Source organism: Vibrio sp. 661 (assembly GCF_033339315.1).
In the GTDB taxonomy this organism is placed as follows: Bacteria; Pseudomonadota; Gammaproteobacteria; order Enterobacterales; family Vibrionaceae; genus Vibrio; species Vibrio alginolyticus.
In genome coordinates this window covers 287,168-344,838 of sequence record NZ_JAWOUJ010000002.1, presented here as the reverse complement: position 1 = coordinate 344,838, position 57,671 = coordinate 287,168, and the positions used below count along the sequence as shown (strand labels likewise).

Below are 57,671 nucleotides of genomic sequence, written 5' to 3'. Positions count from 1 at the left end.
TTGAGTAACTGCAAAAAAACCAAGCACTAAGATCACATCATGGGCCAAAGCAAACAGTGAACCACTGGCCAAACGCCACTCAAAACGGAAACACAAGTAACCGAGAATACTCAACACACAAATCAACAATGCTAAGCCACCTTGTTCAAACAAGTCTTGGCCAACTTGAGCGCCAACTATACTGTTGCTGACAACATCAACTTGGTGAGAGATTGGCTTCAACACCTCTTCTACACTTGGCAACGTTTGTCCATCTTCCGGCGCAGAGTAACGAATCACCCAACGTCCATCTTCACCAGAGCGTGTCACTGACGCAGATTCACCAAGCTTTGGTTGCAGAACGTCAAGCAGATCATGGTTAGTTAGCTGCTTATCTACCTTTACTTCTGTCACCATACCGCCAGTGAAGTCCAAACCTAGGTTCAACCCTTTAAAGCCTAGAGCGACGATCGCGATCACCGTTAAAATGATGGAAACTAGCGTAGTAAAGTAGCGAATTTTACGAATATTTTGTTTTAGCATTTCGACCATGATTAAACCCTCACATCACGACGGGCATCGCGGCCCCAAATTAAATTGATCATTGCTCGAGAGGCAAATACGCCTGTAAACATACTGGTTAACAAACCTAATCCGAGTGTTAAGGCAAAGCCTTGGATTGGGCCATTACCGATGGCGTACAAAATCACGGCGGTGATCATGGTAGTAATGTTGGCATCAAGGATGGTCGAGAATGCGCTGTCAAAGCCAAGATCAATCGCTTGAGCGAAGCTGCGGCCTTCACGCATTTTGTCCTTAATACGTTCAAAGATAATAACGTTGGTGTCTACTGCCATACCGACGGTTAACACTAAACCGGCAATACCCGGAAGCGTTAGAACCGCTCCTGGTAACAAGGCGATTAAGCCAAGCAAACAAAGCATGTTGGCACAAAGCGCCACGTTTGCTACCCAACCTAAGCGGCGGTACCAAAGTGCCATAAAGGTCAGTGTTAGTCCCATACCTAAAGCCAGTGCTGCAAAACCGTTTTCAATGTTTTCTGCCCCCAGAGAAGCACCGATTGTTCGCTCTTCCACAATAGTAACCGGCGCGGTCAGTGACCCCGCGCGAAGCAATAGCGCCAACTGCTGCGCATCGTCCATGCTACCTGCCCCAGTAATACGGAACTGGCTACCAAGCTGAGATTGAATAGTCGCGACGCTGATAACGCGCTCACTACGCTCAGTTACACCGCGATCGTTTGTTTTGTATTCACGGTAAACGGTCGCCATTGGCTTGCCGATGTGAGTTGCTGAGAAGTCACTCATTTTCTTACCACCAGCGTGGTCAAGAGAAATATTGACTTCTGACATGCCCATTTTGTCGACACCAGCACGAGCGTTCACGATGTGCTCGCCCGTTAGAACTGGTCGTTTTGACAAAATCACAGTACGACCATCATTATCTTGAAGAACAAGATCTTGGCTGCTGTGTGCTTGGCTCGCATCTTTCACTTCATAAAACGCCAAGCTTGCTGTTGCACCAATAACGTTTTTCGCTTGAGCAGGATCTTGTACACCAGGGAGTTCAATTCGAATGCTCTCTTTACCTTGGCGTTGCACTAGTGCTTCTGTGATACCAAGTTCTTCAATACGACCACGCATGATCTTCAGGTTTTGTTGAAGAGTCGACGATTGAAATTCTTGGATATTTTGTTCACTCGGTTCAAGCACAAAGCCACGAGATGAACTTTTTGAAATCCAGCCCGGGTAGTTTTGACGCAAGAACTTGTTCACTTCCGACAATGCTTGCTCGCTGTCACTGTTTACCGTAATTCGGTTGCCGCTCTCTGCTCGAACTTGCACACCACGAACACGTTGATCACGTAGGTTCGCTTTGATTTCATCAATCAACGCATCACGTTGTTCTTCAAACGCTTTATTCACATCAACATTCAACAAGAACTGAACGCCACCACGAAGGTCAAGACCGAGCTTAATTGGGCTAAAGCCCATCTCATTTAACCATTCTGGCGCAACCGATACGTATGAGAAAGTGATGCTGTCGTCTTTATTTAGCTCTTTGTTTAACAACGCACGAGCTTTACTTTGCGCATCTTCACCATCGAATACAATGGTTGTTTTGCCGTCTTTTTCGATGATTTTGTCGGCTGAAATATGGTTGGTTTTTAGCAGTTGATTCAGATGAACAACCGACATTTCGCTGTTGTTTTGATCCGCAAACGTCAACTGGATAGAAGGCTGTTCACCAAACCAAGTTGGTATAGCACTTAGGGTTAAAATAATGACTGTCGTGATTAATACGACATATTTCCAAGCTGAGTAGTGATTCATCAGCTTTCTGTTCTTTTGCTGCTTTGGTGTTTTTTTCATGTAAACATCATCCCTTCACGATGAAGTGAAGCTTTTAATAACAAGGCTTAACACACGACAGATGCTCCCAGAATAAATTCAGGGTATGAAATGCTCAGAACGCTCACGTCCTGTCGAATACAATCGTCGTGCTAAGAGTGCACAATGGTGCAAATAGATGGTGTTTAGGCAGAAAACTGACTATTGAGTGCGACGTACATGGCATTGGTCTCTTTCCAACCAGAAATGCGATGATCGCTTGTGAAATGATAAAATGTGGACTGGTTGTGACGCCAGTTAATGTCCATCAAGCTGTATGCGTAACCCGCATCAGCGTAAAACGGAGTAGTGAGATCGCCGACAAAATCTACGTGCTCGTCATCAAGCCCTTCCCGTAAGTAAGACGTCCAGCGCTGAGAGTTAAACAAAGCAACGGAATCGAGACTTGCATGGCCTTCAGATACTGGAGATTGAGAGCTTTCTTCTGAAACTTCAGAAAAATCGACGGAAGAGTTTGGCGATACACTTACGGCTACAAAAGGTTGTAGCTTAGAAAAGTGCGGTACGTGAGCCTTGTGGTCGATTTGCGCAGCAGATACATGCACTGGTAGCAATACCATTGCAAATAGCAGCAAAATCAACTTTCTAAGGTAAATCCAAGGCATAGGAACTCACTAAAAACACAAAGAGCCAAGTTAGGTCACTTGACTCGTTGATAGTATTCCTATTGATTATGGTTCACAACTAAAAAGTTATAAATCTCTGATTTCAGGTTTGCATCGTTATTGCATTTATCAAAACGTCTTTAGAGAACGAGTGTAATTGGTGGTGAGTTATCGATAAAAAATATCGCCCTTATCAACATCTAAGTAGATCTTATTCTCTTGCTCCAAACCGCCACAATAGATGAAGTAAACGTTGCGCTTTTTGAACGTCACAGAACGCACCCAACCCCCGAGCTCCTCAAAATCACTCGGATCACAGGTTTCATCGTCTAACAATTGCTGTGTTTTCTTACGGAAAATATCCAAGTGAACTTTTAAATCATCCGACTTCTGTAGGTATTCATCCAATATCTCTAAGCGCTCTTGCTCTTTAATAACTGGCTCTGCATCCGATAACCCTTCAGCATTCAACCATTCGGCTTTTTCTTCTCCACCCTCTTCATAGACAAGATAGCCGGAGATTCGGTACCACCCATCTACTTTTTCTAACACCGATACTTTTTCTCCCTTATAGAGCGTATCGACAACTAAAGCATTAAGGTTAGGCTTGTTGTAAACATTGACACGACGCTCAATAACGTAGTACTCGGTAACTTCCGGGGGAGCGGCTTCTAAATCCAGAATCGGTTTGGATGTTTCTTTTTGCAGTGAGGATTGCTCGACTTGCGTAGCCTTTGGTGCTTCAGGTTCATCTTTCTGCATAAAGAAGAAATAGTATCCAGCCCCCGCTCCGCCGAGCAACAGCATGACAATCAATGCGACGAGAATTTTCTTCATGCCCTTTTCCTTTTCATTCTTATCCCACCAGCAGCACGCATGTCGTAGAAATTTGGGTATATACTCAAAAGAGCAGGTCAACTAACGCGAGCAATAATGATCAACAGACTCAATTGGATACTACTATTTCTTCTGTTCCCGATAACGGGGCACGCCAATATTCAATGTAACCCATCGTCGTGGAATGACAATCTTACCCAATTCAATCGTTTAGAGTCCAATTACAATCAGCATGTTGAGGTATTCAATACACTTTTGACCGAACATAAACAGCGTCAGTTATTGTCCGACACCTTTTCACTGCATGAGCTCGTGCTACTTTGGCGTGCCAAGTCGAACCAAAATGTGTTCAAAGCGCAATTAAAAGCATCGATTCAATACAAAGAAGAGCTCACAACTAAAGCGAATCAGCTGCTTAAATTGAGCACACAATCCCAATGGTCAGCAAATGGGTGGGAGATACTGGCCCAGAAGTGCCGCGAGTCAAACAAAACAGCCAATCAAATAACTGCGGAATGGTATAACACCAACGCTTTGGAACTTGCTGAAGATTACAAGCGCCTCTCTTCACAATATCAAACTCTGTCACAAGTCTATGATAAAGAAGCCCGAGCGCTTCAATACGCTCAAGATGTTTCGAAGTAAAAACAGAGCCAGTTTTGAATAGACGATGTTGGTTTTTCACTCCAATATTGGACGTTATTCGTGCTTTTTATCTTTCCTTAGTCGTGAATGATATCAAATGTAAATAATGGGATTGTTCCCTTTGACAAACTTGACTAAACCATGACCAAGACAATCAATTTATAGAGACATACGTCACATTAATGCTTTACTTATGGACATTTTTTGGTTAGTTTAGCCATTAATAAAATTTAATAAAAAGTCACATTTGGCTGGAGATGATGCTACAAACATGGTTATCAATCGATTAAGTAACAGGGAATGTCCTAATGCTACCAAAGCCAAGTTTTTGTCAGTAGTTAGGCACGTAAAAGAGTTCGGTTCAATCAGTGATTTGGATCTTTGTAAAATCTTCGGAGAAACAATATGGAGTGATGGGAGGGAATACCATTCAGCCGCTTTCTCATTCAAGGTTGATAGATACACAGGTAACTGTGAAATCTCACAATACAAAAACCAATAAGGCTTAAGAATTTATAAGGCGGAGTCAGGAAACGGACTTCGCTTTTTTGATCATGGCAATCGTAAAGTCGTGCTCGGAGTACCCCTCAATCAATCGTGTATTCGGACACAGCAACCGACAATAGCGAAAGACACCTTCTTTATTGTGCGACGCTAACATTTTCATGCTGGGTAGTTTGGATTCATCCAACAAGTTAAACACACAACCTTTCTCTGTCGCTCGGTACATTTTATCAATCATTTCAATGGTATGATTTGGGTTGGTGGATTGATAGTTCAATGATCCGGAAGCAAAAACAAAGTCGCAACGAGGCAATACCAACGTTGAAAAGTCGCCACATATAAACTTACTTTGCGTACGAAAATCTCGTTTTCTGGCTTCAGAGATAAACTGTTTTTGCTGATCAATGCCAATATAGCTTTGAGGAAGCCCCCCCGTAAGTTCGATAAACGCTAACAAGTCTCCGTAGCCGCACCCAATATCTAAAATACTTGAACCGTCTAACGTTAACCCTCGGCACAACGCCTCAAAACGGCTGATCTGACTATACTTATCTGCCCATCCCAGAGTTCGGGCTCTGTCTTTACCAAACTGTCTATATCGCTTTCGATGATAGTGGGCAATCTTAAGTCTATCGAAAAATTTCATCTTTCTTATGCATAAATCGGCAAACTGCCATTTCCTTTCACTTGTCTAATCGCCAGGTGGGTATGAATATCTTTCACATTTTCTAATCGCTGTAACTTTCTAGTAAATGTTTCATAACCAGCGAGATCTTTACTGACCACCTCTAACAGGTAATCATAGGCCCCTGATACGACATGGCATGAGATCACTTCATCCATCTCAACAACGGCATGTTCAAACTCATCAATCGAAGAAGCTTGGTGGTTATTTAAACTCACTTCAACAAATACAGTCATCGCGATGCCTACAGTGTCTCTGGACACAATAGCTCGATAACCACTTATTACACCTTCCTGCTCCAAACGCTTAATGCGTCTTGCACAAGGTGATGCCGATAGCCCTACTTGGTCAGCAAGTTCTGCCGTTGTCAGAGTGGCATCCTTCTGCATTAGGTTGATAAGTTGCCTGTCAATTTTATCCATTTATTCTTCCGTGCCTTTAATCACCAACAATTAACACTTATACGCAATTTATCACCAACATCAAGCCTAATTACGTCAAACTTTGCCTCCCTTTGGCAAGAGTTTTATTCAACAATTAACACATCATTTACAAATGGACATGTCGATAATGATCTTGGGATACGCAGCTATATTAACGACCTTACTGCTTTGGTCTGGTTTCTTTATTTCTTTAAAAGGGGGCGCAATTTCTGCCTTGCAGCCAGCCGATATCGCGTTAGTTCGCTTTCTAATCCCAAGTATAATTTTATTACCATTTGTGATTAAGCATAAACAGTCGCTGCGCGTAGTGCCTAAACGCTACCTGGTTGGTGTTGTGGTTGGAAGCGGCCTTCCCTATCTTCTGGTCGTCGGAACGGCTATGCATTTCGCTCCCGTGGCGCACGGCAGTGCATTAGTACCTGGCACTTTGCCATTGTTTGTTTCTGCTATCGCGGTACTTTGTTATCAACAGTCGCTGAGTGCTCACCGCTTAATCGGGCTTTCTACGGTGCTGTTAGGGATTTTCGTATTCCTTCTTTCTAATAGCGGCGCAGAGTACAACTGGTCTCAATTACAAGGGCATATCCTGTTTCTAACTGGCAGCATCATGTGGGCTGCTTTCACCATCAGCGCTCGTGTCGCCAATCTTAATGCACACGTCTGTGCAGGATTCGTTGCAATCGCGTCTTTGGCTCTGCTCATCATCGCCGTTGGTTTCGGGTGGGTAGACAGTTATTTGGTGGTAACACCGTTCAGCCAGTGGCCATGGGAGGAGTTATTTGGCCACGCGATGCTACAAGGTGTTGGCGCAGGTTTAATCGCTTCTTTCACTTTCATTTATGCAATTAGGATCATCGGTGCCGAAGCCAGCGCTGCTTTTGGTTCATTAACTCCAGTCGTCGCGACACTTCTTGCCGTTCCAATTTTTGGTGAACAACCAGATTCTCTCACTTGGTTAGCGCTGATGTTGGTCACATGCGGCAGTATTGTGGCAAGCCAAATCTTTATGAAAGATGGAATGAACCAAACTTATCGCCCACCACTTCACAGATAGCGATGATTTTACAAAAACTTATGCCTTACTATCTTGAATAACAAAATGGCGTTTTGATAGCCTCAGCTTAACTAAAAAATTAAAACGCCAATGTGATGCCAGCCACTCATACTAAAGATGAACTGCATAGGTTTCTCAAACCGGGAATGAAGCTTTCTACTAATTTCGAATTTGGGCCTAAGGATCAATATACGTATTCCACCACCTATCTGGGGATGAAAGAAAATGCTTATTTGATTCTTGATATACCAATGCGTTTGCTTGAAGAGCAAGTGATGAGAAAACTCCCCAACGCCGATGTCATCGTGCGTGGTGTATCAGATACGGAGTTAGGCCATGTCATTGCGTTTAAGTCCAGCGTGCTGACGACGACCGTTCGACCATCCCCCCTTTTGTTTATCCGCATTCCAGGAACATTTGCAACCAAACCAGTTCGGGAACATGAGCGTTACAAGTTGCAAATGGACTGTAACGTTATTCATGCAGGGAATGTCTACGACGGTAGCCTTATCGATTTCTCTCTAGCAGGTGTTGGTATATCAACCTTGATTGAGCCCGAATTCAACGTGGGTGAGAGTGTTACCATCGAATGCCCGTTAAGCCACTATATCGGAGAAGAAAATCGATGTGTCATTGCCAACATTAAGAAATTGGTGAAGGGATGGGTAGTTGGAATTAAGTTTGCTAGTTCCATTGAGATGACTCACGAACTAAAAACAGAGTTACTGGAGCAATCCTTTCTAACCAGTAACGTCTGAACTTACTGCTCGCTAAAGCGCGTCGCCTCAAAGCTGTTGAGTATTCTGTGAACCGTATAGGTCACAAGCAGCGTCGCAACAATAGCAAACAAAATACTGCTCACGCGATACAGCGCACTGAACATTAAGTCACCATCCGGAGTAAGATATTGGCCGAACAAAATGCCTAATGTGGTTAAACCGCCAAATCCGGCTCCCGAACCGCTAGACTCTTTCACGTGCATATAACTGAACATCATCGCACCAATCCAAAGCAATGGGACGATAAACAATAAGGTATCCGACCAATCGTATAATACAAGTTGTCCTACAATACCAAAGGTCACCCCCATCAAGGTTCCCATTGCTCTTTTTCGCGCATACCCTAAAGCACCGTTCCAATGCATAGGAAACAATAAAAGTAAGGTTGTCGCCTGAGCAGACATAGAGTCACTGAGGTCAAATAGCTGGAATACAAGGAAAGACATTGTAGCGATACTCGCCCCCATAAGGGCTTCATGACGCATGCGATGACTCTGTTTAGGCTGCGACGGTTTCGCTGGTGGCTGACGAGGTTCCGCATCGGGAATCAAAAATGTCACCACATAAGCAACGATCACTGAAATAACATTCGCTTGCAGATTGCTAAAGATTAGGTCATTTAAGTCAGTGGTTGGATAACTCGCAAAGTGCAGCATGATGCTTAAGTTCAGTACGCTGTTCGCTCCAAATAAGAATAAGCTCCCTTTTGACATACAGGCGAATTTATACAGGAACAACCCGAATGCAATGATTGTCATCATGCCTGGGTGCCCACCAAATAACCCACCAAGCACACCAACTTCTAATCCACACACAACCGCTGAAAAAATCAGTTGTCGTGCGGCATGTAGACTCATGACTGGCACCATTCCAAGTAACAGCATCGGGGTTACAGTAAAGAATACGCCATAGTTCCAACCAAATACTTTACATAAAGTGAAACCAATGGTCGCACCAGTTGCAATGCGCAAACACTGACGGAAGTCGTTTTCCGACATGGGGTGGTCCCATAACTTCATATCGCCTCCTCGTTAATAAATATAATGAAGAAGACTCAAGAATTGGATCTGGCACCTCGCTAACCAACCAGATAATGAGTTTTCTGGCAACAACTGCACGGTTGCTCGTGCCCCTGCTGGAAATGCGCGCTGCTGAGGTTCATCGATAGCTAAATGTAAACGTAAGCGCTGCGCGTCTCTCACCCAACGGTTTGAGTCAGTTGGTGTTGCTAAGCGACCATCCGCATCGAATTGACCCGAGCTGACCCCGGCATCCACACTCGTAATACGAGCTTCAAATACATCACCAGGTAAGCTATCAAAAGCCACTAACGCACGGCTGTTCTGATTAAAGTGTCGTAAACTCTTTTCACGAAAGTCGGCAATGATATCCACGTCATCGGAGACTAAAGCGACAAGAGGTGTACCAGCTGCCGCATAGGCCCCCGTCTCCAGCTGCAAGTTAGCGACAACGCCATCATGTTCCGCCGAGACTTGAGTGTAAGACAGATTAAGTTCCGCTTGTTTTAGCTGGTTTTGCGCCACGCGGATATTCACATTCGTTGCGCCTAAATCACCGCGGTTTACTTCCAACTCTTTTAAACGAGCACGTGCGGCCAGTAAGTTCGCTTTAGCTGCCGTTGCACTGCTCTGTGCGTCATCGCGCTGCTGTTGCGAAGTACCATTACGGTGAAACAGAGTATTAAGACGTTTTGCTTCGCGAACTTTTTGTTCCGCCACGATTTTGCTCGCTTCAACGTCTGCTTTTGCCGCACCAATAGAAGCATCAAGTTGTTCGTTGTTTTGAATCACACGCTCAAGGTTAAGTTGAGCCTTTTCTACGGCGAGCTGATAAGGCTGGGGATCAATCTGAAATAGTAGATCGCCTTGGCTTATTTCTTGGTTGTTGGCAACATAAAGATGCGTAATCTGCCCACTCACACGGGGGGCCACTTTAGTTACCACACGCGTTGCCATTGCCTGAGGCGTCAACGGCATGGCGAGATCTGCAACTAGAAAATAGGCAAAGACAAGGACAAACGCGACGCAAGAATATTTGATCCAACGTGCGAATTTTTGATCTGGAGTCATAGGCGTTTACTTCTCTTTTTATTCGGTTTTCTGACTTATTCGCTAAGTGAATCAAGCGCATTGTGAGCAATCTGATCAAGAATCAATGAAAGCTGCTGAAGCTCCTGGTCGTTGATGTCCGTTAGGAGCTTGCTTCGAACTTGAAGAATTCGAGCCTCCATTTGCTTTAGTAGGGTTTTCCCCTCTTCTGTGAGGCTAACAATACGTGCTCGCTTATCGTGTTCACAGCAATGGCGAACGATCAGAGATTGCTCTTCTAATAATTTTAATGTTCGCATCAACGACGCTAACTCGATCTCAAGCGCTTCAGCCAAATGCTTCTGACTGATGTTGTCACCCATTCGATAAAGCTTCCATAACGCAGTCCAACGCGGATACGTTAGGTTTAAAGGCTCTAACTCGCGATCTGCAACCATTTTCCACAAACGAGCAACACGAGATAATTTTTCAGCCAGAGAAAGGTCTCGCAAACTGTTGATGTCTTGAATCATAAGATCTACTCAATTACTTAGCGTGCTAAGTAATATAAAATAGTTAGCACGCTAAGTAAATATCTTTTTGTGATTGAAATCACGTTGGGTGTGTCAGTGAAGGGGCAGAAATCTAAGTAACACAACACTATGTTTGAACTTGAAATGCAGCGATGTACACAACAAACGTCGAGACCAATAAAGTCTGATTTGTATAAGAGTAAAAGGGTCAGATACAAAAAAGCACAACCCACTGTCATGGTGTTGTGCTTTTCAGATAATGAATAATTGGGTTATCTCGTAGTGAGCCAATTCCTTATGTTCGCTCAACTAAGAACCGCTGCTTAAAATCCACAAATGCTTCATGGAGCGCATTTTCTTTAATCGGCTTGAGAAGCACGTAATTCGCACCCGATTCCATAAAGGCGTCACTGGTTTCTTTCGCGGTGTCAGCAGTACACGCATAAATTGGCGTGCCTAGTTTTAGCTTTTGTCGGATCTCTTTGGTCGTTTCAATTCCACCAAGATGCGGAAGTTGGTTGTCCATCAGTATCAAATCGTAAGTATGATCTTTTAAGAATTCCATTGCTTCTAACCCATCTTTCGCCCAATCAACCTGCATTTTGTACTTGTTACAAAACGCTTTTAGAATGAATGCGTTAGTATGGTTATCCTCTACCAACAACACTTTGAGACTCTCTGCAAATAGTTCACCTGGCTTAACTCGCAAACTCGAATCAAGAGGGGTGAGTACTCGCTCACGATCTTTCACTGGCATTGTAATGACAAAAGTCGTTCCTAAGCCTTTCTGACTGCGGACTTGAACATCACCTTCCAGCATGTCGACGAGGCTCTTCACAATGGTCAGCCCTAAGCCACTGCCGCCGTATTCTCGAGTCGTTGTTGCTTCTTCTTGAACAAAAGGTTCGAACATTTGGTCGAGTTTGTCAGACTCGATGCCGATACCTGTATCCGTAATTTCCACGACCAGCACACTATTGTCAGCGCCATAGAACTGCTCAAGTTCAGCATGCAAGCGCACGCTACCCGAGGGCGTAAACTTTACTGAGTTACTGACTAGGTTGAATAAAATTTGGTTCAGACGAACTTGGTCAGTAAAGATTTCAACATTGGGATCTATTTTGTTTTCAATGACAAGGTTGACGCCTTTACTTTCACAAATAGGACGATAAATGTTTTCTAACGTTCGAATTGTATCAGTGAAAGAAAACGGGTGCTTTTGGATATTAAACTTACCCTGCTCAATCTTCGAAAAGTCCAAAATATCATTCAAAACAGCAAGTAAGTGCTCACCACTATGTCGAAGTACGTCAATTTGGTTATTCTGCTCTTCTGTTTCCACAGAGTCTTTTAGCAATTGAGCAACCCCTAAAATTCCATTGATTGGCGTTCGGATCTCATGGCTCATTTTAGCCAGAAAGTCGGCACGGGCTTGAGCAGATTTTTCTGCTTCTTTGCGCGCCAAGTTACTCTGTTTTTCCGCCTCAATTAGCGTGGTAATATCCTGACCTTGAACAATAATACCGCTAATATCTCCATCAACTCGAATCGGCGATAAGTTCCAGCGATATACTTTGTCTCCAATTGGCACATTAACGCCTGTCAACGTAGCTCCCTGAGCCGCCATGCGAAGGTGTGGCATCAACTTTTCTTTGAAACCTTTGAACACTGGGTGCATGGTTTCAACATCGTTTTCCATGACTAACTCTTTGCGTGCTGCCGGATTGATTTGGACAAGTACACCCGATTCAGACCACACCATAATAGGTGATAACGCAAAGTTAAACAGGTCGCGGAAAGAGCGCTTTTGTGCTTCAAGCTCTTCAAAAGTGTTTTCTAGTGTCGAACCAATATGATCGAATTCCTCAATATCTGACCCCTCAAAACGCTCAAATCCTTTTTCTTCACGAGCCGAGCGGGTATATGCCATCAGGGATCCTAACTCTTCAACTACTCGATTCTCGATCCATTCTTTAGTCATTAGCGCAATCATGACCATACCGATAACTGAGGCTAGCATTGCTAGCAGGTGTTGGATTTGCAATGTCACCACGCTCTGATTGTCTTGCACAGTAAGCAAGCACAAGTCAGTCTCGGCGGCATTTACCTCAATAGGGGTTTTGATGATCAATAATTGGTCAAGCTTGTGCTGGGACTCTCGTCGTTTGAGTACGTCAAATATTTGATAAGCCTCATCTCCTACTAATGAGCTTGCCAATGGTGTGTTGTTAGCGACCAACACAACATTGTCGACGTTGCCTTCATTTTTTAACCTTTCCATCAACCCAAAGTTATTATCTAAAACAACAACATTGTAAGAGTACCCCATCACTTCACCGGTTTTAGGTTGTAAAACGGGTACGCGACGAAGTAACAGATGGCGAGTTCCCATCGGGGTCTGTGAGGGTAGATAATACCAGTTGTTGCTAAAGGTCACCTGACTGGCAAGTCGGCTAAGTATCAGGTTGTTGATGCCATAGAAATGCGCGTTGCCATCGTCCCAAATAATACCTTGATGATCGGTTAGGAAACGAAACTCCGGTGTATGGGAAGGATCACTCTGGTCAATACTCATGAAAAAGTAATTGAGTGCCTCTTCATCACGTTCTGTATAAAAATCCAATACAACATCACTTTTCGAATTGCTGTTGTGATGAATCTGAATCGCTGCAAAATGGCTATCAAAAATGTTCAGGATCAGGGCAGAGGTCTGCTGCTTGGTTCGGTCGACTTCCTGCCAAATAATCTGCTTCGAGAAGTAATAACTCTGAACAAAGATGCCTAGAATGATCGGAGCAAGTACGAGAATAATTATTTTGGTAATAAGCGTCGACAGTGAGCGACGCTTTCTTGTTTTTGATGTAGTTGTCATCAATTATCTGAGTATCTAAATGCACGTTTTCTTAATGCTTCAATTCTTTCTGGAGAGTCCGATTTGGTAACGACTTCAAAATCACCAGAGTAAACGGTGGGAACTGGCTTTCCTTCTAGATCCCACTTAATGGCCTCAGCCATTGCAATACCTGTATCATCGTTCATACGCATAACGGTAACGTCTAACTCCCCTTTAGAAAGCGCCTCTAACTCTGCTGAACCGCCGCCCCAACCATTGATCATGACATCGTCACGACCTAACTCTTTAAGAGCGTCAACAGCACCTAATGCTACATCGGTAGAACACGCGTAAATGAAATCAACGTCCGGATACTTCTCCAAACTGGCTTTTGCAGCTTCATACCCAGATTGCTTTGTTGCTTTGGTGTAGTAAGCAGATTGTAGTTCAAACTGGTTATCGCGGTTCACTTGGTTGATAAAAGTGTTGCCTCTGATGTCACTAATGTAGCCCTCCGAGAAATAGAGAACACTATAGTGGCTATGTTTAGGGAAACGCTTGCCAAACTCAACGGCCAACTCACGACTTCCTTCTGCGTGGTCGAAACCAACATAAAGAAACGGCTGATGATGTTCCCAATCCCTGACAGGTGTGGTGATATTTTGTAAAATTAACTTGGTTTTCTTTGAATCTAAGACATGCTCAACAAACTTACGATGTCTTGTGGTATCTAGAGTAAAGATCAAGTAATCGGAGTTGCTTTTCAGCGCCTCCATTAAAGACAAACTTTGCTGCTTTATATCTGCATTAGGACGAGTAAACACTTGATTTAGCTGATAGTCGATATCAAGCTTATCTAGGCGTTTTTCAAACGCGTCGATGTTTCGAATCCAATAATCAGAGATCTGCTGCCCTGGATAAACAACAGAAATTTTCAGTGGACGCTTCTTGTCTTTTGCTACGGGTACAGGGGTTTCTCTTACCACTTCAGCCAACGCACTAGTTAGCTGCTTCTGTTGTGGAAACTGGTCTAAAAACTCTTGATATGCCCAATACCCATTAAGAACTTGGGTGGCCTGCACATTCGGCGCAAAAGCGGCCATTGAAATCAGGGAGAATACTAACGCTTTTTTCATCTACTGCTCTTTTAGCTTTTTTATGAGCCTAATTCAGCTCTATTCATTACCTAGCCGAGTCATCCTATACTCTTGTAATCTACCTTCCTCTTAGTGCCTGTTTCAATAGTAAATTAGTTCTTGGTCTGAGTGGATGCAAATGAAAGTACATTGAGTCGCTTCCTTTGTCTCGATGACGCAAAGACATTTCGCGCTTTTCATATTCAGGCCCTTTAAACAGAACACCAGCCCATTATGCGTCAGTTTATTCCTACATGGTACTCCAAAAACAAAAAGAAACCGCCAATGTGACATAGGCGGTTTCCGTGTATCTTTGCGTAGCAAGGGCTTATCAGAGTGCCACTATCTCTAACATCATTTGTTGATGTTCGTCGACGACAATATTTGCTTTTGACATAACGAGCAGCTCTTTTTTCGCTTTAGTTAGTTGCTTAATATAGTACTCTGCTCGCATGGCAAGCGTCTTTGACTCAAAATCCGATGACCATTCCAATATCAAAGGGCCTTTTCCCTTCAAAGCTTTCGCTCCTTTTCCGGTTTGGTGCTGATTGAATCTTCGTTCAACATCATTGGTAACACCACAATACAACGCGTTGCGGTTATTTCGTATCAGGTAGACACTCCAACGCTGCGTTGTATTTTCCATCATGAAAGCAGTGACTCAACCTTAGCTTTTAATTCATCCAGCTCTTCTTTCAGCTGAGCGACTTCGAGCTCTAGCTGACTTACTCGATCGGAGCTCGATCTTGCAGCAGACACAGGCGCTGCAAGTTCGGACGCATCAACATCACCACAGAACAAATGCATATAACGCGACTCCCGCTTACCAGCCTCACGTGGTAATTTGACCACTAATGGTCCTTTCTCTTCGCTTGCTAAATGCTCAAGGACCGTTTCCACTTCTTTTACATCATGAAATGTCGCGAGACGATTAGTACGAGTACGAATTTCCCCAGGTGTTTGAGCACCGCGCAAAAGCATACAGCATACAATGCCTTTCTCCTGCTCTGTCAGCTTTAAATCACCAAATTCCGTATTACAGAAACGGTGTTGATACTTGCTGACGCGGCTGTTGAACGCACTTTCGTCACTGACGAGCCTGCGCTCAATAAGAGCATCAACGGCATCGAGAACGTCTGACTCAGAGAGTGACATCACGGGATCACGGTTGCTTTTTTGATTACACGCGTTGGTTAATGCGTTTAGGCTGAGGGGGTAAAGATCTGGGGTAGTGACTTCTTTTTCGATCAAGCAACCAATAACTCGTGCTTCAATTGCCGTTAGCTCAACTTTCATAATGCATTTCCTTATTATTTTTGCATTTGACTTTGTACCTAAATCGCTTCGAAATCATACTCCATAAATTCACACAGCAGTGCAAGAAGCGTTAGCGGTTCAGGTGTTGGTGTCAGGCTAAAGCATAGCGTAAGACCTGACACCCCTTACGAATAGGGTCAGGTATCAATGCTCCGAGAGAATCGGCACTCTCGTCAAATTGCCATCTTGGTCGACCATCATTATTTTTGAACGATTAAGCTCAACTTCGATGATTTCGAGTTGCTCACGGGCGTTGATATACGCCGTTTTTAACTTTTCAGCCACAGAGCGAGTGACTTGCTCATTATCTTGACTATTTACTTGCTCCGCAGTGTTACCAGAGTCCATATCAAGTTCATCATTTTGCATTCAATGGTGTTGATAATATAGTGAAGGCCACGTTATGACAATTAATCGATGGATTCTACGATGTTGGCCAAAACTCGAAGAAAGCAGCACGATTATATGGACACAGCGCAATTGGTTGAGAAATGTTCAACTCTGCATTGCTATTGATCTAAAGACTGTTATGCCACTGGATGTTGTGCTTTAATCGAGGAAGATATTCATAAAATTAGGAAAGAGAACTATGAGTAGCGTATTTGAAATCGTTAACCAAGCTCGTCGTAAAAACAAACTAAAACGTGAGCTTCTTGATAACGAGAAGAAAGTTCGTGATAACCGTAAACGTGTTGATCTTCTAGAAAACCTTCTAGACTACATCAAACCAGAAATGACTCACGATGAAATCGTCGCAATCATCAAAAATATGAAAGCAGACTATGAAGATCGTGTTGATGACCACATCATTAAAAGCGCTGAGATCTCTAAAGCACGTCGTGACATCAGCCGTCGCATTCGTGAGCTGACTGAAGAAGACAAGCAAACTAGCGGCAAAAAATAAACGCGTAAGCTAGATTTTCGAACCCCGAGCAAGAATATCTTCCTCGGGGTTTATTTTTGTCTCTAAACTAACCGCCGTGTACAATCAATCTAACTCTTATTCCTAACGCATTCAGCTTTCTATGTCTTCAACTACGACAAGTACACAACCAACGCTTGCAAAACAATTATTTACGATGACCTGGCCAATGCTTTTTGGCGTTCTGTCTTTAATGAGCTTTCAGCTTGTGGATAGCGCGTTTATCGGTCAGCTCGGCGTTTTACCGTTAGCCGCTCAAGGTTTCACTCTGCCTTTGCAAATGGTCATTATCGGCATTCAAGTCGGTCTAGGGATCGCAACGACAGCGGTCATTTCTAAAGCTCTTGGGGCGAATGAAAGTCGGTATGCCAAACAACTTGGCGGATTAGTATTGATGATCGGCTCAATTGGTGTCGCTATTTTTGGCGGGCTAATTTGGCTTTTGCGCTACCCCATTTTAGCTCTATTAAGCGCTCCAGAATCTGTTATGCCGATAATCGACAGTTACTGGCCTTGGTGGTTATTAAGCTCATGGACTGGTGCGGTTTTGTATTTTTATTACAGTATCTGCCGAGCTAATGGCAATACAATGTTACCTGGCACAATGATGATGATAACCAGCGGCGTGAACCTTGTGCTCGACCCGCTATTTATTTTCACGTTTGACTTGGGTATTAACGGAGCGGCAATAGCAACCATCGTCGCTTTTGGGTTTGGTATTTTAGTCGTCGCTCCTCGCGTGAAAAAGAATCACTGGGCAACGACACAATGGCAAGATCTTAACGTAGCCAAAAGTGTTGCATCTATCGGTAACATTATGGGCCCTGCGATGATTAGCCAACTGCTGCCACCGTTGTCTTCCATGCTAGCAACAAAATTATTGGCAAGCTTTGGAACCGCAGCAGTCGCCGCTTGGGCGCTTGGTTCACGCTATGAGTTCTTTGCTATCGTTTCGGTCTTGGCGCTGACAATGTCTATGCCTCCAATGGTTGGACGCTTACTTGGAGCAAAGAACTATGAAGATATCCAAAGGCTCGTCAGTATTGCCGTAAAATTCATTCTAGGTTTCCAACTTTTGATTGCTGCCATTACATTTGCCGTCGCAAATCCACTCGCATTATTGATGACAAGTGATGTGCAAGTGGAGCAAGTCTTGGAAATGCATTTACTGATAGTGCCGATCAGTTTGGGTTCATTAGGGGTTTGTATGCTAATGGTTTCTCTTTGTAATGCATTAGGCAAATCTTACACCGCGCTCACTATTTCAGCGCTGCGCTTGTTTGTCTTTTTCCTACCGTGCTTGTGGGTTGGCGCTCAAATGGATGGAATCCGAGGTTTACTCTTAGGCGCTTGTATCGGCAACCTGTTAGCTGGTGTTTCCGCATACCTAACCTATCGCCAAACCATACGCAAACTCGCAGGCGCTCAAGCCAACGCACAACAATGAATAATCAGAACTAAGCCCCTGAAGTGGGGCTTTATCGTTTTGAGGCCTTGTCTAAGTTGAAATGTTAGCTAGGCGAGTTTTAATTCACTAAAGAGCTCAAATAACTGGTTCGATTTATACGGCTTAGGTAAATAAGCATCCATGCCTGCCGCAAAACAGTTGTGGATGTCTTCTTCCAAAACACTCGCAGTGAGTGCGATAATCATCGTTTTTTCACGTCCTGCTTTCTTTTCCCAACGACGAATTTCTTTCGTCGCGGTCAGTCCATCCATCACGGGCATCATGCAGTCCATTAAAATTGCATCGAATTCTTCTCCCTTTGTGATGGCTTCTAACGCTTCTTGACCGTTGCTTGTTATCAAATAGTCATAACCTGCTTTATCCAGAAAAAAACTCGCTATTTTCTGGTTCATCAAATTATCCTCCGCAATTAAGATCCTCCGATGAGAGCGCGACGCTCGATATTCAGAGCTGACAACATTATTGGTGACATTGTCACTTGATATAGTCTTTTCAACCTTAGCTAAATCATCAATGACATGCTTAAATCGATTGCCAAGGAAAGGTAATGTGAGTACGGCATGTACTTTTTCTGCATTTTCGTAGGGAGTGGATAAATGATGCTGGCAAATAATCACACGGCGAAGATCGTAATTAAATGATAGATTATCCAAGACTTCATCGGTATTAGCGTCGTTACTGTGGCACAGAAATATGACATCAAAGTCATCATTTATCGCTTGCACTTCATTCACATTATTAACGCCAAAGAGATTGATTTTCGCTAAGCGACACTCTTTTAATATTTGGTCGGCGTAGTCGTAATTTGAGCAGATCAAAAGCCCTTTATTAATCACCTCCGAACGCCAGCCAAACACCGGAATTGCTTCAACCTCAATCGAGAATTCAAAGCATGTGCCCACTCCTTTTGTAGATGTTGCTACGAGCTTGCCCCCCATCATCGACACAAGCTGACAACAAATTGCCAAACCCAACCCTGTGCCGCCAAATTGCCTCGACACTCCTTCATCTTCCTGAGTAAAGGGTTCAAAAATCGTGGTTAACTTATCTTGATCAATGCCTATTCCGGTATCTTCTACTTTAAACGTCAGCACTCCACGTTCTTTCTCAAGTAACTCCTCATAACTAACATCAACGCATACATGCCCACCTTCGGTAAACTTAACCGCATTCGATACCAGATTCGTAACTACCTGTTTGACACGATGATCATCGACCATCACGCGAATGGGGATATTTTCAGCTAAATTAATACCTAACTTTAGCTGTTTAGATGTTGCTTTGGATTGGAATAAAATCATCGACTGATACACGACTTCTCGGATATCCGCTTCTACTAGTGACAGCTCCAATCGTCCAGACTCGATTTTAGAGAGATCCAATATATCGTTAAGTAAAGTAAGCAGTGTTTGAGATGAAGAGTCAATGTCATCAACAACTTCTTGTTGATGCGAAGACAACTCACTTTGAGAGAGTATTTCTGTCATGCCCATGATCCCGTTAAGGGGCGTGCGTATTTCATGTGACATGTTGGCAAGAAACACAGATTTTGCACGATTAGCCGATACTGCTGACTCTTTTGCATGCAGTATTTCTTCAGTTTGTCTCTGCATTTCTTCAACCACTCGATTCACTTGCTGAGCAAAAATGGTCAGTTCATCACTTCCATCAACTTTGACTTTTGTTTGCTTCTCTTCGGAGTTGATCAACGCGTTTAAAGTATGAATGATCGCATCGAGTTTGCTGTTAACTCGGAACCAAGTACTAAATCCGAGCCAACAAAGCAGGATAACCACTAAGGCGACGCCAAAACTGATCATCGCTATATTGGCCTTTTGTTCATGAACCTGCGTGAGAAGCGACTGCTCAGTTTGTTTGGTGAACCCATCAATGAGCACTTGTAAGCGCTGCACACGAAAATCGAGTTCTTTTAAATACGCGGCGTAGTCACTTTGTGACATGTCTCCTGACATTAATTGTCCGCGAGACGCCAAGTTTCTCTGATATCTCGGCGAAGTAAACAAGCCAAGCAATTTATCCACTTGCTCGTATGACCCACCTAAGTTTAAAAACGCATCCAAATTTTGCTGCTGTCGGTCAATCGCCTGATAAAACATACTTTGACTTAGCCGACTCTCAGGGTCTTGGACTAAACGGTTCGTCAGCCAAGCTTCTTTCTGTGTCCAAAAAGAGAGCTGAGCAAGGTAGGCAATAAAATTTTGCATGCGAATGCCGTCGTCACTGCCATACCATTGATGATTTTGCAACAAAGAGCGCGACATATTTTGGAGCTGTTGAAATGCCCAATCACCCAGGTCGTCCATCTCACTCAATCTACCTGACAATACCCCCAGCATGGCTTCTTTCAGTTCATCAGCATACTCAGCAGTATTAGGGTTACTCACAAACTTTTGATGCAAAGAAGAAATAACTTCACCTTGTTCTTCAATATTAATGGCTGCAGAGACTTGAAGATCAGGCTGTCGGCGTACTTTCTCTATGGAGTAAATAAAGTGGGAGGCCTTGGATATCAATTGGAAACCTTGAATATTGCTAACCGTTTGATTGAGACGGCTCACGCGCAACGCATTATCAGAAAACTGCTGAACTGCAAATACCACGATTACCACAGCGGGTAATAGTGCGAGGAGTGCTAAGCGTGTTTTTATTGATAATCTCAACATCCATCAGCCTAATGGTTGATTTCATCCGTTTATTTAATATTAGACTAGTTTCCCGCATTGAAAGGCATATACGACATTGTTACTTTCAAACAACATTCACCTACCTAGATTATGGTTATTGTGAGTGTTTTATCATCGGCTAATGAAGTGGCAATTGTGATTCAAGTCATATTTTTTGATCTTAAAGTTGGATGCAAACAATAAAGTTTCACTCACAACTAAGAGTCGCCTCACTTTTCAGGAAATCATCTATTGTATGTTTACCTATTGAGTTGCCTTATCGAGGCAAATCACACAAAAATGCAAAATATCCATTTTTGTCAACAAAACTAATTTGAAAGCAAACGTTATCATCGCAAAAAAAGTAAGTTACTTTCTAAATGTCAATACGTGAAAACCACTGCTTTAGTCACATTAATCCACCACTAACGTCCCCTTAAGTAGTGTTTTACACTGGATTTAATTTTCCTAGCAGAATAAGGACTCCGACCTTAGAATCCGCACACATAACTATTACAACCCGATTACATAACCCACCACACTCTTGCACGCTGCCGAAGAGGCAACAGCAGAGAGTATGGTTAGCCCCCAAAACGTGAAAGGTCTAATACAACAATGAGTCCAGAGAAATATCTCCAAGACTGGCAAACTAGCCAAACGATTGCTGAATCTATTTCCCCTCTAATTGGTAAGCTATATCGTCAAAAAGGAATCGAAGTGGTTCTGTTTGGTAAAACGCTTATTAATGCTACTACTATAGACATTCTCAAAACTCATCGCGTTGCAAGACGTTATACCGGTAACCCACTTTCGCTTGAGCACACGATGCCTATTATTCAAGCGCTTTGTGAAATGAGCATTTCTTCATGCCGTGTCGATGTTGGCCAATTGGCAACTATGTACTGGAATGAACATGACGATACAAGCTCTCTAAACGATTTCCTTATCACTGCACTTGATGGCGCTCGCGACGCAGATTCTTCATTGAAAGCGCGTGATGTGGTTCTTTACGGGTTCGGTCGCATTGGTCGACTACTTACTCGCCTTCTCATTGAGAAAAGTGGTCCAGGTTACCCACTAAGACTACGTGCGATTGTGGTTCGTGGCGGTAAAAAAGGCGATTTGGAGAAGCGTGCTAGCTTGCTGCGTCGTGACTCAGTTCACGGTCAGTTCAACGGTAGCATTGTTATCGATGAAGAGCGTAAAGCACTGATCGTTAACGGCAACTACATCCAAATCATCTACGCAAATAACCCAAGCGAAGTGGATTACTCAGCTTTCGGTATCAATAACGCGCTAGTTGTTGATAACACAGGTGTTTGGCGTGATTCTGAAGGCCTGAGCCAACACTTAGCGTGTCAAGGCGCAGAGAAAGTACTGCTAACAGCACCAGGTAAAGGTGACATCAAAAACGTTGTATTCGGTGTAAATGAGTCGGTAATTAAAGAAGATGACACCATCATCTCTGCGGCAAGCTGTACAACAAATGCAATCACGCCAGTCCTTAAGGCTCTGAACGATAAATATGGTGTTCTTTCTGGCCATATTGAAACCGTGCACTCATACACAAACGACCAAAATTTGATCGACAACTTCCACTCTGGTGACCGTCGCGGACGTAGTGCTTCACTAAACATGGTTCTGACTTCAACAGGTGCGGCAAAAGCAGTTGCTAAAGCATTGCCAGAGCTTGCAGGCAAGCTAACAGGCAACGCGATTCGCGTACCGACACCAAACGTATCTATGGCAGTCGCTAATCTAAACTTAGGTGAAAACGTAGACCGTGATTCATTGAACGATTACTTGCGTGAAATGGCGTTGAACTCTGAGCTTTCGGCACAGATTGACTACACCGATTCAACAGAAATTGTATCAACTGACTTAGTTGGTTCTCGTCATGCAGGCGTCGTAGATGGTCAAGCGACTATCGCACAAGACAAGCGTTGTGTACTTTACATCTGGTACGACAACGAATTCGGTTACAGCTGCCAAGTTGTGCACTGTATGGAACAAATGATGGGTGTTCGTTACCAAACATTCCCTCGATAGGTGAACTTTGCTCCACAACGTTAACCACATAGCGTAGCGGACAATATCTCATATTTGTTCTAAATAATAAGCGCCATGCGCATTACTAATATTTTTCCCCGTTTATACGCCTGATCACCCTCAGGCGTTTTTTCGTTTCATTCATTTGACACTCTCCGGACAAAGTGAACGTCAGCATTCATGTTTTGTTCATGTTCACAGCATTAATCTGAGCACATAAATTACAGAGAGGTCATGATTATGAATCGGATTATTGTAACTGCACTAGCACTGATTACCGGCTTTTTTACGTTAGTATTTAGCTTGATCATTGCGATTCCGTTGACCATCGCAGCATTAATTACCGGTAAACGTATTGAAAAGCGCGTCAAGAAAATGCAGAGAGAAATGCACGAAGAGTATGAGTTTAATACAGGTAAAGCAGATGCGATTGAAGGTGAATTTGAAGAGGTTCGCCGGTAAGTAAATAAGATTTAGATGAGTTTCTCTCCCCCGACCGCTCCTGAGAAACTTCTTGCTTTCACCCTGTCCTTAAAATGGCAGGGTGCTTTTTTGAAAAGCACAATATTGAATAAGCACCTAGCGGTTTATTGCTTTATCTTTTTGTTGTAGGAGGCTGTGTAACCAGCCTCCCATAAATCACCATCGACACCAGAGTATGGGTTGGATTCTTTCGGAGCGCCGCTTAGGCAAGCATCTTTGCCTTCCTTCTTAATTTCATCGATGTGATTTAAAACAAAGTCAAAGTGTTTAGGATCAGCCTTTTTTAGTAACCCGTACAAAAGGCCAAAGCCAAGCATCGTAAATACAAACAGTTCAAAAAACACCCAAATGCTCTTTGTTGAAAAGAATATCCAGGCAACGCTGCAAACACTGGTCAAAATTACTACTGGAGCTAAATCTACTATTCTTTGCATATTGCTCTCACCTTCTAAACGGTCATGAAGTCTCTACCCCTTTCATAGGGTAAGTAAGAGGAAAGTCCGTTTTTATCCAATAAAGCACTCTCGACTTAATATGCGACACTGTTAGTATTAACGTTAAGTGGCTATCGTTCTCATTATAACAATGCGTTGGAAAGTAGCTTTCACAGCAAATGAGAATATGAACCAAAGTAACACTATTGATAATATTAATTTTAGCAACATTTAGCGTCAGAATTACGTAAATTGTGTAAGGGTTACTGAGAGTAGACAAAAAAGCAGCCACACGGGCTGCTTTTAGTATTTCTGTCTTGCGAGCTTGTCTATACCGTTACGACCACTCTAAGAGCCAGCAGCATGAGTACTACTCCTGACAAACGATCAATCAACACTGCCTTAGAGCGAATTCTGTCAACGACTTTAGAGCTCGATAGCACTAGGGTAATAAAGGTGTACCAAAGCCCATCCACAACAAACGGCGTGGCAACAATGATCATCTGATTACTCAAATCATTACCGAGCGCGACAAACTGACTGAATAATGCGATAAAAAACAAAGCAATTTTGGGACTTAAAATCGAGATAAAAAAGCCTTCTCGCGCAGACTGGATTACCGTTGTTTCCTCACCTGACTCCAACTTCGCAGCCACACCACCTTTTGAACGCAAAGCATTAAACCCTAAATACGCAAGATATGCCGCACCCACAAGGCTAATCGTCTTGAACAGCATCGGGCTTTGCTGCAAAACAACAGCGAGCCCAATCAAGGTAATAAACGCATATATACCAATGCCAAACGCATGAGCCCAAGCCGTAGCTAATCCATTGATACGTCCACCAGCCAACGAGTGCTTAGCGACAATAGCTAAGCTGGGACCTGGTGACATAGCCCCTAATAAACACACGGTAAAAAGTGATAACCAAACTGTTAGTGTCATAAGAATCTCCCCTCTTTGACGCTCACTCTATCAACGGAAGAGGTATAATTAGAAATCAAAGTTATTCATACTAATCATGACTTCAAGTCATGGCTAAACGGTGTACGTATTAGCGAATGGAATATTCAGAGATTTGCATTACTGAGCGAATCTCTTCTCGCACCCATTTATGCGCAGGATCCGTGTCGTATTTGGGGTGCCACATTAACCAATATTGATGAATAGGTGTTTCGAGTGGTAATGCTTTATGGGTTAAGTCCCAATGCTTAGCGAGGTTAACGGCAATATGTTCAGGAGCCACCATCAGGTGCTCACTTGCAACTAAGCGATTGATCGCAGCAGAGAAGAATGGAACCTTAAAGGTAACGTGGCGGGTGTGCCCTAGCTCTTTCAATGCTAAATCAGTGTAGGAATCTTTGTCTCCGCCGCCAGTCACTTTGATGTGTGAATATGAAATCAAGTCTTCAATACTGATCTGGTCCTGCTTTGCTAACGGATGAGAAGATTTCATCAAACAAACTGATGAATCCTCACCAATTTTAACGCTCGACACACTCTGTGGTTTTTCTGGATACATAGAAGACGCGATATGGATGCCCGTCTCATGAAGTTTATCAAGAAAGTTGGGTTGCCACAGTCGGTACGCCATATCTAACTGTGGCGCTTGTTCACCCAAGTGAGAGGCAATATCGGGCAATACGTATTGCGCCACGTAGTCACTAGAAGCAATAACAAGCTCACCTTGCCACTGCCGCGGCTCAAAAGGTTGGTCATCGAGTAAATGGTCAAACTCAGCCAGTAATGCATCAAGCTTTGATTTTAACGCTATTGCTCGTGGCGTTGGTATCAGTTGATTACCTTGACGAATAAGCAGTGGGTCACCACACAGATCGCGCAATTGTGCAAGCTGTCGACTGACGGCAGACTGCGTAATGTGCAAACGGTCTGCGGTCCGGCTGACATGACACTCCTCTAAAAGTACATGCAAGGATCTAAGTAGATTCAAATTAATGTTGTTTAACATATTCGCTCAGAAGGGTTTTCAACATGGCATCCATTCATGGTCACTTCACAAACAGGTTCCCAGTCGTGTTAAAGAATTCAGCTAAGACGGTATGAGTCATCAGGTTTCGAAGCTCTGGATATCGTTGAATTTGATCTCTGATTTCATTCAAGCGAGCCATCGTAGGCACTTCGACAAAAACCATCATGTCCGTCTCACCGCTGATCGCATGACACCATTTTACGCCATCAATTTTGTATAACTCGTCCGCGTATGATTCGCAATAATACGTAGAGGTTGATTTATCGAACTTTAAGGCAAAATAGGCGCAAATCGAATCCCCACCCGAAGGCGCAATTTCAGCGTGATACCCTAGAATCACTTTGTCATGCTCTAGCTTACGAATACGGGCCGTTACCGCAGAACGAGAAAGGTTTACTTTATCCGCAATTTCAGTCACCGACAGCCGAGCGTTGTGCCTGAGCAGATCCACAATCTTATGATCAAACTTGTCCATACCGTTACCAAGCTTTCCTTATTTTTCTCATTCTATACCGATTCTAACTGCATAAGAAACCAACATTTTGTTGGAATTATTTAAAACAACCGTCATATTGACGGTTTAGTAAATCATTTTGTTATTAACATTTTGGATATGCTATTTGGCGGGCATGAGATGAGTGCTGTTATCCATTTCAACAGAAAATAGATAACACATTGAAATCAAATTCCCAACTTAAGTACTCAGCACATAAATAGCATCGCTTAAACACATAAAACGAAATAACCAGAAGCCACAAGCTTTTTCGTAATAAGCCTCATAACATTGGATGAATCAATTCGCATGGAAGAGCTCAAAAAAGACATTTCACTCACATCAGGTATCGCACAGTTATCCACCACATTAATGGGAACTGGGCTGTTTATGATCCCGGCTATCGCAGCAGGTATAGCTGGCCATTTTTCACTATGGGCTTGGATTTTATTGTTCATCGCGATTTGTCCTATTGCGCTGACTTTTGCTCAACTGGGTAAACGATACCCCAACGCGGGCGGAACAGCCTTTTTTGTACGCAAAGCCTTTAACGCCAAACTGGAAAGTAGTGTCGCTTGGCTATTTGTTAGTGTCATTCCGGTAGGGGTTCCGGCCGCGATTGCACTCGCCGCAGGCTTCCTACAACAAATATTGCCAGAGCCTATTAGCAACAATCTGTTTGCACAAGTTCTCACGGTAGTACTTCTTGTGTTCGTCAACTTGATGGGCACAAAATCATCAGGTCATTTACAAACTCTTATTGCTTTGAGTGTCTTCGCACTTGTTGGCGCATTTTTATGGAAAGGCGACGTTAACAGCGCCGATCTTGTGATGCCCGCCATCACACAAGAGTCAATTTGGCCTATTACCGCAGCGTTAGGCGTGATGTTCTGGTGTTTTGTTGGCATAGAGGCTTTTGCCCATATGGGGGAAGAGTTCAAAAACCCTCAAAGAGATTTCCCTATTGCCATTGTGGTCGGTTGTTTTGTAGCAGGGGCTACCTATTGGGCATGCTCTGTCGTTATTTTAAAATTTGGCGCGTATGGTAACGCTCAATTTGATAACGCATCCATCCCCTGGCTTAGTGCCCAACTACTAGGCGATGGAGCCAAATGGATAATCAGCTTGATAGGTTTCTCCGCTTGTTTCGCGAGCGTTAACTTATACACACAGAGCCTAGCGCGAATGGTCTGGGCTCAAGCTCGGGAACATCGTCCTTCTAGTCCACTAGCCAAGATTTCGCGTCGTGGTGTCCCTTTCTCAGCCACCATATTAGTTGGCGGCATATTATTGATATCTTGTGTGATCGGAACCCTATCACAGCTCGATCTGGAGTTTTTCCTAAAACTCGCAAACAGTGTATTCGTTCTGGTTTACATGTTGGCGATGTTAGCCGCTTTCAAATTGCTTCGAGGATTTGGTAAAACACTTGCGGGACTGTCCCTACTGCTTTGTACCGGTGTTTTTATATGTTTAGGCTGGTCAATGTTTTATGCACTTGGCATTTTTACTCTACTTTTACTGCCTTGGAAACAGTGGCGACATAAGCGACAAACACGTGTAGTTGAATAGTCATCGCTTCCCATTTCGAAATATGTGAGCTAAACGTTGGATACCAGCGTCTATGTTCTCTAACGCGATATTGCCGTAACCAAGCACGGCACCATGCCAGTGACGTGCTTGAAAATCTGGGTGTTCATAATAGCTCAAAGGTCGCAAGATGATCCCTTCATGCTCTGCTAGTTTTATAAAACGCTGCTCATCCATACCGTCTTGCCATTTCAACGTAACATGAAGCCCCGCCGCTTGGCTAACGACGCAAACACGGTCGCCAAAATGCTGTTGAATGGATACATGCATCTGTTCATGCTTAGTTTTGTACAGTCGACGCATTTTTCGAATATGACGTAATAACCCACCTTCAGTAATAAAGTCTGCCAATGCTTCTTGTGTATGCGTCGGCGAATCACCACTTAACGCATCCTTAACCACTAAGCATTGCTCTACTAAACGTTCAGGAACTACAAGGTAGCCAAGCCGCAATCCGTTAAACATCACTTTACTGAAGGAACCCACATACAACACACGATCATCTCGACCCATTTGAGCTGCTAGCCCCTGTAAGCTGGTATAGGGACGATGAGCAAACTGGAATTCGCTGTCATAATCGTCTTCGATGATCCAACGTGACTGTTCGACTGCCCAGTTGATGATCTTCCCTCTTTGCTCAGTATTGAGTGTGGTGCCCATCGGATATTGATTGCTTGGGGTGATATACAGGGCATCGGCATCGCTTGTGGTCACAGCTTCCACATCAAAGCCTAGTTTCTCTCGGACGAATAAAGGCTCAAATTTATACTGCTGGAATTGAATCAACTTCCGCATTTGCGCGTAACCTGGTTGCTCCATCAGAACCTTATCACCTTGTTTGAGCACTACCATCGTCGCAATCGACAACGCTTGCTGCGCCCCAGAGGTAATAATGATGCGCTCTGGAGAACAATTCACTGAACGGCTAGATGCAAGGTAGTCAGCTAAAGCACAGCGTAATGTCCAACTGCCCTGAATATCTTGGTTCCCCAACAAGCAAGTACGAGACATATGGCGAGTGAGTAACTTTTGCCATTGCGCCATCGGAAATGCGTCCAAATCCGGTACACCCGGTGCAAATGCGCGGTTGATATCAAAGTGAGCTTTCGGTGATGAGTCTCTCTGAACTGAACTAGGTTCAGGCAAGTACTGCTCTGGCAGTTCTACGGCAACATAAAAACCAGAACCTTTTTGGCTGTTCAAGTACCCTTCCGCCACTAACTGTTCGTAGGCAGAAATCACGGTATTCCTACTTAGATTAAGCTCTTGTGAAAGCTTCCGCGTAGAAGGCAGCTTCCCATTCTTCATCCACAGTCCTTGAACAATTTTCTTGCGAATAGCAAAAAACAACGCTTGCTGGCGCGTTCCTTCACTGTCTTTTAAATGTAGGTCACCGATATCAATCAAAGACAAACTGGATCCATCCATTAGTTAAAACTGGCTCTCTTTAAGCTACCAGTTAAACGCTACATTGCAATCAAAGAATGAGAATAAATCGCTCGTAATCGTGAGCAAGCAAGGAGAGAAAATGCTATCCAACACCAATAGAACGGAAATTAAAAAAGGCGCACATAAAGCCGTCTCTGATGTTAGCAAACTGCACGCCATCATAGATGAAAGCCTAATCGCTCATATTGCGATAACCAACGAGTCAGGCCCTGTGGTCATCCCTATGCTGGCATGGCGCGTCGATGATTACGTGTATATCCATGGTGCCAACAACAGTCGACTGTTACGCTCACTCAAACAAGGAGTGCAAACGTGCTTAACCTTTACTTTGTTTGATGGTTGGGTATTGGCTCGAAGTGCGTTTCACCACAGTGCGCATTATCGCAGTGCTGTGGTCTTTGGCCAGTTTGAGGTGGTGGAAGATAACCAAGAGAAAGACAGGTTGCTGAATCACTTTATTGAACAGATCGCTCCGGGGAGAACAGAACAAGTCCGTTTGAGTAATGAAAAAGAACTCAAAGCCACCATGCTGCTGCGTATTCCACTCACAGAAGCATCGGTGAAAATCAGCAATTTTGGCGTCAACGACGATGCGGAAGACATGGACATCCCTGTTTGGGCAGGTGTCCTACCCTACCAAACCGTCGTAGGTCCGCTGCAAGCTTGTGACGATTTGTATGAAGGTATCGCAGAGCCAGACTACCGCAGTGCCTACTCTAACCGTTGGCAGGAATAAGCACCGTAAAACGTGCGCCGCCTAAGTAACTCTCGCCGACAGAAAGCTCCCACCCCAGTTGCCGCGCTGCACTGGTAGCGATGGCAAGCCCTAAACCAAAGCCTTTCATGTCGGCGTTGCGGCTTTTGTCTAAGCGCGAAAATGGCATAAATACTTCTTCTCGCATCGCCTCAGGGATGCCCGGACCATCGTCCTCAATATCGATGCTCCAGCAATCCGCTACCGTTCGAATCGTCACCTCAACGCAGGATTCACCGTAACGCTTGGCGTTTTGCAGTAAATTATCGAGGACGAGGTTACCCAAAGTAGGCTGAAAGTGAATCAATTGGTTCGCGAGTTCATTTTCTGCTCTCAACATGGCGGACTCTAAGCCTAGGTAATTCATGCGGCTTTTACACCAAAGTGGCAGTTCCATGGTTTCAACAGAATCGATCCATGAGTGGTTTTTCACACTCAAGCGAGACAGCATGACGATGTCGGATGTTAAATCCGTCACTACATCAACGTATCGTTCAATATCGTCATGTAACTCTGCCTGCATTTCACCACTCGTGCGTCGAGCTAAATCCGTCGCTAGCTGAATACGACTCAGCGGAGTGCGCACTTCATGAGGAATAGCTTGAGTAAAGATGTGTGTTTGGCGCACTCGTCTCTCAATCTCTTCAGACATGCAGTTGAAGCCTTGGGCGAGCTCTTTCACGGGTTGCGAAAATTGCTTTAGATCGACTCGCGTATTCAACTCACCAGAACCAAATTGTTGTTGCGCAGCCGTTAGTTGCCGAATTTGGCGGTCAAGACGTCGTACAGGTATGTAAACCATAATGCCTAAACTGCATACAACAACCAAAAGCAGAGTAAGTATAAATACAATCTCAGAATCTTCATTCCAATCAACGTGTGGGCTAAAGAAATCCGTTTTTTCTTTGAAAACTAAACTCTTCGAAGTGTTAGGCAAAGGGAATACCGCAGCATAGGTACTGCCATCAATAAGATAAACAGGTATCCCTTGCATACGGTACAGCAGATTACAATCTCGACAAGGCGGTGATCCGTCCCAGTTTTCAACCAATGTTAAATCAAAGATAAAGAAATCTTGCTTGCCGTTTTCGGTTAACTTCTTGTAGAGAGAATCCGGAGTGCCTCGTTGCTCAATGTATTGATCGACAAAATAAGCACCGTCACTCAAAAAAACACCGACTTCTGTTTTGCGCATGTACTCTTCCCCCATAAAGAGAAACAAAGCAACAGTCAGCGCAAGGCCAGTTACTAACCCCACATATAGACGAGTAAACAGGGAAAACATGCGTCATTTACCTGTCAGCATGTAGCCGTGGTGACGTATGGTTTTAATGGTAGCCGTATGGATATGAGCCTTAGAGAATTTCTTCCTTAGTGAGGATATACGCATATCAATCGAACGATCAGTAATACAGTATTCAATGCCTCGGGCAAGACGGCAACATGATTCACGAGATACTGGCTTATCGACATTCAGCATCAGGAGCTCTAAAATTTCAAACTCAGAACTCGTTAAACCAATATCTTTTTGCAAATAAAATGCTTGGGAGCGACGAAGACAAAGACTAATGCCATATCGGCTCAGCTTTTCTTCTTCAACGATATCAACTTGACGACAATAGCGACGCAACGCTGCTTCAATACGGGCGAGAAGGATATTGCCTTTTATCGGTTTGGTAAGGTAATCATCAGCACCAAACTTAAATAAGCTCACCTCGCTCATTTCATCATCGGTCGCAGTCAAAACAATGATAATACCATGATAAAACTTACGCGCCTCTTGACATATTTCTGCGCCATTTTTTCCTGGTAACATCAAATCTAACAGCACTAGGTCCGGCTTGAGCCCCTTAATCGTTTCTAATGCATTTTGACCGTTATCGATGACAGTTACCGTATACCCTTCGGCTTCGAGGTACATTTTGGTTAATCGAGCAATCTCTGAGTCGTCTTCTACCAGTAAGATTGTATTACCCACCATGAATCATTTACTCCACCAATATGATGGAGGGAGTATATCGCTCGTCCTATACTGCGCAACCTACTTAAATGATAATTTTAATAAAACGCAGGCTTACATACGCTTACAAACCATACATATACGATAATCCTAATCATTCTATACCCCTAAAGCCATGCAATAACCTGAGGTTTTATTCATTATCAGAATATAGCTTCACATAGAAAATAAAATTCGGAATAAAAATCCACTATATTTTTAAATATATCGAATAATAGGTCTTACCAAAAAATAATATCAACATATATGACTTAGTTTGCTTATATAGACAGGACTTTATGTTGCTTCTAAGTTTCTTGCTCTAATAAAGTCTACGAGTAACATGAAATGAGATATTCCAAATTAACACCTTTAGCCATATTCTGCGCGATAAGTCTAACTGCTTGTGGCGGCAGTGAATCTAATCCGAAACCATCGAAAACAACACCTCCACCACCACCAATGCCAACATTGAGCACTGTCACAATCCCAACTGTCGTTTCTACAGAGTTTCCAGCCAAGTTAAAAGTGGCTGCTGATTCGGGCTTCACCCACTATGTGAAAATCTCCCTTTCCGAAGCAAACAACAACGATACATTTCACATTGTGGCTGTTGATGACGGTGCGAATAATGAAAAAATCTTTCGTGCAGCCAAAATCATCCAACACCTTCTCACAAACCAACCAGACTCTAAGTACGGTGCTGACAAGTCTCGTATCGCTAAGACATTAGCCGAGCGTGATGCCACACTAATGCTGACCGAAAACGACGAACAGAATGATGAGATGTTAACCAAAATCTTTATCAACGAACTGATTCGCCAAGACAAATTGAACGATGCAGTTGCAAACTCGGGCTTAGCACACTCTTTTGATACGAGTTCTCTAGAAAAGTTTGTTGTAAGCATGATGGTACTTAGCGAAGATGATATGGATACACTTGTCACATCTATCGCGTCAACATTAGTAACTAGTAAAGAAACACCAAACTGGCTAAGGAATAGCCAATCTTTAATGTATCGAGAACTGACAGTTGAAGGCGATTGCCATTACATGAGTAATTTTGCCGATTACTGCGCCAATCTTGGCAAAAAAGCCGAACGAGACGCCGCTTTTGAAGAAATTTTACACTTGGTCCAAGCGCAAGGTATTGCACCTAACACGGAGACTGCGGCACTGCAAAATGACATTCAAGCTCATGCGTTAACAATCTATAACGATATTAAATCGGGCAAACCGACGGTGTGGCGCCCTACTCAGTATGACTGGGACGATTGGAAATCGGACGACTTCGATCCTGAAAGTGTTAAACAAACGGGCCCTTCATATTCTCACGAATATTTTGCTGCCGCTTTTGAAGCTTACATGGGTGTAGCAAAAGCAAACGGACATGGTTTAGATGGCTACCAAGCGTTAACGCGTGAAGAAATGCAAACCCAAGATCCACAAGCCGTTGATTGGATCAGTGGCTTATTCCACGGATACTTGCAATATACCGCGAATATCGACTCTGCGGGCGTCAAGCTCTACACAGAAAAGACAAATCCAGGCACAGTACCTACCTTCCGTATGGCTCCCAACAAAGACGGTTTGATAGAAGCGTACACCTACAAATCTCAGTGGTTAACAAAAGTGAAGATCATTGGCGACGACGCGATGAATGTGATCGGTAATGATCAAAACAATACTTTTGAAGGCAACAGCAAAGACAACAGCATTTATGGTGAAGGCGGTATCAACACCTATATCGTGCCACACAAACTGGCGGAATGTACTGTTATCAAAGCAAAGAGCGTTTCTGTTGAGTGCCCAAATACAGGCACTGACGAGTTGTACGACATTCAGAACATCCAATTCACCGACCAAACCCTAGATGTAACCAAGCTATAAACAATGAAAAACATGAAGAAACTTATTTTATTCGCTCCCTTGCTCCTTGTTGGTTGTGGTGGCCTAGCCGTCATGGATCGTACTGATGCCGTAAAAGCACAACCAGAAATGCTGATCAAAACCGACGGTGATTTTTGGGGATTCGGTGCGGATGGCCATTTTGATTTTGCTGGTAAGTACAAAGGCAAGTATTCACGCAGTGCTTCTAACTCAAGTTGGTTTAACCGTATCTCTTTCAAAGAAGGTTCAATGGGCGCAGAAGTGACTCGTATCGACAGCGGGGAAACTTGGCTTTTGAACTGCACTGGAGGCGGTATGTCGGTTAACTACATGGGCGTCGATTTTGGTGGGAATGATCCTTACACCTGTGACATTACTCAAGATGGTAAAAAAGTCGGTGAGTTTGCGATGGAGCCAAAATCCGCTCTCATCGACATCAGCTTTGAGAAAAAAGAGACAGGCGTAGTGCGTATTGGTAGCACCCACTTTAATGTAGAAACTGTACATACTAGTCCTGACGCCATGATGGCGGTAGACATTCCATTGGGTTATAGCTTTAAGGAGGGCACACAAGAAATTGCCGCAGTGCAGACGAACGGTACCATTGCGGTACAGATGCTCCCTGAACTTAGCGAACAAAAAAAGGATGTAATTGCCATCGGCGCTGTTGCAAGTGCACTAAGTTGGCGTCCTAAGAAATAGCCACCACATAAAACGACACAAAAAAATAACAAAGCCCTCAACTTTGAGGGCTTTTATTGCTTGTACTCATAGAGATAAGTGGAGCACTACTTCTCTAATCTTCCCGTATACTGCTTGGGCGTTAATCCACGATGTTTCTTAAACATACGATTGAAGCTCGCCACATTGGTGTAACCAAGGCGCGTGGCAATGTCATCAATACTCACGCGCTTACTCAACAAACCAGCTGCAATATTACTCAATACATAGCCAGAAACCGTCGAAAAATTGAGCCCTAATTTATGCAAACGACGTTGAAACTGCTGTTCAGATAAATCAAGCAGAGAAGACACGCGCTCTAACGTTGGCAATCCATAATGGCTGCTGTAGTTCACCACTTCATAAATCACTTTCAACTCGTCTTCTGGATCGGGCATATTAAGTAAATCATCCAAATCGGAAAAACTCATCGCTAGACGGCTGTCTTCTCGATGGCTCACTTGGCGAGAAGCTAGTCGGTCATCTCCCGGGATCCATATCTCTGTTTTTGGCTGACTCCATTCCACCTCGCAGCCGAAATATTCCCGGTATCGCTCAGTATTTTTTCTCGAGCCTGAAACCTTGACACGTAAAGGCTGGTAATCTTTGCCAAGAAATTCGCGTAACACCTTAATCATAAATACCGCACAGCGGATACTATCGTGCACCTTTACTGACGTTTCTATAAACGGGTTGTGGTAAGTCCATTTGATGATTTTACCCGACTGTTCGCCAGCAAAAAACGCCCCTGATTGTAGGTTGCTCACACCATAATTCACTCGCCGAATGGTACTGGCTAAATCATTGCCGGAGAATAACCAGCGTCCCACTGGCCCTAGCTTTTGCAGTTCAATACCTCGGCTGAGACTCAACACCACATCCGGGTCACCACTAGCTTGTTCAACACAACGATACCATTCCGCAACGGCTTTTAGCGGGATCAGTGTCATTGGGTTACGAAACACCGATGCTGGGATCCCTAACTCATCCGAGTCCAAATTGTATTTAGATAACGCGAGGTTATGCATGTTTAGAATGCCCATCGCGCGAATAAACCGAACCGTTTTCATGACCAATTACATCAAATTTAATCCTATAGTGATTGAATCTGTCACAAAGAAAGCCGCAAATCAAATTCAGATCACAATACGCCAACAGTTTGATAGAGGAGTGTTTAATGAGTTTACTGAGTGTCCCATTTGTCGGTACAGGCGCAGATACGGCGTTACATGTTGTCGCTGCTGTCGTTTTAATCGCGAGTGTCGCGGGCGCGTGTTACGGCTTTTGGAAAATCCATGAATTACCTATCAATAAAGCACACAGCAAAGACCATCATCAGATAGGGCTCATCACTGCGCTTACCTGGATAGGGTTTGTCTGGCACTGGGTTTGGGTGCTAGCCGTGATCTTTGCATTCGTTGATATGGAAAAAGCCATCATCAATCTGCGTGATACATGGAAAAGTAAACCGCAAACAGAAACACAGCCAAAAGAGGAAGCATAATGTTAGAAGGTTTAGCGGTATGGGCACTCTTCATCTATCTGTTGCGTCTGGTTGGCATGCCTTGGAACAAAGCAACCAAATCGTTCGCTTATCTTGGCGGCTTGGGTTGGCTAATGTTCGTCTGGGTAGGTTTGATTAACTTCACCCCGATGGATTTATCCGGCGGTTCTGTCGTGCAGTCACCACACATCCAATTGCGTCCAGATTCAACCAATGTAAAAGGTAAAGTTGACCACATTTACATTGAGCCGAATCAGAAAGTTAAAGAAGGTCAGCTCATTTATGAACTTGACCCAACGCAATACAAAATCGCATTAAATCAAGCGAACGTATCCGCTGATTCTGCTCGCGTTGCATTAGCTACAGCAAAAGGCGACATCGAGATTGAAGAAGCTAATCACGAAGCGCTAGTGCAAGATCTAGAAACATCAAAGAGCCAGTTGGAAGCGGCCAAAGTTGACTACAAATTGCAGAAAAAAATGCTAGATCGTTATGTTGAGCAAAACCGAGTGGTGCAAAACACCATCACGGAAAGCGACATCGACAAACAATCGAGTGCGGTTGATATGGCACGTCACAACGTGTTGACCCTTGAGTCTCAAATCAAGAAGAAACAAGTCGATATTTCCCGTGCAAAACTGGCGATTCATAAAGCGGAACTTGCAGTTGAAACCAAACAAGCCGAACTGCGCCAAGCTGAAGAGCAAGTTGCAAAAGCGCAATGGGATTTGAATAGCACAAAAGTTCATGCCCCAACAGATGGCTTTGTCACCAACTTTATCCTGCGTGAAGGTCAGCGTGTATCGATGATGCCGCGTATCAACATGTACACTAACGAGAAGTACGTGCTGATGCGAGTCAACCACCAGGCGATTCGTAACATCAAACCGGGTCAGCCAGCGGAATTCTCTTCGTCCGTTTACCCAGGTAAGATCTTCTCAGCGACCGTCGAAGGCATTGTTGAAGCAACAGGTGAGTCACAAGGTAATCTACTGGGTTTCGATGATTCCGTACGTGTCACCACTGGAAAGAACTTACAGAACAAACACCACTTTGTTCGTCTTAAGATTGATGAGCCAGAAGGCTACGACATCCCTGTTGGCTCTGTTGGCCTCGCATGGGTCAGCGGTGAAAAACCGATAGGCTTCATGGCCTTCTTAGATGTGATTCGCGGGATCATCATCCGAATGAAGTCTCAACTGTACTTCTTCTACTCTATCTAAACTCGCAAACCGCCAGTTACGCTGGCGGTTTTCTTTTCATTTGTATCCAAACATATCCTTTTCCCGTATAACAATTAGTTAGTAAATAGCGGAGAAGATTCATGTCGGCAAAGGAAAGAAGCCTACCTACCCATCGCATCTCAAGATTCAGCAAGTTCGCTTCACTTGCTACCCGTGTCGCAGGCAATGTGATTGCAGAAGGCACGAAGCAGATAGCCAAAGGTAACAAACCAAAAGCGAAAGACCTCTTGCTGACGCCACAGAACATCGCGCGCTTAACTGACCAACTTGCTCACCTGCGTGGCGCTGCAATGAAGCTTGGTCAAATGCTATCAATGGATGCTGGTGATGTTTTAGAACCTGAACTTGCCGATATTCTTTCCCGTCTTCGTTCCAACGCAGACCCAATGCCTGCAAAACAACTCAACGCAGTAATGGAAAGTTCGCTGGGAACGAATTGGAAAGCTGAGTTTCTGTCATTTAACTTCAAACCAATCGCCAGTGCATCAATAGGACAAGTGCACCAAGCCTACAGCGATGCGGGCGATAACCTAGCCGTCAAAGTGCAATATCCGGGCATACGGAAAAGTATCGATAGCGACGTCGATAATGTCGGTACACTGCTCAAGGTCGTTGGGTTGATTCCCGAGTCTGTCGACTACAAAGGACTGCTCGAAGAAGCGAAAAAGCAGCTACATGATGAAGCCGATTACGCACGAGAGGCGCAATTTGCCATTCGTTATCATGACGCTTTGAAGGAGCACCCTCATTTTGTCGTGCCGAAGATTCATACTGAAAATTGCTCAGACTCCGTTCTCGCGATGGAATTCATTGATGGTAGCCCGATTGAGAAAATCGAACATTATGATCAGAGTACACGGGATTTTGTCATGCACAGCCTACTCGAATTACTGTTCAGGGAGCTGTTCGAATTTAAGATGGTACAAACCGACCCAAATTTCGCCAACTACTTATATATCGAAAACACTCGTCAAATCGGCTTGCTAGATTTCGGGGCCACTCGCGAGTACAGCGAGCGGTTCAGCACTGGTTATCGCCAAGCTTTCGCATCTGTCGTTAACAATGACGAACAAGGCTTGAATGATGCGCTTGAACAAATAGGCTTCTTCAGCCAAACCATCCTTCCAGACCAACGCCAAGCGATTCTCGATCTAGTGAAAATGGCATGTGAACCTATGTTGGTCGATGAGCCTTATGACTTTAAAGCCAGCGGCTTAGCACAAAAGCTTCGCGAGGCTGGCACCATTCTAAGCATGGAGCAAGAATACTGGCATACTCCACCAGCAGATGCCCTATTTTTGCACAGAAAAATCGGCGGAATGTACTTGCTGGCAGCCCGTATTGGCGCAAAAGTGAACATTCGCCAATTGGTACAGCCATATCTCACCATCAACAGCGAATAGCCTATTGTTTTTCTGTTACTTTCAAGTACCTTGAGCAAGGTTAAGATGCATAGTTGTGCATCTCAATAACATGCCATACTTCCATAAAACGAATTAACTATCGGGGTACTCGGTGAGCAAGTTTCAAGATCTCTCCACTCTAATCCAGCAAATTGGCCAAGCCGAAGAAGCGGATCAAGTCGCAACGCTCAATGAATCTATTGAAGCGGGCCTCGAGCCCGGCGCGGTTGCCCTGATTCTAGAAGCCTTTCCAATCGACGATCGTGTTCGCTTATGGCGAGCTTTACCACTAGAGCTACATATCGACGTGTTAACGGAAATGCGTGCGGACGTACGTTTCTCTATCATCAACGCGTTATCTGAAGTCGAGCTAAAACTCACTCTCGCTAAACTCGACACCTTGTCGCTCATCGAATGGGCCGATTCGTTGCCAGAGTCGATCATCAACGAAGCGCTCTCGTTGATAGAAAAAGATGAGTTGGAACTTTACGATCAAGCAAACGAGTATGCTGATGAAGAACTCGGCCACTGGGCTGAACGTAAGATCATCACCCTGCCCTTCAACATTACGATTGGGACAGCTAAGCAGTTAATGGAGCGCTATAGCTACGACACGCCTCAACAGGTATATCTGATTAATCGTAATAAACAGTATCGTGGAACGGTCAATTACTTCGATATCTTACGTGGTGACCCCGATACTCGCTTAAAAACACTCGTTATTGAGGCTGTGACGGTTCTAGACAGTAAAATGATGCTTCCTGAAGCGGTAGAGGCATTAGAACACAGCACACTGCCCGCTCTCCCTGTAACTGATGCAGACCAAACACTGATAGGTGAAGTCGATTGGCAGTTTGCATTGAGTACACAGCGTGAAATCTACGAAGCACGTTTGATGGCCGGTACAGGTATGGATGAAGGCGATGACTTGTTTGCGCCAGTATTAAAAAGCTCGCAAAAGCGCGGTGTTTGGTTAGGCATCAATTTGCTTACTGCGATTTTGGCGTCTGTCACTATCGGACTATTTGAAGATGTAATTGCGCAGGTGGTGGCTTTGGCGGTGCTCATGCCAATTGTTGCATCCATGGGGGGCATTGCTGGCAGCCAAACGCTCACTCTAATGATTCGTGCGATGGCGCTTAATCAGATCACCCCAGGTAACCGTTTCAAGCTATTGAAAAATGAGTTGGGTATTGGCTCTCTGAACGGCATTGCTTGGGCGTTAATCATCGGCGGGCTCGCCGGATTGTGGTTTCAATCTCCGGTTCTTGGGGGAACCATCGCGCTGGCCATTATCGTCAATATTATTACCGCAGCTTTATTTGGTGTGCTGATTCCCATTATTCTGGATAAGTTTAAATTGGACCCCGCTTTGGCTGGCTCGGTGATTCTAACAACAGTGACAGATGTAGTTGGTTTTTTCGCCTTTTTAGGAACGGCGAGTTTAGTCATGCTTTAAAAGGTTCATTGTTTATTAATCAATCATTAGCATAATAGAGTCAAATTGCATAACGCAGTTGCAAATTGCAAACATACTCAAACTTTAAGCAACGCATGTCACAGAAACTACGTATTTTAGGGCATATTAAAGTTGGCACAGTAACTGCATTATATAAATCGACCCTTCTTAAGCCGAGGGTCACCTAGCCAACTGACGTTGTTAGTGAACTTGATTTTGTTCACATGTATATAAGCCAATCGCACTCTTTGCGGTTGGCTATTTTTTTATGTGGCTATTGCCCTCTTATCCTCTGACCGAGCTCGGTTGTACTTTTCTTACCCACAACAGATTGTTTACTGTTTATAAAATTCAAATATTCGCCCACTAAGCCATTAGAAATGCCAGCTTCAACAAAAATAAATCACCTACATAAAATAAAACCAAGAAAACACACCCAAGAAAAGAACAAATAACGTCCAAACCAAAAACCTCATCATGAAATCGTTTTCTTTTCATAGAAATCGACTGAACAATCCAGAGTTATAGATAAATTTAACCCATAAAAACAAATAGCAATTCAAAACATTAATTTCACATAGAAAACCTGTCTATAAATCATAGAAAATACGTAAAAACAAACTTTCAAATTTTAGAATTTAAAAACCAAACCATTGTTATTAAAAGAAAAAATACATATAAAAAACCAAGCAAACGTTTAAATTTCAATTTTATAATTGACTATTAAATTTACATCACGATAATACGCGCCGTTTGCCTGAAAATCAGGTGCTATAATTTAATATTTCAATGTGCGGAGGCAATAATGGCTGGAGACAATAACTACAGTCTTGGACCAGTTCCCAACACGGCCAGAAAAGGCGTGGCGTCACTAACCATGGTGATGTTAGGACTCACTTTTTTCTCCGCAAGTATGTGGACAGGGGGTTCTCTCGGTACTGGGCTCTCCTTTAATGATTTTTTCCTCGCTGTTCTCATCGGTAACCTAATCCTCGGTATTTACACTTCTTTCCTCGGTTACATCGGCGCTTCTACTGGTCTCTCTACCCACCTTCTTGCTCGTTTCTCTTTTGGTTCTAAAGGCTCTTGGCTTCCTTCCGCTCTTCTTGGCGGTACTCAAGTTGGGTGGTTTGGAGTTGGTGTCGCCATGTTTGCGATTCCGGTGCATAAAGCAACGGGCATCGATACCAACACGTTGATCCTTGTATCCGGTTTGCTCATGACCGCGACCGTTTACTTTGGCATCTCCGCACTGATGGTGTTGTCAGCAATTGCCGTTCCTGCCATTGCGCTACTTGGCGGCTACTCTGTCATCGAGGCAGTAAATAGCGTTGGTGGTATTGGCGAACTACAACAAGTTCAACCAACCGAGCCACTCGATTTTTCAATAGCTCTCGCGATGGTTGTCGGCTCTTTTGTCAGTGCTGGTACATTAACGGCGGATTTCGTGCGCTTTGGTAAAAAGCCGCGCAGCGCCGTGATGATCACCATGGTGGCATTTTTCATCGGTAACTCGTTAATGTTTATCTTTGGCGCGGCAGGTGCGTCGGTGACGGGTCAATCAGACATCTCTGAAGTGATGATCGCGCAAGGTCTTCTTATTCCAGCTATCATCGTTCTTGGCTTGAACATCTGGACGACCAACGACAACGCGCTCTACGCATCAGGTCTTGGATTTTCCAACATCACAGGCTTACCAAGTAAATACATCTCGATGGCGAACGGTCTTGTTGGCACACTTTGCGCTCTCTGGCTCTACAATAACTTTGTTGGCTGGCTGACCTTCTTATCTTTGGCAATTCCACCGATTGGCGGTGTGATCATCGCTGACTTCTTCACGAACCGTAAACGCTACGCAAACTTTGAAGCCGCCCAATTCCAAAACGTTAACTGGGCTGGCATTATCGCTGTCGTGATTGGCGTTGGTGCGGGACACTTCCTGCCTGGCGTAGTGCCGATTAACGCTGTACTTGGCGGCGCAATTAGCTTCCTGATTCTTAATCCTATTCTTAACAAAAAAGCACTGGCTACACAGCCAGCGTAAGGAACCATCATGACAACACTACTGATCAAAAACGTAACGCTAAAAGGACAAGAAGGTCTGCAGCAAATTTTGATTGAAGATGGTCAATTCAAGCGCATTGAAAGCAACGATGTGGAGCTTAGTCATAACGGTGACATCATCGATGCTGAAGGTGGTATGGCGGTTGCGCCTTTCTGCGAGCCACACATTCACTTAGATACAACTCAAACCGCAGGCGAGCCTAGCTGGAACATCTCTGGCACATTGTTTGAGGGTATTGAACGTTGGGCTGAGCGCAAAGAAATGCTGTCGATTAAAGACGTGAAAGCGCGCGCAAAACAAACCTTAAAATGGCAGATAGCAAACGGCGTACAACACGTTCGTACCCACGTCGATGTTTCAGACCCTACCCTAATTGCCCTAAAAGCGATGGTAGAAGTGCGTGAAGAGATGAAAGAGTGGGTAGATATCCAAATCGTCGCCTTCCCGCAGGAAGGAATTCTCTCTTACCCAAATGGCAAAGAGCTGCTAGAAGAAGCCGTCAAATTAGGTGCGGACGTGATTGGCGCGATTCCACACTTTGAATTCACACGCGAATATGGCATTGAATCGCTGCACTACGTGTTCGAATTAGCGCAAAAATACGACCGTCTGATCGACGTGCATTGTGATGAAATCGATGACGAACAATCTCGCTTCGTTGAAACACTGGCAGCATTAGCGCACAAGTTTGATATGGGGAATAAAGTCACGGCCAGTCACACCACAGCGATGGGTTCCTACAACGGTGCATACGCATCTCGCCTGTTCCGTTTATTACGCATGTCCGGTATCAACTTCGTGGCAAATCCATTGGTGAACATTCACTTACAAGGCCGTTTTGATGATTACCCAAAACGTCGCGGCGTAACACGAGTGAAAGAGATGCTGAATGCCAACATCAACGTCTGCTTTGGACACGATGATGTATTTGACCCTTGGTACCCACTAGGCACTGCAAACATGCTGCAAGTGCTGCATATGGGTCTGCACGTGTGCCAGGTGATGGGTTACGACCAAATCAACAACTCACTGGATCTGATCAGCACCAATTCAGCACGTACACTGAACATTCAAGATAAGCACGGCATAGAAGAAGGCAAACCTGGTAGTTTACTGATTCTTCCCGCAGAAAATGGTTTTGACGCAGTACGTCGCCAAGTGCCGGTTCGTTACTCTGTTCGTCACGGTAAAGTGATTGCAGAAACACAGCCTGCGACGACTCATATTCATCTTGAACAAGCAGAGCAAGTAACGTTCAAACGCTAAAAAGATCGGCGAAACGAGCAAGGCCTGACGACATCGTCAGGCCTTTTTTCTACTGGTAAACATCACTGCTCGCTCTGTCTATTCTTGTCTCATAAACCGCTGAACACATTGAAAGGCCATATAAAACGGCTCAGTACCAAACGTTGCACAAGGTTCTGGTGGCTGAATCTCAATTACACCATCGCACTTGGAAATTATTCTAAGCGTTGGGCATACTTCTGACTTCATTTTAGTTGTAGATATGAACCATGACGTCATTAAACCAGATAGAACTGCAATTTTTGGAATTTATGCAGCAAGAGATGCAAGTAGATGCAGCTCATGATCTTAAACACGTAAAACGCGTGGTCAAAACAGCGAAACAGCTCTGCAAAGAAGAAAATGCAGACATCGCGATTGTATTACCGGCTGCCTATTTGCATGATTGCTTTACTTACCCGAAAGATCACCCAAATCGCAAAGAGAGCTCAATCATCGCAGCCAAAAAAGCGGTCGCATTTTTAGAGAGTATCGATTATCCGCAGCAATATCATGATGCCATTGCTCATGCGATAGAGGCACACAGCTTTAGCGCAAACATCAGGCCAAATACGTTGGAAGCTAAAATCGTCCAAGATGCCGACCGTCTGGACGCTTTAGGCGCAATTGGCGTGACGCGATGCATTCAAGTCAGCACTCAATTTAACGCGCAACTTTACAACGACAGCGATATATTTGCCGAAGAACGTGAACTTAACGATAAACAATTCACTCTGGATCACTTTCAAACCAAGTTATTCAAAATCGCTGAAACCATGAACACAGAGTCAGCAAGACGCGAAGCGCAAAAACGCAAAACCTTTATGCAAACGTACCTAGAGCAGTTACACGACGAGGTAACAGCGTAAATGTCAGAAAGCTATACGTTAATTAAAGAGCTTAAACGCCAACTAAAGTTAGCTGGGCTGCATTATGCCGATGTTGCACAACACCTTGATTTAAGTGAAGGAAGCGTCAAACGTTTACTCGCTGAAGGTCAACACATTAGTCTTGAACGCTTAGAACGCATTTGCCAATTGATTGGTTTAGAAATGGCGGAACTGTTTAAGCTTGCGGCTGCGCACAATAAAGGTCTAGAGTCGCTAACGTTAGAGCAAGAAAAGCAGTTGGTTAACGATAAAGCCCTGCTACTCGTGGCAATCTGTGTTGTAAATGGCTATCAGTTTGAACAAATCGTTCAGCAATACACCTTCAATGAGTTGGAACTGGTGCAAAAGCTTGCTCATTTGGATCGTCTGAACATCATCAACTTGCAGCCAAATAACAAAATTCGTTTGCGTATATCTCCGACATTTAAGTGGCAGATGGGCGGCCCTATTCAACGGTTCTTCCAACAGCAAGTTCAAGACGCCTTTTTCCAAAGCTACTTTTCTGGTGAAGATGAAAAGTTCTCCATGGCAACAGGATTGATGAGTGTACCAACCAACAAGAAGCTACAACAGAAACTGCAAAAGGTCATCGATGAGTTTTATCAGGCTTGCCAAAGTGATAGCTCTCTCGATATGGACGAAAAACACGGCACCTCTCTGATTATTGCGATGCGTCGCTGGACGTTCCCTTTATTTGAACCATGGGAAAGAAAACTCACCAATAAGTCTCGCAATTAGTAACTCAATAAACAAATGGAAATAAAAGTAACGAATTTCGTTACTTTTGGTGGCATACAACGTCACTTGAAAGAGAAAGCTGGTTTAATCGTTCATTGAGCATAAAGTGCTCCCATCTCATTCGACTTTGTTTAATCGGGGCCCGTATGTTTTTCTCAAAACGCTTTTTTCCTTACTTTGTGACGCAATGCCTTGGCGCACTCAATGACAACATCTACAAAAACGTTCTGTTATTGATGGTGACATACAGCCAAATTGATAACCTACCAATATCCGTCAATCTATTCGTTAATTTGGCGGCAGGCTTATTCATCCTACCTTTCTTTCTATTCTCAGCGCATGCTGGTGCCGTCGCTGACAGCATGGACAAAGCCAAATTAATCCGACGTCTAAAGCTCATCGAGCTGGCTATCATGTCTTGCGCAGCAACCGCTATTGCCACCCAAAGTGCCATGCTGATGCTGGTTCTGCTGTTTATGACAGGCACTCAATCGGCCTATTTTGGTCCCGTGAAATACGCCTTGCTACCACAAGCGCTCAAACCAAATGAGCTTGTTAAAGGAAATGCTTGGGTTGAAATGGGCACGTTTCTTTCGATTCTTATAGGTACGCTTAGCGCAGGCCTGCTGCTAGCCATTCCTAATGGTACCTTGATTGCTTCTTGTACCGTGATTGCCTTGTCTTTGCTTGGGTTCATGAGCAGCGTGAATATTCCAGCGATGCCTAGCCAATCAAATGACAAAGCGAAATTTGAACCGATTTCTGGTTTAAAGAACACGTTAAAAGTGGCAAAAAAGCAGAGAGGCATTTGGATGTCTATTCTAGCCATCAGTTGGTTTTGGTTCATGGGTGCGACTTACCTAACTCAATTCCCTAACTTCGCACGCGAACATTTGTTCGCAGATAGCACTGTCGTTTCTTTACTGTTGGCATTGTTTTCCATTGGTATCGCTACAGGCTCTTGGTTGTGTGAAAAACTTTCTTTCAACCACGTTGAGCTTGGTATTTTGCCATTCGGTATCCTTGGTCTGACAGTCTTTGGCGTCGACTTGCTATGGGCAGTCCCAAGTTATCTATCACTTCCGGTGCACTTTTATGATGTGCAAAACTTCGTTGCTGAATCAAAACATCTACGCGTCATGATTGACCTGTTCCTTGTTGGTGTAAGCGGCGGTATCTTTATTGTTCCTCTTTATGCGTTCATCCAATCGCGTTCAAACAAAGGGGAGTGTGCACGTGCCATTGCTGCTAACAACATCATGAATGCGTTGTTTATGGTGGTGTCTGCTTTGGTTTCGATCGTTGTACTCAGCGTACTGGAGCTTTCTATTGTGGAACTGTTTGCCATGATGGCAATAGGTAACTTCTTCGTGGCGATCTATGTCTATCGCCAAGTACCGGAATTTACACAACGCTTTATCAGTTATTTACTCAGCCATTGTATGTATCGTGTGTACGTAAAGGGGCGCCAACATATTCCTGAACAAGGTGCTGCGTTAATCGTGGCTAACCATGTTAGCTATGTCGATGCATTGATTTTGATGGGAACCTCTACTCGCCCGGTTCGTTTTGTGATGGACAAGTCCATCAGCGAGCTACCTGTTCTTAAATATGTATTCCGTCATGCCGGTGTTATCCCGATCTGTTCTCCACGTAAGTGTGCCGACACTTACCGACGAGCATTTGAACAGATTGAACAAGCACTTAACGACGGTGAGGTTGTCTGTATCTTCCCTGAGGGTCGTTTAACGTCTAACGGTCAATTGGGTGAGTTTCGCCCAGGTGTAGAAAAAATCCTTGAACGTAACCCTGTTCCTGTCATCCCTATGGCGTTAAAAGGGCTTTGGGGTTCTTTTTTCAGCCACAAAGGCGGACATGCTCTCACAAAACGACCGACTCGTTTTTGGTCAAAAGTGGATGTTGTTATCGGTGAAGTGTTAAGTCCTGCGTCTTTAAATCGTCATCAATTACAACAACAAGTACAGGATTTACTGGGCTGAGTCGCTTGCTATACCGATCAAACTTTGCAGCAAAACGTAAATATGCACCACAAAGGGCAAGTAGTTCTTTGTTAATTAGAGTAGGATATCTACAACGTCATAAATCTAGGAGGTATTATGAAAATCATCATCTTACATGGTCTTTATATGCATGGGCTGGTCATGCAGCCTCTTAGCCAAAAGCTGAGAAAACTCGGATACGAAACGCAAGTACTCAGCTATAACACTGTTGCTATCGATGAGTCTTCACTGTTTGATTCTATTGATCATTCGCTTAATCCACTGACCACAAACGTGCTCGTGGGACACAGCTTGGGAGGCTTGATGATTAAGCGCTATCTCGCCAACAGAAAACCGAGCACTAACTTAATCTCTCATGTTGTCGCTATCGGTTCGCCTCTGAAAGGCGCGTCCATTGTAGGTCGAATTCAAGATCTCGGATTGGGTGCAATTTTAGGCAATTCGCCACACCACGGATTAAACAAACATGATGACGCTTGGGATTTCCCTCAAAAACTCGGCAGTATCGCAGGAACGATGCCGATTGGCGCTCGCCCATTGTTGATCCGTAATGACAACACCATGTCGGACGGTACCGTTACCGTAGAAGAGACAAGACTGGACGGTATGCAAGATCATATCGAAGTGAAGCAAACGCATACGAGCCTGATTTACAACACCTTCGTGCCGCAGCAGATTGATCACTTTATTCGCACAGATTATTTCCGTCGATAGCACACTTTTCCATCATACAGATGGAATCGACTTTCCAAGCTATTCAGTTCGCAGTACTATCCTAGCTCCACTTCTTCACAACTTGGATGAAGTGGTACATTTTTAATTGTTCTCAGGGCGGGGCGAAATTCCCCACCGGCGGTATACTTTTTCAAGTGAGCCCGCGAGCGCTCGATTCGTCGAGGTCAGCAGATCTGGTGAGATGCCAGAGCCGACGGTTATAGTCCGGATGAAAGAGAATAAGAATACACCAGCATAGCGAGTCAGATCGCTAAGAATGCTGGTGCACTTCTTTTTGATCGTATTTTACGGCGATCTCTCATACCGCCCTGATTCTGGTGAAATTTAGGAGTTAACCATGAATCAGTCATCACTACTTGCCGAATTCGGCGACCCAATTACTCGCGTTGAAAACGCACTTATCGCTTTAAAAGAAGGCCGTGGCGTACTGCTTCTTGATGATGAAGATCGCGAAAACGAAGGCGATATCATTTATTCAGTCGAGCACCTCACTAACGAGCAAATGGCATTGATGATCCGCGAATGTAGCGGCATCGTTTGTTTGTGCTTAACAGATGCTCAAGCAGACAAACTGGAACTGCCTCCAATGGTGGTAAACAACAACAGCGCAAACCAAACCGCATTCACGGTTTCTATTGAAGCGAAAGTTGGTGTAACAACGGGTGTTTCAGCAGCAGACCGCGTAACGACCATTAAAACGGCGGCAAACCCGCACGCAAAACCGGAAGATCTTGCTCGCCCGGGTCACGTATTCCCTCTGCGCGCACGTCCAGGTGGTGTAATGACTCGCCGTGGTCACACAGAAGGTACGATTGATCTGATGCAAATGGCAGGGCTTCAACCCGCTGGCGTACTGTGTGAAGTGACCAATCCAGATGGCACGATGGCAAAGGCACCGGAGATCGTAGCATTCGGTCGCCTGCACAACATGCCGGTACTGACGATTGAAGACATGGTAATGTACCTGAACCAGTTCGAGTTGAAACTGGCATAGTCAGATCTCAGCTCTTGAAAAAAGCCGCGCATTTGTGCGGCTTTTTTGATCGATCCTCTTTGCACTTGAGTAGTTATACTTATTGAAAACAAGGGGAACAACACCATGAAAGGATTACTGAAACTCGCCGCTCTCGTTAGCTTTCTCTCCATGAATTCGCTTGCTCTTGCATCTGAGTGCCCTGATATTCTTCAAGGTAAGCAAAGGTTGTTAAACTCAACGGAAGAAGTCGATCTATGCGAAAGCTTTAAGGGAAAGACACTACTAGTCGTCAATACAGCAAGTCAGTGCGGCTTCACTCCTCAGTTCGAACAGTTAGAAACCCTCTATCAAACTTACAAAGACCAAAACTTCACCGTTATCGGTTTCCCGAGCAATGACTTTCGACAAGATAGAGGAAGCGAAACAAACACAGCGAAAGTCTGTTATCTCGATTACGGGGTAACCTTTCCAATGATGGCTCGCTCTTCAGTATTAGGTGTAGATGCGAACCCAGTCTTCAACCAGATTACTAACCAAGCAGGCATAAAACCAAAATGGAACTTCTACAAGTTTCTAATTAGCTCTGAAGGTAAAGTTATTGCTACTTTTCCAAGCTCCACATCACCGACAAGTACTACGCTTACCAATATGATAGAGCAACAATTATAAGGTGACGACCATGACAACACGCTCAACCATGCTACAACTCGGTTACTTAGGCTTGGTTCCATTTGTGTTTAGTTTAGGGCTGATTTTCACTGACATCTCACTCTTCAATTTAAGTGGTCAGCAATTTTTCATCGCATATAGCGCCGTTATATTAAGTTTTTTATCCGGCATCCTTTGGGGTAATGGCATTGAGCATTACTACCATCGCCTTAGCCGAAATGTATTAATTCTCAGCAACCTTTTTGTCTTACTGGCTTGGGGCGCATTACTGCAGGGCCACAAACATTACGCAGTCGCAACCCTACTATTAGCAATTGGGTACCTTGCTGTTTGGTATGCAGAAAAGCTCGTGAGGAAAGTCGAACAAGACGCCGAACCCAAGGGATATCAAGGAATGAGGAGCAAACTGACCTTCGGCGTAATCGTAATGCACGGATTGGCTTTAGTTTCATAACCTGGTCTGTCCAGTACTAAGATCACAAAAAAACGTCTTTTTATAAAACAATGTTCATTTCGTGAATGCACACATATTTTGAACACTGTTTTGTTTCATTTATGAATCAATCCACATATAAGTAATTCAAAGCATTCACAAAGGATATGAATATGTTTTTTCGCAAACTTTTGTTTAGCACTGCGATGATCAATGCAACGACAGGTTGCGTGTCTTACCAGGCACAACAAGCCGCCGCTCAAACAGTAAATAATACAGGCGCTGTGCTTACCAATGTGATTAAAACCACGATTGCTCAGCCATGTAATGTTGCAATCACTGCTGCTAGCTTGTTTTATCCGCATGCCATATTTATGACTAGTGTTCCGACTCAAGCATGTACAAGCGTTCTTAGATAATACGAAAGTGATAAGCATAAAAAATGGCGACTCTACCGTCGCCATTTTTAAGCATCAATGCTATTTACAGTTACAGCGTCAATAAGTAATTAACTAATTGATTGTACTCGTCGTAAGTACGAATTTCGTTGGCCAAAACAATGTATTTATTGTTCACAACCACACCCGGAACCCCTCTTAACGTGCTGGCAGAGAATTGCTTATCAAAACCTTTCTGCATTGAGTTTACGGCGAAACTGTTGTACGCCGCATCAAACTTCTTACCTTCTACGCCATTATCAACGAAGAGTTGTTTCAGCTCAGCTTCGTCTTTTGGCGCTTGTCGCTTTTGATGAATTTGGGCAAACATGGCAGGAATCATTGTATCTTCAACTCCTAGCGACACCATCGTCGCGTAGGACTTGGCCATCGGAATCGCCATATCTCCGCCCATGAACCCCACATGCACCTTTTCAAACTTTGCCTCTTTTGGCAGAGCAGGTTTTAAACGCTCAATAAGCGACTCAAACTTGTAGCAATGTGGGCAATAAAAAGAAAAGAATTCCGTCACAACAGGTTTCGATGCTTTCTTTACATCCAGAACTTTGTAGTGCTTCCCTTCTTCAAATTGCGCTGCATGAGCGGTAAAAGTCAGTAAAAGTGCACTACATAAGGCAAGTAGTTTTTTCATTGTTTATTTCCTTGTGGCATTCAAATGCCAAATCATTTCATTTGGTAAAAAGGGGTAAACCCCAAGTAATTTGAGATGAGGAATTAAACAATCGGAGGACGATAAAGCTTGGTGATCACTGTCACTACTTTTTCGACTAGAGGCCTACCAATCAAGGCAAGGCTATAAGGAAGAAGCAGTAAGTCGTTTTGAGATAAGTTGGCGGGAATTTTGACCATGCAGGAAGAGCTACAACTCGTGTGAGATTGTTGTGCCTTATTGATGGCTGACTCATCGTGATGTGATTCTACGCAGTCGTCATTGACGCCAAGTTGTTTGTGTAGAGCAGCCTGTTGAACAATAAGATCGCGTACTTCAATTGTTTTCATCGGAACGGAAGCCTGCGCCACAGGAGCGACACTACTCAAAAGCATAGCAACTAAGCAAACTATCGCAGTCAACAATGTACGGTTAAACTTCAACATAGCTACATCAAGGAAAATGGTGATTTAAGATAATACATGATAACGGTTTGACTTCAAGATACGGACTCTCGGCTCGCTAACAAACTCTGTTCTTTGACCATTTTAGGCTAGTGAATTTTCTCTCTAACGCTCCCTCAGTACACGAAACCAGCACAACGAACTATTCACCGTTCGGATACTCCCCTCATCAGATACCAGCAACAATTCGATAAAACTTGAAATCATTATGAAACACGAGTAATAGTTAGAACAGTTTTTGTACGAACAAGGAAAGATCAATGCTTAAAAAGAGATTCTTTAAGACAAAAGATGAAGTCGAAGTCACGTTCGAGCTAGATAAAGATCAGTGGGACTCTGTCCAAATTGCTGGAGACTTCAACAACTGGCAGCCAGAACCGATGAAATTAGTGAAGAAAAGTCGTCAGTTTAAATTTAAAACCCGCTTACCTAAAGCGCAGAATGTTCAGTTCCGTTACTTGCTCGATGACGCGAAGTGGGAAAATGACCCACAAGCTGATGCTTACGTTCCAAATGCATTTGGCAGCGACAACAGCGTCGTGTGTACCACCGAATAAGCGGTAATTTCGCTTTAAGATTCCATACCTAGGCGCAAACGTTGCGCCTTTTTGCATCTCTCTAAATGTGATAGGTGATTAGATTTAAATCATTAATTGGCAATTTTATCCAGTTAACTCATCCGATAACCTTATTCTGAGAAAGCTTTATTTGAAATAATTCGTAAATTTGTTTAAGTTCCATTGATATTAAATATTGTATACATCACTTAAATGAACGCACAACAAATCAAACCATCTCTAATCATTGTGGAAGACGATCCCAAATTACAAACTATGTTGGGTGAGTATTTTGTTGAACAAGGTTTTCAGGTCAAATGTATCGACAATGGGACGGACGCACCCAATGCGATTATTGACACACAACCAGACGTGGTGCTGTTAGATTTGATGCTACCCGGGCAAGATGGTCTGAGTGTATGTCGTCAAATCCGAGAATGCTACAAAGGCAAAGTGTTGATGCTGACAGCAAGTGATGATGACTTCGATCATGTCGCCGCATTAGAAATAGGCGCAGATGACTTTGTTACTAAACCCATCAAACCTCGCGTATTGCTGGCTCGTATTCGCATGCTATTAAGAAGAAAAGAGGCGGCGCCTACCGAGTCCGAAAACGGCCTACAAATTGGTGTTCTGTGTTTAAACCGATTGCGTAAATCGTGCGTAATGAACCAAGAAGAAATTGCGCTGACAGACGGCGAGTTCGATTTGTTGTGGGTTCTTGCAACGCATGCTGAAAAAACACTATCACGCGAATGGCTGACCAAAACACTGCGTGGTATTGAATACGATGGAACAGACCGCACCATTGATAATCGCATAGTGACACTGAGAAAGAAGCTAGGCGATGCTTCTTGCTCACCACAAAAAATCATTACCGTTCGCGGCAAAGGCTACCTATTTATGCCTGATGCATGGAATGAATAATGAGACGGATTTATCTGGAAAGCTTTGTTGGCCTTATCATTCTGTTTATGGCTAGCTTGTGGGGATACGAGTTCTTAGTTTATGAGATCAACACAGATTATGACTACCTGTTACAAGAGCATGAGGGTCAAGCTTTTCACGATCTGATCTACCCTATCTATAAAGAACACGGATTAGAATATACTCAACAACAATTGGAACAATTTGCCACATCAAGCCATCGTTTGTTGGTGCCTCATACGCTTGAAGAGCTTCCAACAGACATCAAAAAGGCGTTTGAAAGTGATACCTCCGTTAACGTCGCTTACGATGAAGAAAGGGATATCTGGTTCCGCCTAGATGCGAGCACGCCTATCTTTAAAATGAGCGATAATCCGAATAGTCCTGTGGTTAAAGCTGCCAACTTTGATGACAATATCGTTTGGTTGTTCTTTTTAGCTGGATTTGCTCTGTATTGCATATTGTTGATCTGGTTCTTAAGCCGTCGGATTCGAGAGCTAGAGAGAGTGACCGTTGAGTTTGCCTCAGGTAACTTCAAGGCTCGAGCTAGTACCTCAAGCGCTAAGTCTGTTGGGACGTTAAACAAAAGCTTTAACACGATGGCCGATAAAGTATCTCGCTTGATCACTAGCAATAAAATGCTAACTAACGCCGTTGCACATGAATTGCGTACCCCAATCTTCCGCTTACAATGGCAAGCAGATTTGTTATCGGATTCAACCTTAACTGAACAACAGAAAAAGTATGTTTACAGTATCGTCGAAGACATTGACGAGATGGAAGAAATGGTTGAAGAATTGCTTTACTACGCAAAGATGGAGCGTCCTGACACAGCATTACAAACTCAAGAAGAAGTCGTCCTATTCAACTTAGTCAAAGAGTTACGACAGAGATGGCAAAAAGAGACTACGCTCGCTATCTCGCTTCAAGAAGTAAACTCAGAAAACGTTCTTGCGTTTGCTGACCCAAAATTGTTAAAGCGAGCCTTAGATAACTTGCTGCGCAATGCAATGCGATACGCAGATAAGCAGATTTTAGTAGAGATAAAACACGATCAGCACCGCTGCTTCATCAATGTTCATGATGATGGCATAGGTATTGAAGAAAAGCATTGGCCTCATCTATTCGAACCATTTTACAGCGCGGATGAATCTCGCAACAAAAAGACGAGCGGGTTTGGGCTCGGGTTGGCGATTGTCAGACAGATAATGGAGCTTCAACGTGGAGAAGTTTCGATTTGCCATAGCCCACTTGGAGGAGCTTGCTTCACACTTAGCCTCAAAAAATCAGACAGTTAACTTAACCTTCCTACCCCGTTTACAGAAGACGACACTTCAATACACTCAAGCGACAGAGCCCAACAATAAAACAGTGTACATTTAATCCATAAGATTCACACACTAAATGGATAGTACTCATGTATAAATCTTTTATCCTGATTATGGCGCTTACTTCTACGCTTACAGCTTGCGCCTACAACCAAAAACCTGTCGTCGACATGACCAATGTCGACCCTAGTACATATGAACAAGACTTTCTTTACTGCCAAGGCTATGCAGAAAATGTCGACAAATCAGAGGCAGCGAAATCTGAAGCCACTAATGGGGCAGTTACAGGCGCATTGATCGGCGCAGCTGCTGGTGCGCTAGAAGACGGATTAGGTGGAGCGGCTGTCGGTGCTGCTGCCGGCGGTGCTGTAGGAGCTGGAGCTGGTGCTTTGAGTGGAACAAATGATTCAACCAAAACTCAATCTCTCGTATTGCGTAAATGCCTCCAGCACAAAGGCTATACCGTCTACGATCTTGATTAAATAAGCACTTTTCTTAAATTATCACGCGATGGATTCTATTCACAAATGTTTCACGCTGTAACGATTAATCTCGTTACCTCTCTGGGATATGTGTTCCATCCCAATGCTTAAATAGTAAGGTCATATTTTGAAGCCAGGTAAAACAGGTATACGCCGTGTCATGGATGCGACCGGCTATTCATTTCAAGGATTGAAAGCCGCATGGACACACGAAGCCGCTTTTAGACAAGAATTGATTCTCGCCTTGGTGCTTTCCGTCTGTGCTTTTTTCCTTCCTGTCACCACATACGAAAGAGTGCTGATGATCAGTAGCCTGTTCTTGGTATTGATCGTCGAACTCATTAATTCCGCCGTAGAAGCGGTTGTCGACCGTGTTAGCGATGACTGGCACGAGCTCAGTGGTAGAGCCAAAGATATTGGCTCAGCAGCAGTATTTGTTGCGTTAACTCTTGCCCTTTTTATTTGGGCTTCGTTCTTGCTCTAATTTTTATTCAAGACACTCATTATGAAGACACATGATTTACAACAGAGAGGTATCTCTTACGTTACCTTTACTTTCCTGTTGGCGCTGTATTTCGCTCTCGTCGTAAATATCCCTATTTATAAAGAACTGATCGGCATCTTTACACACTTAGATAATGTCAAGATTGGATTTATTATCACAATACCAATTTTCTTTCTTGCCGCGCTCAATTTCCTTTTTAATTTATTTAGTTGGCCTTGGATCGGCAAGCCGTTCTTTATAATTTTAATCATTGTTTCAAGTATGGTGAGCTACGCAAGCTATAACTATGGCACACTTTTCGATTCTGGAATGATTGCCAATATTGTTGAAACCGATTCGAGCGAGGCGAGTTCTTACCTGAGTGCTCACTCTGTAATTTGGACGCTGATTATGGGAGTTATCCCAGCGATAATTGTCTTTAAGGTCAAGCTGCAATCTCAACGTCACCAATTACTGTACTTCTCTGTTACCAAATTAGTATCGATGCTGTCGTCGCTAGCTGTCATCGCCGTCATTGCCAGCGTGTACTATCAAGACTACGCATCTGTAGGGCGCAACAATAGCCACCTGAAAAAAATCATCATACCCACCCAGTTCGTTTATAGCGCGACCGGGTATGTGAAGGAGAAATATTTCACCACGCCAAAGCCATATCGAGAAATCGGCACAGATGCAAAGCAGTCAGATAGCGCCGTACAGCAAGCACAGAGCAAACCAACACTACTGGTTTTTGTCGTAGGAGAAACCGCTCGAACGCAGAACTACCAACTCAATGGCTATACACGAGAGACAAACCCTTATACTAGTAAATTGGATGTTATCTCATTTCAAGACGTCGCATCTTGTGGCACCGCGACTGCTGTATCTGTGCCTTGTATGTTTTCACAGCTCACGCGAAACGAGTTTGAACGCACCAAAGCGGATAACCAGGACAATGCTCTCGATATAATGCTGCGCGCTGGGGTTGACCTCATTTGGAAAGAAAATGACGGTGGGGATAAAGAAGTAGCCCACAAGATCAAGAAAATTGAAGTGGATCGAAAGCAAGTAAGCCCTATGTGTAATGGCCAAACTTGTTACGACATGGCGCTATTAGATCATTTTGATCAGGAAGTCGCGGATATGCACGGTAACCGAGTGGTCGCCATGCACCTTATAGGAAGCCACGGTCCGACCTATTTTCAGCGTTACCCAAGAGACAACGCCTTCTTTAAACCAGACTGTCCACGTGCAGATATCGAAAACTGTAGCATCGAACAAATAGTGAACACATATGACAATACAATACGCTACACCGATCTTGTATTGGCAGAAACCATCAAAAAACTTAAAGCGTTAGAGTCTGAGTATAATACCGCGCTAATTTACATATCGGATCACGGTGAGTCACTAGGCGAAAACGGATTGTTCTTACATGGTATGCCTTATGGCCTTGCACCAGATTTCCAAAAACGCGTTCCTTTGATTATGTGGCTGTCTTCAGGCTTTAAACAAGCGAAGCAGATCAATACTGACTGTTTGTATAAACAAGCACAGAATGCAGGCCAATACTCACATGATAACGTGTTCCACTCTTTATTAGGCATTATGGATGTACAAACTCAAGCCTACGATAGCAAGTTAGATATATTCAAAGCCTGCCGAGCCGTTTCCTAAATCATTCAATAAAGCCTGGCTCAAAGTGTGAATCAGGCTTTTTCTAACAAGGTATTTAAACTCATCGCCGAGCCAAGCGTTATACTGACAGTCCGCGATCCATACATCGAGATAAGGACTAGGATGAAAATTGGTATTATTGGTCTAGGGGATATCGCTCAGAAAGCATATCTTCCTGTTATCACTCAGCTTCCAAATATCGAACTTGTATTTTGTACCCGCAACCCAAACACACTTGAGAGCCTAGCTAGGCAGTATCGAATCTCAGAGATCTGCCAAGACTACCAGCAACTTCTGCACTTTGGCGTCGATGCCGTCATGATTCATGCGGCAACAAGCGTACACCCTCAAATAGCGGCATTTTTTCTGCAGCATGGAATTCCAACCTTTGTCGACAAACCATTAGCGAATAGTGCTGATGACGTGGAAAAGCTGTACGACATTGCCGAAAAAGAGAGACAGCCACTCTA

The 57,671-nt window shown here is 43.9% G+C and carries 57 protein-coding genes and 1 riboswitch (2 of these 58 running past the window's edge); of the genes, 32 read left to right on the top strand and 25 right to left on the bottom strand.

Annotated features, from left to right (window positions below; all coding sequences use genetic code 11):
- The 4 genes from secF to R7P69_RS05855 form a co-directional block, all read right to left on the bottom strand.
- Positions 1 to 531: the 5' portion of a protein translocase subunit SecF gene (secF, locus tag R7P69_RS05870; RefSeq protein ID WP_054577769.1), read on the bottom strand. The gene continues 372 nt to the left of window position 1, outside the view; only the first 531 of its 903 coding nucleotides appear in the window; it begins with the start codon at positions 529 to 531; its stop codon lies off the left edge, out of view.
- A 2-nt stretch (positions 532 to 533) separates the two neighbouring features.
- Positions 534 to 2,372 (bottom strand): protein translocase subunit SecD, encoded by a 1,839-nt coding sequence (gene secD, locus R7P69_RS05865; protein ID WP_053349261.1) that lies wholly within the window; start codon positions 2,370 to 2,372, stop codon positions 534 to 536.
- A gap of 164 nt (positions 2,373 to 2,536) precedes the next feature.
- Positions 2,537 to 3,016, bottom strand: a complete 480-nt coding sequence (locus R7P69_RS05860) for a hypothetical protein (RefSeq protein WP_005373572.1) — start codon at positions 3,014 to 3,016, stop codon at positions 2,537 to 2,539.
- A 168-nt stretch (positions 3,017 to 3,184) separates the two neighbouring features.
- On the bottom strand, positions 3,185 to 3,853 hold the full coding sequence (locus R7P69_RS05855) for an SH3 domain-containing protein (protein ID WP_005373574.1): 669 nt from the start codon (positions 3,851 to 3,853) through the stop codon (positions 3,185 to 3,187).
- 96 nt (positions 3,854 to 3,949) lie between these two features.
- On the opposite strand from R7P69_RS05855, the gene R7P69_RS05850 reads away from it, so the two are divergent.
- A complete protein-coding gene (locus R7P69_RS05850) occupies positions 3,950 to 4,498 on the top strand; it encodes an ATPase (protein WP_238952737.1) in 549 nt (182 codons plus the stop codon).
- Between the two features lie 526 nt (positions 4,499 to 5,024).
- On the opposite strand, the gene R7P69_RS05840 is transcribed toward R7P69_RS05850, so the two are convergent.
- Both R7P69_RS05840 and R7P69_RS05835 read right to left on the bottom strand, forming a co-directional pair.
- Positions 5,025 to 5,648 carry a class I SAM-dependent methyltransferase gene (locus tag R7P69_RS05840; RefSeq protein WP_054576117.1) on the bottom strand — a complete coding sequence of 208 codons (624 nt, stop codon included), beginning with the start codon at positions 5,646 to 5,648 and terminating at the stop codon, positions 5,025 to 5,027.
- A 5-nt stretch (positions 5,649 to 5,653) separates the two neighbouring features.
- Positions 5,654 to 6,109 (bottom strand): Lrp/AsnC family transcriptional regulator, encoded by a 456-nt coding sequence (locus tag R7P69_RS05835; protein ID WP_005373581.1) that lies wholly within the window; start codon positions 6,107 to 6,109, stop codon positions 5,654 to 5,656.
- A 148-nt stretch (positions 6,110 to 6,257) separates the two neighbouring features.
- Here R7P69_RS05835 and R7P69_RS05830 point away from each other — a divergent pair, with 148 nt between their 5' ends.
- Together R7P69_RS05830 and R7P69_RS05825 are read left to right on the top strand one after the other, a co-directional pair.
- Positions 6,258 to 7,184 (top strand): DMT family transporter, encoded by a 927-nt coding sequence (locus tag R7P69_RS05830; RefSeq protein ID WP_025767932.1) that lies wholly within the window; start codon positions 6,258 to 6,260, stop codon positions 7,182 to 7,184.
- A gap of 95 nt (positions 7,185 to 7,279) precedes the next feature.
- Complete coding sequence (locus tag R7P69_RS05825; protein WP_005373585.1) at positions 7,280 to 7,942, top strand: flagellar brake protein; 663 nt, start codon at positions 7,280 to 7,282, stop codon at positions 7,940 to 7,942.
- 2 nt (positions 7,943 to 7,944) lie between these two features.
- Here R7P69_RS05825 and R7P69_RS05820 read toward each other — a convergent pair whose 3' ends face one another.
- From R7P69_RS05820 to R7P69_RS05785, 8 genes are all read right to left on the bottom strand, one after another.
- Complete coding sequence (locus tag R7P69_RS05820; RefSeq protein WP_318121480.1) at positions 7,945 to 8,982, bottom strand: DUF2955 domain-containing protein; 1,038 nt, start codon at positions 8,980 to 8,982, stop codon at positions 7,945 to 7,947.
- 12 nt (positions 8,983 to 8,994) lie between these two features.
- Positions 8,995 to 10,053: an HlyD family secretion protein gene (locus tag R7P69_RS05815; RefSeq protein WP_238952738.1), complete on the bottom strand. Its 1,059-nt coding sequence runs from the start codon at positions 10,051 to 10,053 to the stop codon at positions 8,995 to 8,997.
- A 35-nt stretch (positions 10,054 to 10,088) separates the two neighbouring features.
- A complete protein-coding gene (slyA, locus tag R7P69_RS05810) occupies positions 10,089 to 10,544 on the bottom strand; it encodes a transcriptional regulator SlyA (protein ID WP_017635177.1) in 456 nt (151 codons plus the stop codon).
- Between the two features lie 295 nt (positions 10,545 to 10,839).
- Positions 10,840 to 13,416, bottom strand: coding sequence for a quorum-sensing autoinducer 2 sensor kinase/phosphatase LuxQ (gene luxQ / locus R7P69_RS05805; RefSeq protein WP_017635176.1), 2,577 nt, complete (start codon positions 13,414 to 13,416; stop codon positions 10,840 to 10,842).
- The gene (locus R7P69_RS05800; RefSeq protein WP_005385634.1) at positions 13,416 to 14,513 is read right to left on the bottom strand and encodes an autoinducer 2-binding periplasmic protein LuxP; all 1,098 of its coding nucleotides are present in this window, start codon (positions 14,511 to 14,513) and stop codon (positions 13,416 to 13,418) included. Before R7P69_RS05800 ends, luxQ begins: the two co-directional genes overlap by 1 nt.
- Positions 14,514 to 14,844: 331 nt before the next feature.
- On the bottom strand, positions 14,845 to 15,162 hold the full coding sequence (locus R7P69_RS05795) for a GIY-YIG nuclease family protein (protein ID WP_053349265.1): 318 nt from the start codon (positions 15,160 to 15,162) through the stop codon (positions 14,845 to 14,847).
- Positions 15,159 to 15,809, bottom strand: a complete 651-nt coding sequence (locus R7P69_RS05790) for a YceH family protein (RefSeq protein ID WP_053349266.1) — start codon at positions 15,807 to 15,809, stop codon at positions 15,159 to 15,161. The genes R7P69_RS05795 and R7P69_RS05790 overlap by 4 nt, the downstream gene beginning before the upstream one ends.
- Before the next feature lie 165 nt (positions 15,810 to 15,974).
- A complete protein-coding gene (locus R7P69_RS05785; RefSeq protein WP_005385630.1) occupies positions 15,975 to 16,199 on the bottom strand; it encodes a hypothetical protein in 225 nt (74 codons plus the stop codon).
- Positions 16,200 to 16,419: 220 nt separating this feature from the next.
- Between R7P69_RS05785 and R7P69_RS05780 the strand changes: the two genes are divergently transcribed.
- Both R7P69_RS05780 and R7P69_RS05775 read left to right on the top strand, forming a co-directional pair.
- Positions 16,420 to 16,734 (top strand): DUF496 family protein, encoded by a 315-nt coding sequence (locus R7P69_RS05780; RefSeq protein WP_005373603.1) that lies wholly within the window; start codon positions 16,420 to 16,422, stop codon positions 16,732 to 16,734.
- Between the two features lie 121 nt (positions 16,735 to 16,855).
- The gene (locus R7P69_RS05775) at positions 16,856 to 18,199 is read left to right on the top strand and encodes an MATE family efflux transporter (RefSeq protein ID WP_025767935.1); all 1,344 of its coding nucleotides are present in this window, start codon (positions 16,856 to 16,858) and stop codon (positions 18,197 to 18,199) included.
- 68 nt (positions 18,200 to 18,267) lie between these two features.
- On the opposite strand, the gene R7P69_RS05770 is transcribed toward R7P69_RS05775, so the two are convergent.
- Entirely contained in the window at positions 18,268 to 20,904 is a 2,637-nt protein-coding gene (locus R7P69_RS05770) for an ATP-binding protein (RefSeq protein ID WP_238952740.1), read from the bottom strand.
- A gap of 615 nt (positions 20,905 to 21,519) precedes the next feature.
- Between R7P69_RS05770 and R7P69_RS05765 the strand changes: the two genes are divergently transcribed.
- Both R7P69_RS05765 and R7P69_RS05760 read left to right on the top strand, forming a co-directional pair.
- Positions 21,520 to 22,953, top strand: coding sequence for a glyceraldehyde-3-phosphate dehydrogenase (locus R7P69_RS05765; protein ID WP_130546377.1), 1,434 nt, complete (start codon positions 21,520 to 21,522; stop codon positions 22,951 to 22,953).
- A gap of 240 nt (positions 22,954 to 23,193) precedes the next feature.
- Positions 23,194 to 23,415, top strand: coding sequence for a hypothetical protein (locus tag R7P69_RS05760; protein ID WP_005373607.1), 222 nt, complete (start codon positions 23,194 to 23,196; stop codon positions 23,413 to 23,415).
- Between the two features lie 125 nt (positions 23,416 to 23,540).
- Here R7P69_RS05760 and R7P69_RS05755 read toward each other — a convergent pair whose 3' ends face one another.
- The 4 genes from R7P69_RS05755 to R7P69_RS05740 all read right to left on the bottom strand — a co-directional run bounded on the left by R7P69_RS05755 (position 23,541) and on the right by R7P69_RS05740 (position 26,334).
- Positions 23,541 to 23,870: a hypothetical protein gene (locus R7P69_RS05755; RefSeq protein ID WP_238952741.1), complete on the bottom strand. Its 330-nt coding sequence runs from the start codon at positions 23,868 to 23,870 to the stop codon at positions 23,541 to 23,543.
- A gap of 329 nt (positions 23,871 to 24,199) precedes the next feature.
- The gene (locus tag R7P69_RS05750; RefSeq protein ID WP_005373611.1) at positions 24,200 to 24,814 is read right to left on the bottom strand and encodes a LysE family translocator; all 615 of its coding nucleotides are present in this window, start codon (positions 24,812 to 24,814) and stop codon (positions 24,200 to 24,202) included.
- A gap of 109 nt (positions 24,815 to 24,923) precedes the next feature.
- Positions 24,924 to 25,838, bottom strand: coding sequence for a LysR family transcriptional regulator (locus tag R7P69_RS05745; protein WP_017819875.1), 915 nt, complete (start codon positions 25,836 to 25,838; stop codon positions 24,924 to 24,926).
- Between the two features lie 40 nt (positions 25,839 to 25,878).
- Positions 25,879 to 26,334: an Lrp/AsnC family transcriptional regulator gene (locus tag R7P69_RS05740; protein ID WP_005373615.1), complete on the bottom strand. Its 456-nt coding sequence runs from the start codon at positions 26,332 to 26,334 to the stop codon at positions 25,879 to 25,881.
- A 327-nt stretch (positions 26,335 to 26,661) separates the two neighbouring features.
- On the opposite strand from R7P69_RS05740, the gene yjeH reads away from it, so the two are divergent.
- Positions 26,662 to 27,924 carry an L-methionine/branched-chain amino acid transporter gene (gene yjeH / locus R7P69_RS05735; RefSeq protein WP_017635168.1) on the top strand — a complete coding sequence of 421 codons (1,263 nt, stop codon included), beginning with the start codon at positions 26,662 to 26,664 and terminating at the stop codon, positions 27,922 to 27,924.
- Here yjeH and R7P69_RS05730 read toward each other — a convergent pair whose 3' ends face one another.
- Positions 27,925 to 29,370, bottom strand: a complete 1,446-nt coding sequence (locus tag R7P69_RS05730; RefSeq protein WP_053307231.1) for a PLP-dependent aminotransferase family protein — start codon at positions 29,368 to 29,370, stop codon at positions 27,925 to 27,927.
- Between the two features lie 100 nt (positions 29,371 to 29,470).
- On the opposite strand from R7P69_RS05730, the gene R7P69_RS05725 reads away from it, so the two are divergent.
- Entirely contained in the window at positions 29,471 to 30,127 is a 657-nt protein-coding gene (locus R7P69_RS05725) for a pyridoxamine 5'-phosphate oxidase family protein (protein ID WP_167416153.1), read from the top strand.
- Here R7P69_RS05725 and R7P69_RS05720 read toward each other — a convergent pair.
- Positions 30,108 to 31,430: an ATP-binding protein gene (locus R7P69_RS05720; RefSeq protein ID WP_053307230.1), complete on the bottom strand. Its 1,323-nt coding sequence runs from the start codon at positions 31,428 to 31,430 to the stop codon at positions 30,108 to 30,110. The two genes, R7P69_RS05725 and R7P69_RS05720, sit on opposite strands and share 20 nt — an antisense overlap.
- A gap of 3 nt (positions 31,431 to 31,433) precedes the next feature.
- Positions 31,434 to 32,126 (bottom strand): response regulator transcription factor, encoded by a 693-nt coding sequence (locus tag R7P69_RS05715; protein WP_005373624.1) that lies wholly within the window; start codon positions 32,124 to 32,126, stop codon positions 31,434 to 31,436.
- Between the two features lie 366 nt (positions 32,127 to 32,492).
- Here R7P69_RS05715 and R7P69_RS05710 point away from each other — a divergent pair, with 366 nt between their 5' ends.
- Both R7P69_RS05710 and R7P69_RS05705 read left to right on the top strand, forming a co-directional pair.
- Positions 32,493 to 34,034 carry a hypothetical protein gene (locus R7P69_RS05710; protein WP_213907771.1) on the top strand — a complete coding sequence of 514 codons (1,542 nt, stop codon included), beginning with the start codon at positions 32,493 to 32,495 and terminating at the stop codon, positions 34,032 to 34,034.
- A 12-nt stretch (positions 34,035 to 34,046) separates the two neighbouring features.
- A complete protein-coding gene (locus tag R7P69_RS05705) occupies positions 34,047 to 34,736 on the top strand; it encodes a hypothetical protein (protein WP_080276951.1) in 690 nt (229 codons plus the stop codon).
- Positions 34,737 to 34,822: 86 nt separating this feature from the next.
- Here the strand turns inward: R7P69_RS05705 and R7P69_RS05700 are convergent, their stop codons facing one another.
- Positions 34,823 to 35,824: an AraC family transcriptional regulator gene (locus R7P69_RS05700; RefSeq protein WP_053304538.1), complete on the bottom strand. Its 1,002-nt coding sequence runs from the start codon at positions 35,822 to 35,824 to the stop codon at positions 34,823 to 34,825.
- 107 nt (positions 35,825 to 35,931) lie between these two features.
- Here R7P69_RS05700 and R7P69_RS05695 point away from each other — a divergent pair, with 107 nt between their 5' ends.
- From R7P69_RS05695 to R7P69_RS05630, 14 genes are all read left to right on the top strand, one after another.
- Positions 35,932 to 36,258 carry an MFS transporter gene (locus R7P69_RS05695; RefSeq protein WP_017635162.1) on the top strand — a complete coding sequence of 109 codons (327 nt, stop codon included), beginning with the start codon at positions 35,932 to 35,934 and terminating at the stop codon, positions 36,256 to 36,258.
- Positions 36,258 to 37,481 (top strand): HlyD family secretion protein, encoded by a 1,224-nt coding sequence (locus R7P69_RS05690; protein WP_054574581.1) that lies wholly within the window; start codon positions 36,258 to 36,260, stop codon positions 37,479 to 37,481. Before R7P69_RS05695 ends, R7P69_RS05690 begins: the two co-directional genes overlap by 1 nt.
- A 101-nt stretch (positions 37,482 to 37,582) precedes the next feature.
- The gene (locus R7P69_RS05685; RefSeq protein WP_238952743.1) at positions 37,583 to 38,905 is read left to right on the top strand and encodes an ABC1 kinase family protein; all 1,323 of its coding nucleotides are present in this window, start codon (positions 37,583 to 37,585) and stop codon (positions 38,903 to 38,905) included.
- A gap of 112 nt (positions 38,906 to 39,017) precedes the next feature.
- On the top strand, positions 39,018 to 40,364 hold the full coding sequence (locus R7P69_RS05680) for a magnesium transporter (protein WP_238952744.1): 1,347 nt from the start codon (positions 39,018 to 39,020) through the stop codon (positions 40,362 to 40,364).
- A gap of 805 nt (positions 40,365 to 41,169) precedes the next feature.
- Positions 41,170 to 42,408, top strand: a complete 1,239-nt coding sequence (codB, locus tag R7P69_RS05675) for a cytosine permease (RefSeq protein ID WP_047101164.1) — start codon at positions 41,170 to 41,172, stop codon at positions 42,406 to 42,408.
- A 9-nt stretch (positions 42,409 to 42,417) separates the two neighbouring features.
- Positions 42,418 to 43,695: a cytosine deaminase gene (locus tag R7P69_RS05670; RefSeq protein ID WP_238952745.1), complete on the top strand. Its 1,278-nt coding sequence runs from the start codon at positions 42,418 to 42,420 to the stop codon at positions 43,693 to 43,695.
- A gap of 248 nt (positions 43,696 to 43,943) precedes the next feature.
- Positions 43,944 to 44,582 (top strand): HD domain-containing protein, encoded by a 639-nt coding sequence (locus R7P69_RS05665; protein WP_238952746.1) that lies wholly within the window; start codon positions 43,944 to 43,946, stop codon positions 44,580 to 44,582.
- The gene (locus tag R7P69_RS05660; protein WP_047102733.1) at positions 44,583 to 45,341 is read left to right on the top strand and encodes a helix-turn-helix domain-containing protein; all 759 of its coding nucleotides are present in this window, start codon (positions 44,583 to 44,585) and stop codon (positions 45,339 to 45,341) included. It abuts the gene before it with no gap.
- 146 nt (positions 45,342 to 45,487) lie between these two features.
- On the top strand, positions 45,488 to 47,341 hold the full coding sequence (locus tag R7P69_RS05655) for an MFS transporter (RefSeq protein WP_238952747.1): 1,854 nt from the start codon (positions 45,488 to 45,490) through the stop codon (positions 47,339 to 47,341).
- A gap of 117 nt (positions 47,342 to 47,458) precedes the next feature.
- A complete protein-coding gene (locus R7P69_RS05650) occupies positions 47,459 to 48,076 on the top strand; it encodes a hypothetical protein (protein WP_005373653.1) in 618 nt (205 codons plus the stop codon).
- 104 nt (positions 48,077 to 48,180) lie between these two features.
- Positions 48,181 to 48,321, top strand: a riboswitch (FMN riboswitch).
- Between the two features lie 113 nt (positions 48,322 to 48,434).
- Positions 48,435 to 49,091, top strand: coding sequence for a 3,4-dihydroxy-2-butanone-4-phosphate synthase (ribB, locus tag R7P69_RS05645; protein WP_005373655.1), 657 nt, complete (start codon positions 48,435 to 48,437; stop codon positions 49,089 to 49,091).
- A 105-nt stretch (positions 49,092 to 49,196) separates the two neighbouring features.
- Positions 49,197 to 49,742, top strand: coding sequence for a glutathione peroxidase (locus R7P69_RS05640; protein WP_033906358.1), 546 nt, complete (start codon positions 49,197 to 49,199; stop codon positions 49,740 to 49,742).
- 10 nt (positions 49,743 to 49,752) lie between these two features.
- On the top strand, positions 49,753 to 50,196 hold the full coding sequence (locus tag R7P69_RS05635; protein WP_017819861.1) for a DUF3429 domain-containing protein: 444 nt from the start codon (positions 49,753 to 49,755) through the stop codon (positions 50,194 to 50,196).
- A 152-nt stretch (positions 50,197 to 50,348) separates the two neighbouring features.
- Positions 50,349 to 50,594 carry a hypothetical protein gene (locus R7P69_RS05630; protein WP_005373664.1) on the top strand — a complete coding sequence of 82 codons (246 nt, stop codon included), beginning with the start codon at positions 50,349 to 50,351 and terminating at the stop codon, positions 50,592 to 50,594.
- Between the two features lie 70 nt (positions 50,595 to 50,664).
- Here the strand turns inward: R7P69_RS05630 and R7P69_RS05625 are convergent, their stop codons facing one another.
- Together R7P69_RS05625 and R7P69_RS05620 are read right to left on the bottom strand one after the other, a co-directional pair.
- Positions 50,665 to 51,264 (bottom strand): thiol:disulfide interchange protein DsbA/DsbL, encoded by a 600-nt coding sequence (locus R7P69_RS05625; RefSeq protein ID WP_005373667.1) that lies wholly within the window; start codon positions 51,262 to 51,264, stop codon positions 50,665 to 50,667.
- 83 nt (positions 51,265 to 51,347) lie between these two features.
- Positions 51,348 to 51,728, bottom strand: a complete 381-nt coding sequence (locus R7P69_RS05620; RefSeq protein WP_238952748.1) for a hypothetical protein — start codon at positions 51,726 to 51,728, stop codon at positions 51,348 to 51,350.
- Between the two features lie 278 nt (positions 51,729 to 52,006).
- Between R7P69_RS05620 and R7P69_RS05615 the strand changes: the two genes are divergently transcribed.
- The 7 genes from R7P69_RS05615 to R7P69_RS05585 all read left to right on the top strand — a co-directional run.
- Entirely contained in the window at positions 52,007 to 52,303 is a 297-nt protein-coding gene (locus tag R7P69_RS05615; RefSeq protein ID WP_005373671.1) for an isoamylase early set domain-containing protein, read from the top strand.
- 213 nt (positions 52,304 to 52,516) lie between these two features.
- Positions 52,517 to 53,230, top strand: coding sequence for a response regulator (locus R7P69_RS05610; RefSeq protein WP_005373673.1), 714 nt, complete (start codon positions 52,517 to 52,519; stop codon positions 53,228 to 53,230).
- Positions 53,230 to 54,528: an ATP-binding protein gene (locus tag R7P69_RS05605; RefSeq protein ID WP_005373675.1), complete on the top strand. Its 1,299-nt coding sequence runs from the start codon at positions 53,230 to 53,232 to the stop codon at positions 54,526 to 54,528. Before R7P69_RS05610 ends, R7P69_RS05605 begins: the two co-directional genes overlap by 1 nt.
- A gap of 119 nt (positions 54,529 to 54,647) precedes the next feature.
- Positions 54,648 to 55,040, top strand: coding sequence for a hypothetical protein (locus R7P69_RS05600; RefSeq protein ID WP_005385575.1), 393 nt, complete (start codon positions 54,648 to 54,650; stop codon positions 55,038 to 55,040).
- A gap of 127 nt (positions 55,041 to 55,167) precedes the next feature.
- The gene (locus tag R7P69_RS05595) at positions 55,168 to 55,524 is read left to right on the top strand and encodes a diacylglycerol kinase (protein WP_017635149.1); all 357 of its coding nucleotides are present in this window, start codon (positions 55,168 to 55,170) and stop codon (positions 55,522 to 55,524) included.
- Between the two features lie 21 nt (positions 55,525 to 55,545).
- Positions 55,546 to 57,201: a phosphoethanolamine transferase gene (locus R7P69_RS05590; RefSeq protein ID WP_054577747.1), complete on the top strand. Its 1,656-nt coding sequence runs from the start codon at positions 55,546 to 55,548 to the stop codon at positions 57,199 to 57,201.
- Between the two features lie 123 nt (positions 57,202 to 57,324).
- Positions 57,325 to 57,671: the 5' portion of a Gfo/Idh/MocA family protein gene (locus R7P69_RS05585; protein ID WP_017819856.1), read on the top strand. The gene runs 586 nt beyond the window's last position; the window shows 347 of its 933 coding nt (coding positions 1–347); its start codon is at positions 57,325 to 57,327; its stop codon lies beyond the right edge, outside the window.

Bases quoted from the DNA above. Each gene is read 5' to 3' on its own strand.
- R7P69_RS05745 (WP_017819875.1), bottom strand. From the start codon at position 25,838: ATGTTAAACAACATTAATTTGAATCTACTTAGATCCTTGCATGTACTT.
- R7P69_RS05605 (WP_005373675.1), top strand. From the start codon at position 53,230: ATGAGACGGATTTATCTGGAAAGCTTTGTTGGCCTTATCATTCTGTTT.
- R7P69_RS05670 (WP_238952745.1), top strand. From the start codon at position 42,418: ATGACAACACTACTGATCAAAAACGTAACGCTAAAAGGACAAGAAGGT.
- R7P69_RS05740 (WP_005373615.1), bottom strand. From the start codon at position 26,334: ATGGACAAGTTTGATCATAAGATTGTGGATCTGCTCAGGCACAACGCT.
- R7P69_RS05800 (WP_005385634.1), bottom strand. From the start codon at position 14,513: ATGAAAAAAGCGTTAGTATTCTCCCTGATTTCAATGGCCGCTTTTGCG.
- R7P69_RS05860 (WP_005373572.1), bottom strand. From the start codon at position 3,016: ATGCCTTGGATTTACCTTAGAAAGTTGATTTTGCTGCTATTTGCAATG.
- codB (WP_047101164.1), top strand. From the start codon at position 41,170: ATGGCTGGAGACAATAACTACAGTCTTGGACCAGTTCCCAACACGGCC.
- R7P69_RS05720 (WP_053307230.1), bottom strand. From the start codon at position 31,430: ATGTTTTCCCTGTTTACTCGTCTATATGTGGGGTTAGTAACTGGCCTT.
- ribB (WP_005373655.1), top strand. From the start codon at position 48,435: ATGAATCAGTCATCACTACTTGCCGAATTCGGCGACCCAATTACTCGC.
- R7P69_RS05705 (WP_080276951.1), top strand. From the start codon at position 34,047: ATGAAGAAACTTATTTTATTCGCTCCCTTGCTCCTTGTTGGTTGTGGT.
- R7P69_RS05625 (WP_005373667.1), bottom strand. From the start codon at position 51,264: ATGAAAAAACTACTTGCCTTATGTAGTGCACTTTTACTGACTTTTACC.
- slyA (WP_017635177.1), bottom strand. From the start codon at position 10,544: ATGATTCAAGACATCAACAGTTTGCGAGACCTTTCTCTGGCTGAAAAA.
- R7P69_RS05635 (WP_017819861.1), top strand. From the start codon at position 49,753: ATGACAACACGCTCAACCATGCTACAACTCGGTTACTTAGGCTTGGTT.
- R7P69_RS05640 (WP_033906358.1), top strand. From the start codon at position 49,197: ATGAAAGGATTACTGAAACTCGCCGCTCTCGTTAGCTTTCTCTCCATG.
- R7P69_RS05795 (WP_053349265.1), bottom strand. From the start codon at position 15,162: ATGATGGAAAATACAACGCAGCGTTGGAGTGTCTACCTGATACGAAAT.
- R7P69_RS05630 (WP_005373664.1), top strand. From the start codon at position 50,349: ATGTTTTTTCGCAAACTTTTGTTTAGCACTGCGATGATCAATGCAACG.
- R7P69_RS05725 (WP_167416153.1), top strand. From the start codon at position 29,471: ATGCTATCCAACACCAATAGAACGGAAATTAAAAAAGGCGCACATAAA.
- R7P69_RS05770 (WP_238952740.1), bottom strand. From the start codon at position 20,904: ATGTTGAGATTATCAATAAAAACACGCTTAGCACTCCTCGCACTATTA.
- R7P69_RS05600 (WP_005385575.1), top strand. From the start codon at position 54,648: ATGTATAAATCTTTTATCCTGATTATGGCGCTTACTTCTACGCTTACA.
- yjeH (WP_017635168.1), top strand. From the start codon at position 26,662: ATGGAAGAGCTCAAAAAAGACATTTCACTCACATCAGGTATCGCACAG.
- R7P69_RS05700 (WP_053304538.1), bottom strand. From the start codon at position 35,824: ATGAAAACGGTTCGGTTTATTCGCGCGATGGGCATTCTAAACATGCAT.
- R7P69_RS05660 (WP_047102733.1), top strand. From the start codon at position 44,583: ATGTCAGAAAGCTATACGTTAATTAAAGAGCTTAAACGCCAACTAAAG.
- R7P69_RS05590 (WP_054577747.1), top strand. From the start codon at position 55,546: ATGAAGACACATGATTTACAACAGAGAGGTATCTCTTACGTTACCTTT.
- luxQ (WP_017635176.1), bottom strand. From the start codon at position 13,416: ATGACAACTACATCAAAAACAAGAAAGCGTCGCTCACTGTCGACGCTT.
- R7P69_RS05690 (WP_054574581.1), top strand. From the start codon at position 36,258: ATGTTAGAAGGTTTAGCGGTATGGGCACTCTTCATCTATCTGTTGCGT.
- R7P69_RS05835 (WP_005373581.1), bottom strand. From the start codon at position 6,109: ATGGATAAAATTGACAGGCAACTTATCAACCTAATGCAGAAGGATGCC.
- R7P69_RS05755 (WP_238952741.1), bottom strand. From the start codon at position 23,870: ATGCAAAGAATAGTAGATTTAGCTCCAGTAGTAATTTTGACCAGTGTT.
- R7P69_RS05615 (WP_005373671.1), top strand. From the start codon at position 52,007: ATGCTTAAAAAGAGATTCTTTAAGACAAAAGATGAAGTCGAAGTCACG.
- R7P69_RS05780 (WP_005373603.1), top strand. From the start codon at position 16,420: ATGAGTAGCGTATTTGAAATCGTTAACCAAGCTCGTCGTAAAAACAAA.
- R7P69_RS05855 (WP_005373574.1), bottom strand. From the start codon at position 3,853: ATGAAGAAAATTCTCGTCGCATTGATTGTCATGCTGTTGCTCGGCGGA.
- R7P69_RS05730 (WP_053307231.1), bottom strand. From the start codon at position 29,370: ATGGATGGATCCAGTTTGTCTTTGATTGATATCGGTGACCTACATTTA.
- R7P69_RS05620 (WP_238952748.1), bottom strand. From the start codon at position 51,728: ATGTTGAAGTTTAACCGTACATTGTTGACTGCGATAGTTTGCTTAGTT.
- R7P69_RS05765 (WP_130546377.1), top strand. From the start codon at position 21,520: ATGAGTCCAGAGAAATATCTCCAAGACTGGCAAACTAGCCAAACGATT.
- R7P69_RS05785 (WP_005385630.1), bottom strand. From the start codon at position 16,199: ATGCAAAATGATGAACTTGATATGGACTCTGGTAACACTGCGGAGCAA.
- R7P69_RS05695 (WP_017635162.1), top strand. From the start codon at position 35,932: ATGAGTTTACTGAGTGTCCCATTTGTCGGTACAGGCGCAGATACGGCG.
- R7P69_RS05820 (WP_318121480.1), bottom strand. From the start codon at position 8,982: ATGAAGTTATGGGACCACCCCATGTCGGAAAACGACTTCCGTCAGTGT.
- R7P69_RS05790 (WP_053349266.1), bottom strand. From the start codon at position 15,809: ATGAAAGTTGAGCTAACGGCAATTGAAGCACGAGTTATTGGTTGCTTG.
- R7P69_RS05650 (WP_005373653.1), top strand. From the start codon at position 47,459: ATGAAAATCATCATCTTACATGGTCTTTATATGCATGGGCTGGTCATG.
- R7P69_RS05665 (WP_238952746.1), top strand. From the start codon at position 43,944: ATGACGTCATTAAACCAGATAGAACTGCAATTTTTGGAATTTATGCAG.
- R7P69_RS05775 (WP_025767935.1), top strand. From the start codon at position 16,856: ATGTCTTCAACTACGACAAGTACACAACCAACGCTTGCAAAACAATTA.
- R7P69_RS05760 (WP_005373607.1), top strand. From the start codon at position 23,194: ATGAATCGGATTATTGTAACTGCACTAGCACTGATTACCGGCTTTTTT.
- R7P69_RS05840 (WP_054576117.1), bottom strand. From the start codon at position 5,648: ATGAAATTTTTCGATAGACTTAAGATTGCCCACTATCATCGAAAGCGA.
- secD (WP_053349261.1), bottom strand. From the start codon at position 2,372: ATGAAAAAAACACCAAAGCAGCAAAAGAACAGAAAGCTGATGAATCAC.
- R7P69_RS05830 (WP_025767932.1), top strand. From the start codon at position 6,258: ATGATCTTGGGATACGCAGCTATATTAACGACCTTACTGCTTTGGTCT.
- R7P69_RS05710 (WP_213907771.1), top strand. From the start codon at position 32,493: ATGAGATATTCCAAATTAACACCTTTAGCCATATTCTGCGCGATAAGT.
- R7P69_RS05715 (WP_005373624.1), bottom strand. From the start codon at position 32,126: ATGGTGGGTAATACAATCTTACTGGTAGAAGACGACTCAGAGATTGCT.
- R7P69_RS05655 (WP_238952747.1), top strand. From the start codon at position 45,488: ATGTTTTTCTCAAAACGCTTTTTTCCTTACTTTGTGACGCAATGCCTT.
- R7P69_RS05610 (WP_005373673.1), top strand. From the start codon at position 52,517: ATGAACGCACAACAAATCAAACCATCTCTAATCATTGTGGAAGACGAT.
- R7P69_RS05825 (WP_005373585.1), top strand. From the start codon at position 7,280: ATGCCAGCCACTCATACTAAAGATGAACTGCATAGGTTTCTCAAACCG.
- R7P69_RS05685 (WP_238952743.1), top strand. From the start codon at position 37,583: ATGTCGGCAAAGGAAAGAAGCCTACCTACCCATCGCATCTCAAGATTC.
- R7P69_RS05750 (WP_005373611.1), bottom strand. From the start codon at position 24,814: ATGACACTAACAGTTTGGTTATCACTTTTTACCGTGTGTTTATTAGGG.
- R7P69_RS05815 (WP_238952738.1), bottom strand. From the start codon at position 10,053: ATGACTCCAGATCAAAAATTCGCACGTTGGATCAAATATTCTTGCGTC.
- R7P69_RS05850 (WP_238952737.1), top strand. From the start codon at position 3,950: ATGATCAACAGACTCAATTGGATACTACTATTTCTTCTGTTCCCGATA.